A 56017-nucleotide genomic window follows, 5' to 3' on the forward strand; every position below is an offset into this window, starting at 1 on the left:
CGATGCCGCCGGCATCGTGGCCGACCAGCTCGACATCACGGTAGGGGCGGAGGACCGCGCCTATCTCCTGTCGGGCACCGGCGGCATCACGCTCGGCGCGCAGCCGGCGCTGGAGGCGCGGCTCGCGGCCAAGCAGATCGATCTCGATCGCGCGCTCGCCGGCAAGGTCGGCGAGGCGGTCGATATGGCGGAGACGTTGTCGCGCGGCGGCACGGCGCTCAGGCGCCTGCCGCAGCCGCCGGTGCCGGCGCGGCTGTCGCTGACCTTGCCGGGCCTCGTGCTCGGCGGCGGCGTCGTGCAGGACGTGCGGCTGGAGGCACGGTCGCGGCCGGGGGGCTGGGCGATCGACGCGATCGAGGCCAAGCTGCCGGGCCGGACCAGGTTCAACGCCGACGGGCGGCTCGCGCTCGACGAGCGGCTCGGCTTCGACGGTGCGATGAAGATCGTCTCCGACCAGCCGGCGGCCTTCGCCAACTGGTGGTCGCGGGCGCGCGACCTGCCGCGGCTCGAGCCGATCGATGCCGAGGCGAAGCTTTCGATCACGCCGGAGGCGATCAAGGTCGACCAGCTCACCGCCCGCATCGGCACCGCGACGACGCGCGGCTTCGTCGAGTGGGCGCCCGGGCGCGTACCGGCCGAGGGCGGGCGCCTGCGCGCGGCGCTCACAGCCGACCGGCTCGACATCGATCAGATCTCGGCGCTTCGCACGTTGCTCGCCGGCAGTGCCGCGCCGGCCGGTATCGGCGAGCGGCGCAACGGCATCGGCTCGGCCGAACTCGATTTCGACGCCGGCACGCTGGTTGTCGCCGGCGTGGCGCTGAAGGGGTTTCGGCGCGCGGCGTGGTCGCCGAGGACGTGCTGTCGATCGACCGCTTCCAGGTTCGCGACGCCGCCGGCGCCAGCATCGAGGCGCATGGCCGGATCGAGCGCCCGGCGACGACGCCCGACGGGCGCATCGACCTCAAGCTCTCGGCCGATCGGCCGGAGGCACTCGCGCGCGTCGTCGATGCGCTGGCGGGCGGCGCTGCCTGGTCGAAGCGGCTCGTCGCGGCGGCGCCGGCGCTCGGGCCGCTCGCGGTCAACGCGACGCTCGAAGGTCGCGCGAGCACCTCGGTCAGCGATGTGCGCGCCACGGTCAACGGCACGTCGGCGGGGTCGACGCTGGCGCTCGATGGCCGGTTCACGGGCCGCGTCGAGGCGTGGCGGGATGCGACCGTCGAGGTGTCCGGCGGGCTCGACGGACCGGACGGCGCGCGCGTGCTGCGCCAGCTCGGCATCACGGCGCTGTCGTTCAAGGGCGCGACCGGCCGGGTCAGTGCCACGGCCAACGGCGTGCCGGCGAACGGCCTCGACGCCGCGGCGACTGTCGACATCGCCGGCACCCGGCTCGGCTACGTCGGGACGGTGAGGCTGCCGGCGGACGGTTCGGTGCAACTCGACGGCAAGGCGACCGTGGCGGCCAAGGACGTGGTGCAGGCCGCGCTGGTGCTCGGCCAACCGCTTCCGGGGCTCGACCGGACGCTCGGGCTCGATCTTGCGGCCAAGGTGTCGGGCGCCTGGCCGCGCCTCGCCTTCGCCGAACTCGCGGGCCACGCGGCCGATACCGAGGTCAGCGGCGCGCTTGGCGTCGATTTCGCCGCTCTGCCGGTCGCGGTCTCGGGGCGGATCGGGCTCGGCGAGGTCGACCTCGCCGGTCTCGCCGAACTCGGCCTCGGCTCCGGCCCCTTCGAGGCGCCGCTCAAGGCCGGCGAGATCTGGTCCGGCCAGCCGCTCGGCGCGCCGATCCTCGGGCGCAGCGTCCGGCTGGACCTCGATCTGACCGCCGACCGCGCGCTCATCGGACCCTATCGGCTCGATCGCGCCGGCTTGAGGCTGTCGACGCGCGTCGACGAGGTCGGGCTCGAAGGGCTGAAGGCGGCATTCGGGCCGGGCTCCGCGGCCGGCACGCTCCGGATCAAGCGCGCTTCGAACGGCGAGACGACCGTCTCGGGCGACGTCAAGCTCGCCGGCATCGCGCTCGAGGACATCGTCTGGCGCCGCGACGGCCGCTCGGTCGCGACGGGGCGGCTCGATCTCGATGCGACCTTCGAGGGCGGCGGCCGGTCGCTGGCGGCGGTCGCGGCCGGGCTCAACGGCGGCGGCGCGGTGCGCGTGACCGCCGGCGTGCTGCGTTACGTCAATCCGGACGCGTTCCGCGCCATCATCGTGGCGGCGGACGGCGGGCTGGATCTCAAGGAGGACAGGGTCCGCACCGTGTTCCAGAGCTATCTCGACAACGGCCAGATGCCGTTCGACCGGCTCGACGCGGCCTTCTCGATGGCCGGCGGCGTGGCGCGCGCCGGCGAGGCGGTGGTCGAGAGCGCTGGCGCGGACGCGCGGCTCGGTGGCGTTCGACCTCGCGCGCTGGAAGCTCGATGCCGACTGGACGCTGACGGTCGATCCCGGCAAGGGCAACACGGTGACGGGCGCGCAGGCGCAGGTCGGCGTCGTGTTCTCCGGGCCGCTCGACCGGCCGTCGCGGCGGCTCGACGTCGCGCCGCTCGCCGCCTTCCTGACGCTGCGCGCCTTCGAACGCGAGGTCGCGCGCATCGAGGCGATGCAGGCCGACATCATGGAGCGCGAGCGCTTCGCCCGCGAACTGCGCCGGCTCCGGCAGGAGAATGCTCGTCGCGTGCAGGAGCAGCAGCAGGCCGAGGAGGCGCGCAAGGCCGACGAGGCGCGCAAGGCGGCGGAGGCGGCGCGCAAGGCCGAAGAGGAGCGCAAGCGCCAGCTCGAGGCGCCGAAGCCCGCGGGCCAGATCGATCCGCCGGCCGGTAGCGGTTCGGCTGCGGCGCCAACGTCCGGCGGCCGTGCCACGACCGCTCAGGCCAACGAGGTCGGGCCGGGCGCCGGAGGCGCTGCTGCGGGGGCCGCGTCTGCTGGGGCACCATCCTCCGCCGGCACGCCGAGCTCAAGCCCGGCTCCGACGACCGGACAGGTCGCCGCTCCGTCGTCGCCGGCTGCGCCGGACGCCTTGCCGCCGCTCGATCCGACCATTCAGATCGCCCCGGCGCCGCCGGTGCTCGGCTCTCCGCGGCCGGCGACCGGCGGCAATGCGCCGTTGGTGCTGTCGCCGAGCGGGACGCCGTGATCGAGCGCCGCCCGACCACGGCAGCCGTGATCATCGGATAGCTGCATCCGGGATCGGTTTGGTCAGGCGATCACCGTCGTCGCGCCCGTGTCCGGCGTGAGCGCCGTGGCGGCCTCCAGCCGCGCGCGGAAATCGGCGAGCACGGCGAGGCGCAGGGCGGAGGCGAGGTTCGCGGTGCCGCGGGCGACGTCGATCTCGGCGATCAGCGCGGCGAGCGGCAGCGCGCGACGGGCGGCTTGATCGTCGAGCGCCGCCCAGAATTCCGGCTCGAGCGCGATCGAGGTGCGGTGGCCGGCGATGGTGACGGAGCGCTTCAGCATGATCGCGGGCTCACCGGTCCGGATCGCGGCTCGGCGATGTCTCGGGTGGGGGCGTCTCGGGCGGCGACATGTCGGGTGGGGATGACGGATCGGCGGTCGCTTCGACGTCGGCGCGACCACCCCAGGCTGGTTTTTGCTCCGCTTCGAGACGATGCCCCTCGATCGCGCGATCGGCGCGCTCGGCCTCGCGGCGGAGGCCGTCCTTCTCGGCTTTGGTGCGGCCGAAGCGGATGCGGTTTTCCTCGGCTGTGGTCTTGGCCGCCGCGCGCGCCTTGGCCTTGCGCGCGCGGTTGAGGTTCACGATCTCGCCCATCTCTGGCCTCCCGCCGATCTGGAGCTGTATCCGAGCACATCGGTGCCGCAGCGGATCAGGAAGCGGATCCGCCGGTCAGGTCTTCTTGCGGAACTGGTCGAGCGACACCACCGTCGCCTTCGGCGGCTCGGCCGGCTTTTCGTCCTTGGCCGCATCGGCCTTCACGTCAGTCTCGGGCTTCGGCTCGGCCTTGTCGGCGAGCTTGGCCGCGGGCTTCAGCGGCTCGACCGGCGCCGGCGCCGGAGCGATCGCCGGCAGTGCGGGGGCGACGACATCGTCCTGCGCCGTCTCGGTGTCGACCGGCTTCAGCACCGGCTTGGCCGGCGCTTCGGCCGGCTTGGTCTCGCCCTTCGCCTCGCCCTCGCGGGCGACCTCGAACTGCAGGCCGAACTGCACCGACGGGTCGAAGAAGCCCTTCACGGCGACGAAAGGCACCAGCAGCTTCTCCGGGATGCCGCTGAACGACAGGCCGACCTCGAAACCGTGGTCGGTGACGGTCAGATCCCAGAACTGGTGCTGGAGGACGATGGTCATCTCCTCGGGATAGCGCGCGCGGATGCGGCTCGACAGGCGCACGCCGGGATGCTGCGTGTCGAAGGAGATGTAGAAATGATGCTGCCCCGGCAGGCCGGTCTGCGCCACCTCGGCGAGGATCTTGCGAACCACGCCGCGCAGGGCGTCCTGCACCAGGACGTCGTATCGAATGAGGTCTTGAGTCATGGGCGGAGTTTGGAGCCGGGCGCGGGACCGCGCAAGTCCGAATGGCAACGGCCGGGCCATAAGGCCGGCGAGCATCCGGGGCGGTCGGGGGAAGGGAAGGGGATGAGTGGAGGCTTCTGTTGCCAGGTGCCTCCGAACCCCGCCTTACGGTGCTACCCGCAAGGACTTGAAACCGGGTACGTCAACCGCATTACGCGGCGACGGCCACCGGAGCATAGTTGTCATTCGCAACTATTGTTCGGCCCGATGACGGTGGTACCATGCCGGGCAAAAGATCGGTTTTTAGACCCTCGTCGATCCTAGTTCGCCCCCGCCGGAACCCACGTCGGACTGTCGTCAACGCGGGCTCGGGTGGAGGCGCCGGGTACTGCCCCCGGGTCCGAAAGGCTTATTACACCGCTCGTTTATCGCCATAGTCGCCCTTGCGGGTGACGGAGCGAATATAGGCGCGGCCCGCGGCGAGGGAAAGCCCCCGTCGCGGGCCAATCGTGTCCGCTTGTGGATGGTCGCTTGTGGATGGTCGCTTGGGGATGAGCGCCCGCGGGCGCCCTCAGTCGAACCGCCAGCGTTCCTCGTCGCGCCGGCCACGGGTTGCCGCGAGCAGGACCGACACATAGGGGTCGGACGGGTCCGGGCGTCCGCCGGGGCGGAGGCCGAGGTCGTCGAGCAGGCGGGCGTCGGCCGCGTCGAGCGGCGCGCCGCGCAGCCGGCGTTGCCGGCGCATCCGGCCCCAGGCGGCGGCGAGAGTCCGGACGACGGCGCGAAAGGCGGTGCGCGTGTCGAGCACGAAGCCCATGGCGATCGAGGGGCCGAAGCCCTCGGCCTGGCGGGTGATTTCAAGAGCGGCGTCACGCATGGCGTAGGTCTCCCGTTCGCGGGCACGACGCCATCGCGCCGGCCGCGGTCAATCGGTCGGTTTCAAGGGGAATTCCGGTTGTGTCGGCGTCGGAGGCTGATGCGGCGATCGGCAGGGCCTCGCCGGGGGTCGGCCACCCACGGACTGGTTTCACCAGGAGGAGCGCCGTCGGCGGCTCCGTTTCGATGGCACCACCATGCGTCCGCTGGATTGATCAATCAAACGAAAAGGATTAAAGTCTCTCGTCAATGAGGCTGACAATTGAGCCGGCGCTTCAAAGGCGCGCCGGCGGTCGAACCCATCGCCGAGACGTGCCGTCGAAATGACGGATCGGCCGAGCGGTTCGAGGACGGCGAGGAGGCGGACATGGCGCTGGTGGCGGATTGCGGACAGCCGGGGTTCGGGGCGGTCGGCCCGGGTCTCGAAATCGATCTTCTGCGCACGCTGGTGGCGATCGTGAACACCGGCAGCTTCAGCCGTGCGGCGACGGCGGTCTACCGCACGCCCTCGGCGGTCTCGATGCAGATGAAGCGGCTGGAAGAGATCGTCGGCAAGCCGATCTTCGCCAAGGACGGCCGCTCCGTGGCGCTGACCCCCACGGGCGAAGAACTGGTCGGCTACGCGCGCCGGATCCTGCAGCTCTCCGACGAGGCGCTGAGCCGGTTCCGCTGCCAGTCGACCACCGGCGTCGTCCGGCTCGGCACGCCCGACGACTACGCGACCCGCTTCCTGCCGCCGATCCTTGCGCGTTTCGCCGCGACCCATCCGATGGTGCAGGTCGACGTGACCTGCCTGTCGAGCACGTCGCTCTTGCCGCTGCTCGACGAGGGCACGCTCGACATCGCGCTGGTCAGCGTCTGCTCGGCGCACACGCCGAACACGATCGTGCATCGCGAGCCGCTGGTCTGGGCCGGCGTCAAGCGCGGCGTGGCGCACGAGCGCCGGCCGCTGCCGCTGGCGCTGTCCGGACCGACGTGCTCGTGGCGGCTGCGCGCGCTCGGCGAGCTCGACACGCGCAACATCCCCTACCGCGTCGCCTATACCAGTCAGCACTACATCGGCCAGGTCGCGGCGCTGCTCGCCGATCTCGCGGTCGCGCCCTTGCCGGCGAGCGTGGTGACCGGCGATCTCGGCCTTGTCGACGATCCGTCGCTGCCACCGCTCGGCTATTACGAGATCGACCTCAAGACCTCGCCGCGCGCCTCGGGCCCGGCCTTCGAGGCGCTGCTCAGCCACATCCGCCAGAGCTTCGTCGAAGAACAGGCGCGGGCGATGCCGGGAAGCGGGATGCCGACCAATGTGATGGCCGTCGCGTAAAGTGCCGGCTTCGCTTCGCCCGCTCTCGGCTGCGCGCGCAACATGTTGTTGATCGGTCGCTCGCCGGTACTACACTTGCGACCTGCGATCGGCGTAGAACGCTCTCACTCAGACGGGGCGTGGTTCCGAGTCCCCGCGGCGGATGCGCCTCCGCCGCGCTCGAGCCACCGGCCGGCTCAGGCCCGGAGGATCCCATGGAGCAGTATCACGACCTGATGCGCCGCGTGCTCGACGAGGGCGTCGTCAAGCACGACCGCACCGGCACCGGTACGAAATCGGTGTTCGGCCACCAGATGCGCTTCGACCTGCGTGACGGCTTTCCGCTGGTCACCACCAAGAAGCTGCATCTGAAGTCGATCGTGCACGAGCTCCTGTGGTTCCTGCAGGGCGACACCAACATCCGCTACCTGAAGGAAAACGGCGTCTCCATCTGGGATGAATGGGCCGACGCCAATGGCGATCTCGGACCGGTCTACGGCCACCAGTGGCGGAACTGGCCGACGCCGGACGGGTCGACGATCGACCAGATCGCCTGGGTCGAGAACGAGATCCGGCGCAATCCGGATTCGCGCCGGCTGATCGTCACGGCCTGGAACCCGGCGGATATCCCGCGGATGAAGCTGCCGCCCTGCCATCTCCTGTTCCAGTTCTACGTCGCCAACGGCCGGCTCTCCTGCCAGCTCTACCAGCGCTCGGCCGACATCTTCCTCGGTGTGCCGTTCAACATCGCGAGCTATGCGCTGCTGACCATGATGATGGCGCAGGCGACCGGGCTCGAGCCGGGCGACTTCGTCCATTCGCTCGGCGACGCGCATCTCTACCTGAACCATCTCGAGCAGACGCGGCTGCAGCTCGCGCGCGAGCCGCGGCCGCTGCCGACCATGAGCCTCAACCCGGATGTGAAGGGCATCTTCGGCTTCCGCTACGAGGATTTCCGGTTGGAAGGCTACGCGCCGCACCCGCATATTTCGGCGCCGGTGGCGGTCTGAGACGGTCTGACGGGCAGGGCGGTTTCGGCTCCGCCCGCCACATTTTCGCTCGGCTCCGCGCCTAGCTCGGGAGGCCTCCTTCGAGCCGACCGCAAACCGGAGCCGACCCTCATGCGTTCGTTCGTTCTCGCACTTCTCGCCGTCGTCGCGGCGAGCGCGCCGGCGCATGCCGATCTCGACGCCGCGATCCTCGATGCCAAGGTCAAGCCGCTCGCCGAGAAGACCGCCGGCGGCCGGCTCGGCGTCGGCGTGCTCGACGTCGCGAGCGGCCAGACCTGGTATCTCGACCAGAGCCACCTGTTCCCGATGCAGAGCGTGTTCAAGGCGCCGCTCGGCGTCGCGGTGATGCAGGCGGTCGACCGGCATCGGCTGGCGCTCGAACAGCCGGTCACGATCGCACGCAGCGACCTCGCCATGCAGTGGAGCCCGATCGCCAAGGAGTTCGGCACCGCCGACAAGAAGGTGCTGACGGTCAAGGATCTGGTGAAGGCGGCGGTCTCGTTCAGCGACAACACCGCGGCCGACGTGCTGATGCGGCTGGTCGGCGGCCCGAAGGCGGTGACGGCCGCGCTGGTCGACAACGGCATTTCCGGCATCCGCGTCGATCGCTACGAGCGCGAGCTGCAGCCCGATGTGGTCGGCGTGCCGCCCTATGTCGCCGGTGACGTGATCGACCAGAAGGAATGGGAGGGCCTGCGCGCCGCCATGCCGGTCGAGCTCAAGAAGGCGTCGCTGAAGGCCTATCTGGAGGACGATCCGCGCGATACGGCGACGCCGGAGGGCGCGCTCGCGTTTCTCGCCGCGCTCGACAAGGGCGCGCTGATCTCGCCGGTCTCGACCGCGATGTTGATCCGGCTGATGACCGACACGCCCTCGGGTCCGAATCGGATCAAGGCGGGTCTGCCGCAGGGGGCGACGCTCGCCCACAAGACCGGCGGCGGCCCGGATGTCGAAGGCGTCAATTCCGCCTCGAACGATATCGGCATCGCGACGCTGCCCGGCGGACGCAAGGTCATCATCGCGGTGTTCCTTGCCGGCTCAACGGCGCCGGAAGCCGAGCGCGACGCGCTCTTCGCCGATGTCGCGCGCGCGGTTGTCGAGGCGGTGCGATACCGCTAAGCGAGGGGGCATGAGCGCTTCAACGACCTCCGCCCCCGTGTCCGTCCCTCCCGCATCGGCCCCAAAGGCCTCCGCGCCCGACACCTCCCTCACGATCCGCCGCGCCGTGGCGGGCGACGAGGCGACCGTGTTCGGCTTCGTGATGAAGCTCGCCGAATACGAGAAGCTCGCCCACGAGGTCGAGGCGACGCCCGCCGGTATCGGTGCAGCGCTGTTCGGACCCGCGCCGCGTGTGTTCTGCGAGATCGCCGAGGTCGATGGCCGGCCGGTCGGTTTCGCGCTGTGGTTCTACACCTTCTCGACCTTCCAGGGCCGCCTCGGGCTCTATCTCGAGGACCTGTACGTCGATCCGGAGCTGCGCGGCCGCGGCATCGGCAAGGCGCTGTTCGCCCGGCTCGCCGAGATCTGCCGCGGCGAAGATCTCGGCCGGCTCGAATGGCAGGTGCTCGACTGGAACGCGCCGTCGATCGCGTTCTACCGCTCGCTCGGTGCCGTCCCCAAGGACGAGTGGACCAAGTACAGGCTCGACGGCGAGGCGCTCGCCCGGCTCGCGACAGGCGCGGGCGCATGAGCACGGCGTCTCCCGCTCCGATCGAGATCGTGATCGTGGTCGCGGTGGCGAAGAACGGCGTGATCGGCCGCGAAAACGACATGCCGTGGCGGATCTCGACCGACTTCAAGCGGTTCCGCCGCATCACCATGGGGCGGCCCATCATCATGGGGCGCAAGACGTTCCTGTCGATCGGCAAGCCGCTCGACGGTCGCACCAACATCGTCGTGACGCGCGATCCCGTGTTCCGCCCCGAGGGGGCCGAGGTCGCGGCCTCGCTCGACCTGGCGATCGAACGGGCGAAGGCGGTCGCGGCGGCGAGCAGCGTCGGCGAGATCATGATCGGCGGCGGCGGCGAGATCTATCGCCAGGCGCTGCCGCTCGCGACGCGGGTCGAGCTGACCGAGGTGGCGCTCGAACCGCCGGTCGAGGGCGCGGCGGTGTTCCCGACGCTCGACCCCGCCGCGTGGCAGGAAGTCGCGCGCGTTGCGGGCGAACGCGGGCCGAAGGACGAGGCGGATTTCGCCTTCGTCACTTATCGGCGGCGCTGAAGTTGACAATAACCTGACCAAGCACCACGTCAGCCCCGGTGTGGGATGGCGGTTCAGGCGCGCGCATCGACCGTCGGCGCGGCCGTGGCGCGTGCCGTCGATTGAAAGCGGGCGGTCGCGCCCCTATAACCCGCTCACGCCATCCGGCGACGGCGCGCCCTCCGGGGCGCGCGCGCGTCGGCAGCCTCTTACCCGCGACCGGATCCGGTCGCGCCGGATTGCGATGCGGCCGGCATCGCGATCCTCAGGCGACACCCGGCCGAGGATGACACATGCCCTGGAGCAACCAGAGTGGTGGTGGCGGTTGGAAAGGCGGGGGCGGCGGTGGTCCGTGGGGCTCGCCGCCGCGCGGACCCAACGGCGGCGGCTCGCCCGATCTCGACGAGATCCTGCGCCGCGGCCAGGACAAGCTGAAGACGATCCTGCCCGGCGGTAGCGGCTTCGGCGGCCGCGGGCTCGCTATCGCGCTGGTCGCCGGCGCCGCGCTCTGGCTCGCGACCGGCTTCTACCGCGTCGAGCCGGACGAGCTCGGCGTCGAACTGGTGTTCGGCAAGGTGATCGGCCAGACCAAGCCGGGCCTCAACTACAATTTCCCCTATCCGGTCGGCCAGGTGCAGACCGTGCAGGTTCTGAGCGTGCGCGAACTGACCATCGGCTCGCGCGACGTCGGCCGCTCCGGCGGGCTGATCCAGACCCGGCTCGCGCCGGAAGAGAGCCAGATGCTGACCGGCGACGAGAACCTCGTCGACGTCGACTTCAAGGTGCAGTGGAACGTCAAGGACGCCACCGCCTTCCTGTTCAACATCCAGGATCCCGAGCGCACCGTGCGCGCCGTCGCCGAGAGCGCGATGCGCGAGGTGGTCGGCCGCAACAACATCCAGCCGATCCTGACCGAGGACCGGCAGAAGATCGAGCAGTCGGTGCGCGAGCTGATGCAGAAGGCGCTCGACAGCTACAACGCCGGCGTCGACATCCGGCTCGTGCAGATGCAGAAGGTCGATCCGCCCTCGGTGGTCATCGACGCGTTCCGTGACGTGCAGGCGGCCCGCGCGGACGCCGAGCGCATGCAGAACGAGGCGCTCGCCTTCGCCGGCCAGGTCGTGCCCGGCGCGCGCGGTCAGGCGGCGCAGATCACGGCCGAGGCACAGGCCTACAGGCAGCGCATCGTCGAGGAAGCGCGCGGCCAGGCCGATCGCTTCACCAAGGTCTACGAGGAGTACAAGCGCGCGCCGGAAGTGACGCGCGAACGGCTCTATCTGGAGACCATGGAGCGCGTGCTCGGCGGCATGGACAAGGTGATCGTCGAGCAGAAGGAGGGCGCCGGCGTCGTGCCCTATCTGCCGCTCGACAGCGTCCGGCGGCAGCAATCGCGGGCCACGCAGCAGCAGGGGGCCCAGTGATGCGCAACGGTTCTTTCGGCCTCGTCATCGGCGCGCTCGTCGTCGCGCTGGTCGCCCTGATGGGCTCGGCCTTCGTGGTCAATCCGACCCGGCAGGCGCTCGTGCTGCAGTTCGGCCAGGTCAAGCGCGCGATCGTGGAGCCGGGTCTCTATTTCAAGATCCCGCTGATTCAGAACGTCGAATATCTCGATCGCCGCATCCTCGACCTCGATCTCGATCCGCAGGAAGTGATCGCGGCCGACCAGAAGCGGCTGATCGTCGATGCCTTCGCGCGCTACAAGATCGTCGATCCGGTCGCCTTCTATCAGGCGGTCCGGACCGTGCAGAGCGGCAACCAGCGCCTGACCACCTTCGTGTCGTCGGGCCTGCGCGCGGTGCTCGCCGACGCGACCCTGACCGCGATCGTGCGCGACGAGCGCACGCCGCTGATGGAGCGGCTGAAGAAGCAGGTGCAGCCGCGCGCCCGCGACTTCGGCGTCGAGATCGTCGACGTGCGTATCCGCCGCGCCGATCTGCCGGACACCAACGCCAAGGCGATCTTCGGCCGCATGCAGAAGGAACGCGAGCGCGAGGCGACCGAGATCCGCGCCCGCGGCGGCGAGGAGAGCCAGCGCATCAAGGCGAAGGCGAACCAGGAGCGCGAGATCATCCTCGCCGAGGCCAATCGCGACGCCGACAAGGCGCGCGGCGAGGGCGATGCGCTGCGCATCAAGATCTTCGCCGACGCCTTCGGTCGCGACGCCGACTTCTTCGCCTTCTATCGCTCGATGCAGGCCTATGAGGCGGCGCTAAAGGGCGGCGAGACGAAGATCGTCATCTCGCCATCGACCAGCGACTTCTTCCGCTACTTCGCCGATCCGGCGGGCGAGAAGAAGAACACCCTGCCGCCGGTCCCGGCGCCGCTGCCGGCCGGCCCGGCACCGACCGCGGCGCCCGCGCAGTGACCACTTGACGAACGACGGCCGGGGTCGCGTACTCCGGTCGTCGTCTTGTCTGCGGACAGTCCAAGAGAAGAGTCGCGATGAAGGATTTCGTCAGCGCCCTCGGCCTGATGCTGGCGCTCGAAGGGGCGCTCTATGCCGGCGCGCCGCAGATGATGAAGAAGATGATGTCCGAGGCGCGCCACGCCTCCGACACCCTGTTCCGCCTCGGCGGCCTCGCGGCGCTGGTCATCGGCGTCGCGTTGGTGGCGGTGGTCCGGCTGGGGTGAGCGGTCGCCGTCTTACAGCGAGCGTTCGCTCGGTACGTCGCGCGGCAGACCTAGCCAGACGCCCGTCCAGAAAGGCAGACGCGGACATAGGTCGGCCATCCATTCGAGCATGATCCGCTCGTGGATCGTCCCGCGATCCGATCCGTATCGCCAATCCGGGCGCCAGAGTACTGCATCGTTGCTTGGACGGCATGGAATTGCTCCGGCCTGCAGAAGCCGTACTAGAGCATGTTGTGCGTAATTGATGGTTTCCTTCTGCGTCATTTCGAAATAAAATAGAGCCTCGTTGATGAGTTGCCGGAAGGATACCGGCTCATCATGTTCGACGAGCCAAGGCAACTCATCCAGATAGTCTGTAACCCGGACAATTCTTTCGCGGCTCGCCTCCGGGACGGTTGGCCGGTCCGCGGCAAAGAATTTGAGGGCGTCGAGACTGCGTGATGCACCGGGATTGCGCGTAATTTCGACGACAAATCGGGTGCGCGTCGCGCGGATCCCGACGAACGAGTCGTCTGCTCGAAGGTATAGTGCGCCGGGGTAGTCTGTGGGCGGCTCGACGGATCTGGCTCCCCTGATCAAGTCGGCGACGGCCGGCTTGAAGCGCTCTTGGGGCACGACCCGGATCATCTCCCGAGCGGATCCGAACCGCGTCCCTATCAGGTCCATCGTCGCTTCCTCGAGCGACTTGTTCCGGAGTGCCCACACGAGAGATATCCCTACTGCTTGCAATCTTTGCGAGCATCGTAGTGTGGTCCTGCGAATAAGTCGCGGACTTTCTTGCGGGGAGGGCCCGCTCATTTTGAAGCCCGTAGTCTCGCCTGCCTCAGGCGCCGTGGTCGCCGGCGCCTGGAGAAAACGTCCTTCGGGATCGGAACTCCGGCCGCATCGCCCGTTGCAGAACGTCGATGGTCGGGGCGTCGGGATCGGGGGCGCCGCGCGGCCGGACCGGGTTGGCACGATACGTCTCCTCGGTCAGGGGCGGCAATCCCCGGTTCATGCGATCCAGGTTCACCGCCGCCCTGTCCGCCGCCTGGGCGTCGGCGCGCAACTGGCGAAGATAGCCTTCCGGCGTCTCGTAGAGGCCGGCCGGGCGGCGGTAGGGAGCGCCTTGCTCGCGCACGCGGGCCTCGGCCAGGTCGCGATCGATCTCTTGGTTCCGCGGGTGGTGCCAAATCAGCCCTGTCGCTCTATCCCGTTTGGCAGAGCCACATCCCGGGGGGCTCCGAAGAACGGGCCCGACCAGTGCGCGATCATCCCGCCGCCGTCTGCGATCCACTCGGCGAGGACGGCAGCGCGGATATGATCGGGATCGCTGCCGTATTTGGTGGTCTCGATCCACTCCGGCCCCGGTTGCCCGCAGGGCCGGCACGGAATGGCGCCCGAACTGAGAAGTACGGTAATGCAGCGGTCGACATAGTCGATCGCTTGGGCGCTTTGCATCGGGAAAAAGCCGAGGGCCCAAATCACGATGCTGAACAGGCCCACGGGCTCATCGACGTAGACAGCGGTTTCCAGCCATTTGAGATATGTCTCTGGCGTGTCGTCCGGTTCCTCGTCCTGCATCTTCGCCCCGGTGCCTTCAATGTGAAACTGTAGTCGTTCGAGGATCGGGTCCATGACCCCTCGATTGATCATCTCGAACGTCGGGCCGCTTCCCTTACTCATGCGATAGCCGACGATGCTCTGGTCCTGCCGGGGCCCAGATCAGACGTCCTTCGGGACGTATCGGCGTGCGCTGGCGAGCGGCGTTACGTGATCGGGCACGCCGAAGAAGACGCCGGTCCAGATCTCCATCGGGCCGGCGCCGTTCGCAAGCCACTCGGCGACGATCGCGCGGCGGATCTCGGAACGGTCGCGACCGTAGCGCGGCTCTTCGACCCAGAATTCATCATAGTCGGGGGGGGCGGGCTGGCACGGGACGGCGCCGACACGATCGAGCGCGTCGAAGCAACGGCCGATGAAGGCGAGCTGCGCCTGCCGGTCGTTCGGGAAGAATGCTATGGCACTATTGATCGCCTTGTAGAAGCCTTCTGGCTCGTCGCCGGCGACTCTGGCGGCGAGGCTGTCCGGAAATGTATCCGGGCGTGTGAACGGATTGAATTCGTATCCGGGTTCCATCGCGTCTACCTCTGGTGGATTTTGATATCGTTCAGCACTTCAAACAATCCATGTCGTATGACATCGATCGTCGGGCCATGATCGTCACTGTATCTCAGCCCGATCACGCATTGGTCTCCGCGGCTGAACCACGCCCCTTTGTAGCGGGCTGGAGCCGGGAGAACCGGTGTGCGATAGGTCAATCCGCCGACGATCTCCTCGAACATCGAGCGGGGCACGGTGTAGACGTTCGGCCCGGACCGTCCGTACCGGAACTCGGGCCGCATCGCCCGTTGCAGGATGTCGATGGTCGGGGCGTCGGGATCGGGGGCGCCGCGCGGCCGGACCGGGTTGGCAAGATACGTCTCCTCGCTGAGTGGCGGCAATCCCCGGTTCATGCGATCCAGGTTCACCGCCGCCCTGTCCGCCGCTTGGGCGTCGGCGCGCAACTGGCGAAGGTAGCCTTCGGGCGTCTCGTAGAGGCCGGCCGGGCGGCGGTACGGAGCGCCTCGCTCGCGCACGCGGGCCTCGGCCATGTCGCGGTCGATCTCGGCGCCATAGATCTCGACGGCCCGACCAGGCGTCGTTTCGACCAACCGGCCGTTGACGATCGCCGAGCGGGCGCCAAAGTAGAGACCGCGGTTGATCGGCCCGTTCTGCGCCACACGGATGCGGCCGTCGTCGTGGGGCGCGCCGTGCCGGCGCCGCCGCTCCATCGACCGCTGATCACGCCGTTGCCGGCCGGCCAGCGCGGCTGGTCCGGCGCGTATTTGGCGATCAGATGCAGCCGCAGATCCTCGGCATACATTCTGAGTGCCCAGTAGTCGCTCTCGAACCGCAGGCGGTCCCGGTACTGGATGCGCGCTTGTTCCGCTTCACTCGATCGCATCGGCGTCACACTCCTCTGCTCGCAAGGAGTGTAAGCGCGCCGGAAGGGTGCTCCTGGTGAAAACTTTCAGGAGTTGTGCACCACCCTCACGTCGCCGTGACCGGTTCTCCAGCGGGCGGATTCGGGTGATCCGTCGCTGTCGCTTTTCCGTTCTGTTTGGGGTTTGATGGTGTCCGACGAGGCCGGGTCGATGCGTCGCGCGTCGACACCCGGCCGACGGGACAGCGCAAGGAGCTGGAGGCTCATGCCGATTTTCGCAATCTCTTCCCGCCTGTTCGGACACGCGCGACGGGTCGCGCTCGCGGCGGGTGTCGTCGCCGGTGCTTTGGCGCTCCCGGCGTCGGCCGCGCCGGGCAAGGGGCCGGATTCGGTCGCCGATCTCGCCGAAGGCATCATGGACGCGGTCGTGAACATCTCGACCGCGCAGAACGCGCCGGTCGAGCGCTCCGTCCCGGTGCCGAAGGCGCCGGAGGGGTCGCCGTTCCAGGAGTTCTTCGACGAGTTTTTCAACAAGAACAAGAACAAGGACAACACGCCCAGGCGCGTGCAGTCGCTCGGCTCGGGCTTCGTGATCGACGCCTCCGGCATCATCGTGACCAACAATCACGTGATCGACGGCGCCGACGAGATCACCGCCAACTTCAACGACGGCACCAAGCTCAAGGCCGAGCTGATCGGCAAGGACACCAAGATCGACATCGCGGTCTTGCGCGTGAAGCCGACGAAACCGATCAAGGCGGTGAAGTTCGGCAATTCCGACAAGGCGCGCGTCGGCGACTGGGTGCTGGCGATCGGCAATCCGTTCGGCCTCGGCGGCACGGTCACGATCGGCATCGTCTCGGCGCGCAACCGCGACATCAACGCCGGGCCCTACGACAACTTCATCCAGACCGACGCCGCCATCAACCGCGGCAACTCGGGCGGCCCGCTGTTCAACATGGACGGCGACGTGATCGGCATCAACACGGCGATCATCTCGCCGACCGGCGGCTCGATCGGCATCGGCTTCTCGATTCCCGCCAACACGGCGGCCGCGGTGGTCGACCAGCTCCTGCAATATGGCGAGACCCGGCGCGGCTGGCTCGGCGTGCGCATCCAGGGCGTCACCGACGACATCGCCGACAGCCTCGGCCTCAAGGAGGCCAAGGGCGCGCTGGTCGCGGGCGTCACCGAGAAGGGTCCGGCCGATGCAGCCGGCATCCAGGCCGGCGACGTGATCCTCAAGTTCGACGGCAAGACCGTGCCGAGCGTGCGCGAGCTGCCGCGCATGGTCGCCGATACGCCGGTGCAGAAGGAGGTCGATGTCGTCGTCCTGCGCAAGGGCGCGGAAGTGCCGCTCAAGGTCAAGCTCGGCCGTCTGGAAGAGGGCGAGAAGCAGGCCGCGCTCGAGAAGGGCGGGGCGAAGCCGCCCGAGGCACCGAAGCCGCAGCCGACCGTGACGACCGCGCTCGGTCTGTCGCTCGCCGAGCTGACACCCGAGCTCCGGACCAAGTTCAAGATCAAGGACAGCGTCGCCAAGGGCGTCGTGGTCGCGGAGGTCGCGAGCGGTTCTCCGGCCGCCGATCGGCGCATCGTGCCGGGCGACGTGATCCTCGAGGTCGGCCAGGAGGCGGTCGGTCGCGCGGAGGATATCGTCAAGCGTCTGGACGCGTTGAAGAAGGACGGCCGCAAGCGCGCGCTGCTGCTGATCGCCAACCCGGAAGGCGAGATGCGGTTCGCGACTGTCGCGATCGAGTGAGAGCATCGGGAAGATGCTGCCAAGGTCACGGGGCCGGTCTTCCGGCCCCGTTTTGTTTTTCTGCGCCGCAGCTATTCCGATGCATCGCGTCATTTCGCTTGCAAGTTGATCGTAAGGGTCTTTTGTATGCGAAATCAGCACGCGGCACCCACCCGAGGCGGGCGGTCATGACGGAACGACGCATCCGGATACTCATCGCCGAGGACTCCACCACGGTGCGGCTGTTCGTCGAGCGTGCCCTCGCCACAACGGGGCGGCCGATCGACGTGGTTGCGGTCGGCGACGGCGAGGAGGCGGTGAAGCTGCTGATGCGCTCGCGCTTCGACATCGCCTTTCTCGATATCAACATGCCGCAGTTCTCCGGCGTGCATGTGCTGGCGGCGATCCGCGACCAGAACCACGACACGTTCTGCGTCTCCATGTCGGATCGGCTCGACGAGGCGACCGAGCAGAAGCTCAAGGCGTTCGGCGCCTACGACTTCCTGAAGAAGCCCTTCACCCAGACGCGCATCCAGCAGATCGTCGAGATGTGGGAGCTGATCCGGACGCGGTTCGACGTGCTGGTCGTCGACGACTCCGCGACAGTCCGGCGGATCGTCGCGAAGGTGATCTCGCGCAGCATCTTCGATCTGGCGATCACCGAGGCCGGCGACGGCGAGGCGGCGATCCGCGCCATCGAGGAGAAGCCGTTCCGGCTGATCTTCTCCGACTTCAACATGCCGGGGATGAACGGCGTCGAACTGGCGGGTCACATCGGCCGGATCGCCAGGGCCTCGGACGTGATCCTGATGTCGACAGAATATTCGACCGCGATCGACGAGGCCGCGCGCAAGGTCGGCGCCTGCGCCTTCCTGCGCAAGCCGTTCTACCCGGAGGACGTCGATTCGATCCTGCATCACGTCTTCGGCCTGCCGCACCCGCTGTTCTCCAAGCAGGTGCGGCTGTTCGCCATGACGTGAGCGCACGGGCTCCGGCTTTCTTGCTTCAGACCTCGGCGAAGTCGTCGCGCTCGTAGCCCTGGATATAGAGCAGCGCGGTCAGGTCGCCGTGGTCGATGCGCGCGGCGGCTTCGGCCGCGACCTTCGGCTTGGCGTGATAGGCGACACCGAGCCCGGCCTCGCGGATCATGGCGAGGTCGTTGGCGCCGTCGCCGACCGCCAGCGTCGCGGCCATCGGCACTTTCTGGGTTTCGGCGAGCTCGATCAGCGAGGCGCGCTTGGCGTCCTGGCCGAGGATCGGCTCGGCGACAAGGCCGGCGAGGCGGCCCCCTTCCTCGAGCAGGATGTTGGCGCGGTTTTCGTGGAAGCCGAGCGTGCGGGCGATCTGCGACGTGAACACCGTGAAGCCGCCGGAGACGAGCGCGGTATAGGCGCCGTTGGCGCGCATGGTCATGACCAGTTCGCGCGCGCCGGGCGTCAGGCGGATGCGCTCGTCGATTACCTTGTCGACCACGTCGATCGCGAGACCCTTCAGCAGGCCGACGCGTTCGCGGAGCGCCGGCTCGAAGGCGATCTCGCCGCGCATGGCGCGTTCCGTGATCCCGGCGATCAGGTCCTTGAGACCGACTTCCGCCGCGAGTTCGTCGATGCATTCCTGGCCGATCATGGTGGAATCCATGTCGGCGATCAGCAGGCCCTTGGCGCGGTGGGCGATCGGCTGCACGACCACGTCGACCGGTGCGGCGCCGATCGCGGCGCGGACGCGCTCGGTCAGCGCGCGCGTGTCGTCGCCGGCCTCGGGCATGAAGGCGAGGTCGACCGCGATGCCGGGGGCGAGGACCACCTCGGCCTCCAGGCCGGGCAGGGCGCTGCGCGCGGCGGCGACGACGGCGGCGGTGACGGCTTCGGTCGCGGGCGCCGAGACGAGGGTTGCAACGTGCGACATGATCGAGAACAAGTCCCTCGATGACGGTGGCCGGATCGGCGGCGGAGTGGAACGCATGGTCGGGAGCGAACGGGCATTGACGTCGCGGCGAGCGTCGGCGTGGCTCGGCGCGGTCCTTATCGCAGGGCCGACCGCGAGCGGCAAGTCGGGGCTGGCGCTGGCGCTCGCCGAGCGGCTCGGCGGCACGATCGTCAATGCCGACAGCATGCAGGTCTATCGCGAATTGCGCGTGCTCTCGGCGCGGCCGAGCGCCGAGGACGAGGCGCGGGCGCCGCACCGGCTCTACGGCATCGTCGGTTCGGATGATGACTGGTCGGTCGGGCATTGGCTCGCCGCGGCCGGGCCCGCCATCGCGGCGATCCGCGCCGAGGGGCGGCTGCCGATCGTCGTCGGCGGAACCGGGCTCTATTTCAACGCGCTGACGCGCGGGCTCGTCGACCTGCCCGAGATCCCGGACGCGATCCGGCAGCACTATCGCGAGGCGCCGGATCTTGCCGCACTGCATGCCGAACTGATGCGACGCGATCCGGATTTGGGCGTGCGGCTGAAGCCGAACGACCGGGCGCGGATCGCGCGGGCGCTCGAGGTGATCGAGGCGACCGGCCGATCGCTCGACGCCTGGCGGCGCGAGACGGCGGGGCCTGCGCTTGTCGATCCGGCGCACGCGGTTCGCATCGTCGTCGCGCCCGAGCGCGCTGTGCTGCACGATCGGATCAACCGGCGCTTCGACCTGATGATCGGGGAGGGCGCGCTCGACGAGGTCGTAGGGCTCAGGGCGGCTGCGCCGCGGCCCGGCTACGGCGTCACCAAGGCGATCGGCGTCGCGCCGCTGTCGGCGCATCTCGACGGCGCGCTGTCGCTCGACGAAGCGATCGAGCGCTCGAAGGCGGAGACGCGCCAATATGCCAAGCGGCAGGAGACCTGGTTTCGCAACCAGATGCCCGACTGGACGCGCGTGTCCGGCGCGCCAGGCGACGTCGAGGCCGTCGCTGCGCTCATCGCGGCGCAGACGGTCGGGTCGTGAGCGGCGACCCGCGCCGCGGCTCGCTCAGGCGCGCTTCAACGCCGGCAGAGTGGCCGCCAGCATGCCGGCCTCGATCGCCGAGACCGGCTGCGGCCGGCCGAAGTAGTAGCCCTGGCCTTCGGCGCAGCCCTGGGCGCGCAAGAGGTCGGCGGCCGCGCCGTCCTCAATGCCCTCCGCCGTGACCTTCATGCCCAGGCTCGCGCCGAGATCGACGATGGTGCGGACGATCGCCGCCGCGTCGGAGCTGCTGGCGAGATCGCGCACGAAGCTGCGGTCGATCTTGATCTTGTCGAAGGGAAAGCTGCGCAGGTAGCTCAGCGACGAGTAGCCGGTGCCGAAGTCGTCCATCGAGATGCGCGCGCCGAGGCCGCGCAGCGCATGCAGCGTCGAGACGACCATCTCGGTGCGTTCGAGCAGCAGTGCCTCGGTGATTTCCAGTTCGAGCCGTGTGGCGTGGAGTCCACTCAGCTCGAGCGCGCGCTTGACGTTGGCGAACAGCGATCCGGAGCGGAACTGGACCGGCGACAGGTTGATCGCGACCCGCACGTCGTTCGGCCACCGGGCAGCGTCGGCGCAGGCCTTTTCCATCACGATCCGGCCTATCGTGTCGATCTGGCCGGTCTCCTCGGCGAGCGCGATGAAGTCGCTCGGCGGCACGAAGCCGTGGGTCGGATGTTCCCAGCGGGCGAGAGCTTCGAAGGCGACGACCGCGCCACTGTCGAGATCGACCAGCGGCTGGTAGTGCACGGTGATGCGATCGTCCTCGATGGCGCCGGCGAGATCCATTTCCATGCGCCGGCGGGCGAGGAAGGCGGCATTCATCTCCGCCTCGAAGAACTCGTAGGTGTCGCCGCCCTTGGCCTTGGCGCGATAGAGCGCGAGGTCGGCGCGCGCGATCGCATTGTCGACCGTGATGCCGTCGCCGGGCGCCGTCACCACGCCGATGCTGGAGCCGATCACCATGCGATGGTCGTCGATCTGGTAGGTACGGGCGAGGGCCTGGTTGATCGTACGGGCGAAGTCGGCGAGCCGCTTCGGGTCGACCAGCGGCGTCAGGATCACGAACTCGTCGCCGCCGAGCCGGGCGATGAAGTCGGTGTCGCCGCACACCGCCCGGAGGCGCCGCGCGACCTCGACCAGCAGCAGGTCGCCGTAAGGGTGGCCGAAGGTGTCGTTGACCGACTTGAACCGGTCGAGATCGATCGAGACCAGGCTGAAGCTCGGATCCGCCGCGGCGGTCAGCTCGTGCAGGCGCACGTCGAAGTAGGCGCGGTTGGCGAGCCCGGTCAGGCTGTCGTGATGGGCGAGGAAGGCGGCGCGGGCGACGGCGCGGTTGCGCTCGGTCACATCGATGGCGGCGACCAGCCAGGCCTGTTTGCCCTGATAGGGCAGGCGGCGAGCATAGGCCGTCACCTCGATCACTTCGCCGGAGGCGGTGACGTGGCGCGCCTCCCATTCCTCCGAGCCCGAAACGCTCTGCTTGCCGGCGATATGCTCGGTCGGCTGCACGTCGTCGAAGCTGCGGCCGACGATCGTCTCGGGGCTGAAGCCATAGGTATCGGTGGCGGCGCTGTTGACCGCCAGCACGAGGCCGGTGTCGCGCTCGACCACGAACATCGGCACCGGATTGTCGTCGAACAGCAGCCGGAACGACTCCTCGCGCTCCTTCATCTCGGTGATGTCGACGCGGATGCCGATGAAGCCGCCGTCGGAGGTGCGGCGCTCGTCGATCAGGATGCAGCGGCCGTCGGTCAGGCGCTGCTCGAAGGCGGCGCCGGGATTGCGCATGCGGTCCATGCGACGCGCGAGCCATTCCTCCTCGCGCCCGGCGGCTTCCGGATACTGGCCACGCGCGATGCCGATCCGGAGCGTGTCCTCCAGGCGGCGCCCGATCGCGAACAGGTCGGCGCTGCCCTGATAGATCTCGGCGTAGCGCTTGTTCCAGAGCAGATAGCGCCCCTCGGCATCCAGGACGACGATGCCCTGCGGCAGCGCGTCGAGCGCCTCGCCGATGGTGGCGAGCGGATCGGGGCGGTCGACCTTGCGCCGGCTCATGCCTCGTCGCGCAATCTTGCGCGCGATAATGTCGGTCAGGTTTCCGCGTGTGGTCTCGAAGCTCTTCGACATGGCCCACCGTTGCCATCGATACTTGTGGGCTATTGAAGCAACCGAACCTTGACCCTTGGTTTCTATCAGCTAAAATTATTCATGTCTCTGACGGAATTGCTGCTCATTTTTTGAACTTACTCTAGATTTATTCGCTCGATTGCCGGAACGTCATTGTTAATGGTTGGTTTCTTGGTGGACCGGCTGCCCTTATCTTGAGCACTTCACTCGCGACGCGGCGGCTCTCGGCGATGCCCCGGCGAGCGGGCGATTTCCAACTTGACGGGGTGGATCACGCTCGCTAGCGTGCGCGCCACGAAACGATCGAAAAGGTGCTGGCGCATGCCGCGCAACATCATTCTCGTACTTTTGACGCGCGCAGCCGGCGGGGATCGCTAGATCCATCCGCCGAACAGGCGAGCGCGCGACGACAGGGGCCCCTCAAGAGGCCCCTTTTTTATTACCCGAACGCCACCGACAAGACCCGCGGCGGAGACTGGCGGGGCAGGACCCGGAGAAGACCCATGACACGGCAGATGACCGGCGCAGAAATGGTGCTCGAAGCCCTGAAGGATCAGGGCGTCGACACGCTGTTCGGCTATCCCGGCGGCGCTGTGCTGCCGATCTACGACGAGATCTTCAAGCAGAACTCGGTCCGTCACATTCTGGGTCGCCACGAGCAGGGCGTCGTCCATGCGGCCGAGGGCTACGCACGCTCGTCGGGCAAGGTCGGCGTCTGCCTCGTCACCTCGGGTCCGGGCGCGACCAATGCCGTGACCGGCCTGGTCGATGCGCTGATGGATTCGATCCCGATCGTCTGCATCACCGGCCAGGTGCCGACGCATCTGATCGGCTCGGATGCGTTCCAGGAGTGCGACACGGTCGGCATCACCCGGCCATGCACCAAGCACAACTGGCTTGTGAAGCGCATCGAGGATCTGCCGCGCATCCTGCACGAGGCCTTCCATGTCGCGCGCTCGGGCCGTCCCGGTCCGGTCGTGGTCGACATTCCGAAGGATGTGCAGTTCGCCAAGGGCACCTACATCGGCCCGCAGAACATCCAGCACAAGACCTACCGCCCGAAGGTGAAGCCCGACATCGAGGCGATCAAGGCGGCGGTCGAGCTGATGGCCAAGGCCAAGCGCCCGGTGTTCTACACCGGCGGCGGCGTGATCAACTCCGGTCCGGCGGCCTCGCAGCTCTTGCGCGAGTTCGTCCGCACCACCGGTTTCCCGATCACCTCGACGCTGATGGGGCTCGGCGCCTATCCGGCCTCCGACAAGCAGTTCCTGGGCATGCTCGGCATGCACGGGACCTACGAGGCCAACCTGACCATGCACGATGCGGATCTGATCATCTGCGTCGGCGCGCGCTTCGACGACCGCATCACCGGCCGCCTCGACGCCTTCTCGCCGAAGTCGAAGAAGATCCACATCGACATCGACCCGTCGTCGATGAACAAGACCGTCAAGGTCGACGTGCCGGTGGTCGGCGACGTCGCCCATGCGCTCGAGGACATGATCCGGCTCTGGAACGCGACCCAGCCGGAGACCGACAAGTGGGCGCTCGCCAACTGGTGGCGGCAGATCGAGCAGTGGCGCGCGCGCAACTGCCTCGCCTACAAGCCGGGCAAGGACAAGGTCATCAAGCCGCAGTATGCGATCGAGCGTCTCTACGAGCTGACCAAGGACCGCTCCACCTACATCACGACCGAGGTCGGTCAGCACCAGATGTGGGCGGCGCAGTACTACAAGTTCGAGGAGCCGAACCGCTGGATGACCTCCGGCGGCCTCGGCACCATGGGCTACGGCCTGCCGGCGGCGGTCGGCGTGCAGCTCGCCCATCCGGACAGCCTGGTCGTCGACATCGCCGGCGAGGCGAGCGTGCTGATGACCATGCAGGAGATCTCGACGGCGATCCAATATCGCCTGCCGATCAAGATCTTCATCCTGAACAATCATTACATGGGCATGGTCCGGCAGTGGCAGGAGCTGCTGCACGGCTCGCGCTATTCGGAGAGCTATTCCGAGGCGCTGCCGGACTTCGTCAAGCTCGCCGAGGCCTATGGCTGCGTCGGCCTGCGCGCCGAGACGACCGACGAGCTCGACGACAAGATCCGCCAGATGATCGACGTCGATCGTCCGGTGATCTTCGACTGCATCGTCGATCCGAACGAGAACTGCTTCCCGATGATCCCGTCGGGCAAGGCGCACAACGAGATGATCCTCGGCGACGCCGCCGACGACATCGGCAGCGTGATCGACAGCAAGGGCAAGATGCTCGTCTGAGACGATGGGCGGCGCGGCGGCGCGGCCGCGCCGCTCACTTCGCTTCGACACGCCGCTTTTCATAATCTTCAATCGACCGGGTGGGCCGCAGCGCCGCCCGGCGACCGACAACGGGACAAGAACCAATGACCGTCCGGGGGCAGTCGCAATCGGCCTATTTCCTCGCCGAGACGAGCAAGATCACCGAGACCCACACGCTGTCCGTGCTGGTCGACAACGAGCCGGGCGTTCTCGCGCGCGTCGTCGGCCTGTTCTCGGGCCGCGGCTACAACATCGAGAGCCTGACGGTCTCGGAGACCGAGCACGAGGCGCACGTCTCGCGCATCACCATCGTGACCACCGGTACGCCGGAGGTGATCGAGCAGATTAAGCTCCAGCTCGACCGGCTCGTGCCCGTCCACAAGGTCGTCGACCTGACCGTGACCGGCCGCGCGCTCGAGCGTGAACTGGCGATGGTCAAGGTGCGGGGCAAGGGCGATGCCCGCGTCGAGGCTCTCAGGCTCGCCGACGCGTTCCGCGCCCGCGTGGTCGATGCGACCACCGAGAGCTTCGTGTTCGAGATCACCGGCAAGGGCGACAAGATCGACGAGTTCGTCGGCCTGATGGTGCCGCTCGGCCTGGTCGAAGTTGCGCGCACCGGCGTCGCCGCGATCAGCCGCGGTCCGGAAGGCATGTGAGGTAAGGGCCTCGGCCAAAAGCGACGCGCGCGGGCCCGCGGGGGGGCCGCGCGCTTCACAGGCCGGTGCATCGGCCGTATTCTCGGTGCTCCGGGGCGGATCGCCTCCGGTCGAGGTCGAGGCCCATGCGCGCGGTGGTCAGGAAAACGAACGAGGGGCTGCTCTTCGCCGCGCCCGACGACACGGTGCAGGCCGTGCCGTTCGAGGACGGCCGCGTCGTCGACCTGACGATCGACGGCGGTCGGCTGATCGTGACCGCCGAGGACGCGCCGAGCGGGGACGAGAGGCCCGGCGCGTCGGCGGATGCCAAGGGAAGCCGTGCGATCGAGCCGGAACGCCGGAGCGGCGGTCTCTATGCCGGGATGACCAAAGCCGAGATCCGCGAGGAGAAGATCCGGCGCGTGAAGGCTCTGCAGGAGCGCCTGGCACGGTATCCGCGCACGGGTCTCGTTGCGGACAAGGCGTTCTACGATTCATTGAGTGACGAGGACGACTGAGTGTTCGTCGACGCCTCTGCCATAGCTGCGGTGCTGTTGGCCGAAGAAGAGGCTGTTCGGTTTCGCGACCTCATCGAATCCCGCCGCAGCTTTACGTCGGCAATTGCCGTCTACGAGGCGGCGCTGGCGATAGCGCGCGTGCGTGTCGTTCCCCCAGAGGTCGGACGGCTCATGGTCGTCGAATTCCTTGCGGAGCTTGAGGTCGAGACCCTGGACATCGGCTTCTCCGACGCCGAGGCCGCACTCGCCGCGCAGGCGCGGTTCGGCAAGGGCCGGCATCCGGCGCGGCTCAACATGGGTGATTGTTTCGCCTACGCCATGCGCGCAATCGCGGGCTGGCCCTGCTCTACAGGCCCTGCTCTGCAAGGGCGGCGACTTCGCCCAGACCGACATCCTCGGCGCTCACTGACGGTGCGTTCCGGTGAGGCAAGGGAACGGGTTTCTTCGTGGCGGCACGACAGCCGTGCTCTTTGCGCGCATTGTGCGCGACGGACGGCTGTTCTAGGCAAGTCTCCCCATCCCGACCGGGCGCGGCCCCGGTCGAGGCGTTTTCGAAGGGAGCCTCGAACCATGTCGGCGAGCCATACCCGCCTCAGCGTCAATCTGAACGCGATCGCGCAGCTCCGGAACAGGCGCGATCTGCCGTGGCCGTCGGTGACGGGGCTCGGCGCCGTGGCGCTGCAGGCGGGCGCGCATGGGCTCACCGTGCATCCGCGTCCCGACGAGCGCCATATCCGGCGCACCGACGTGTTCGAGCTCGAGGCCATGCTCCGACGCGACTGGGCCGGTCGGGAGTTCAACATCGAGGGCTATCCGACCGAAGATTTTCTCGCGCTCTGCGAGAAGGCCAAGCCCGAACAGGTCACGCTCGTGCCGGACGATCCGGCGCAGAGCACCTCCGACCATGGCTGGGACACGATCGGACAGGCGGCACTGCTGCGCCCGGTGATCGAGCGGCTCAAGCGCCAGGGCATGCGCGTGTCGCTGTTCGTCGATGCCGAGCCGCGCTTCGCGGAAGGCGCTGCGGCGCTCGGTGCGGATCGCATCGAACTCTACACCGGGCCCTACGGCCATACCTTTGATCCGGCGAAGCGCGCGCCGCTGCTCGACGCGCTCGACGTGACGGCCAAGACCGCTGAAGGGCTCGGCCTCGGCGTCAACGCCGGCCACGACCTGACCCTCGACAATCTGCCCGCGCTGATCGCGCGCGCGCCGTCCATCGCCGAGGTCTCGATCGGGCATGCGATCACGGCGGATGCGCTGCTCTATGGCATGGCCGAGACCGTGCGCCGCTATCGCGCCGCGATCGGCGATACCGAGGTGCTCGCGGTCTGAAGTCGGGCGACAGCACCCGGGGATCTGATGGGGATCGGCGGCGCGGAGAGATCTGCGCCGCGCCCGGGAGCCGTCGCGCGACTGTGGGCGGCGCGGGTCGGTCGGGGCCGATCGGCAGGGCCGGGAGGGACAGCCCGCGGAGCCCGTGTTCGTATTCACCCGCAATTCCGTTACGGCTTCCGCCGCGCGGGGCGCGCGTTGCCAAGTAATCGTTGTCGTTTCGCTTGAGCGCGGCCGCGGCGCGAATGCCACACCATTAATTATCCGCGGCGAAACCGTGGTTTCGCCGCAGTCGCGACCGTCTTTGATCTTCACCGCCCGTTAGACCGGATGGTATACGGCGTATCAACCAAACGCGCCGAACCGCCGCCCGAACCCTTCAGCCCGACCGGTTTCCATGTCCCAGATTTCCTTGCCCGCCGCGCGCGGCGGGTCGTTGTTGCAGCGCGCCGCCAAGATCGACGTCACGCTCGCCTTCGTCATTCTCACGGCCGTCGTGCTGGTGCCGGTGTTCCTCGTGGCGGTACCCCCGCTCGCGGACTACATCAACCACCTCGCGCGCATGCACGTGATCGCGATCGGCGGCAAGGACGCCGATCTGGCCGCCTTCTATCGGATCGACTGGCAGCTGATCCCCAACCTCGCGATGGACCTCGTGGTTCCCCTCTTCGCGCGGTTTTTCGACATTTATTTCGCGGGCCAGCTGTTCACGGCGACGACGGTGCTGCTGCTCGTCACCGGGCCGCTGGCGATCTCGAAGGTGCTGTTCGGCCGGGTGAACCCGCTGCCGCTCGTCGCCTTCGTGTTCGTCTACAACGGCATCTTCCTGGTCGGCCTGATGAATTATCTGGTCGGCGTCGGCATCGCCATGTGGGGCCTGGCGATCTGGGTGAAGATCCTCGACCGGCCGCTGATCCTGCGTCTGGCCGTGTCGACCGCGCTGGTGGCGGCGCTCTACCTCTGCCATCTCTACTCGCTCGGCTTCTACGGCATGGCGATCGGTGCCTACGAGATCTGGTCCTGGGCCAAGCGCGGCTACAAGTTCGACCGCAAGCTCGTGCTCGACATCGTCGCCATGGTCGTGCCGGTGATCCCGGCCGCGGTCGTGCTGCTGACGAGCTCGACCTGGGGGCTCTCGGGCGAATACGCCTGGAACTCGCACACCAAGGTCGACGGCATCGCCTATATCTTCCGCGCCTATTCGGACAGCCTCGATCTCGGCCTGACGGCGCTCCTCGCGCTCGCCTTCGGCTGGGCGATGCGGCGCAAGCTGATCTCGTTCCACGGTGCGGCGCTGCCGCTGCTGGTGGTGGGTACCGCGGTGTTCCTGGCGATGCCGGAACTGCTGTTCGGCTCCTACATGGCCGATCAGCGGCTGCCGGCCGCGCTGTTCCTCATGCTGCTCGGCTTCGTGCGGCTCGACGTCAGCGACCGGACCGTCCGGGCCTGCTTCTTCGGCATGGTGATCGCGTTCACCGCGGTCCGCACCGCCGATGTCGCCTATCACTGGGGCAAGCTCGGCCACATCTACGACGAGTTCCGCCAGTCGGTGGCGAGCCTGCCGCGCGGCGCCAAGATCCTGGTCACCTATGCCGACGACCCGCAGGGCTCCGACCTCGAGCGCGATGCGATCAGCCATGCGCCCTGCGTGGCTATGATCGAGCGTTCGGCGCTGGTCTCGACCGCCTTCACGGTCAAGGGCAAGCAGATCATGACCGTCCGCAAGACGTTCCAGGATCGCGTCGATACCGAGGACGGCACCCCGCCGACCGTGTCGCAGGCGGTGGTCGCGGCCTATCCGCCGACCGACGAGCCGGTGACCAAGACCTACTGGTCGAACTGGACCCAGGATCACGACTACATGTTCGTGCTCTACACCGAGCGCGGTGTGAAGAACCCGGATCCGGACGACCTGTCGCTCGTCTACGAGGGTGACGGCTTCCAGCTCTACAAGATCAACCGCTGAAGCTTGGCCGCCGGCCGGCGGCAGGCAAATGCGTTCCACATCGTGTGCCCGGCATCGCGGATCTTGCGTGCCGGGCTTTCGCTTTTTGCAGTCCTTGCGCGATTTCTGCCGGAATCCGGACGGCGCGACGGCCTGCGCTGTTGCCCAATCGTGGAACTGCCGCTAAACCCGGTCGACTTTTCGGGACCGCGCCGCGGCCCGGACCGGCCGTTCCGGCCAGCGTCGCGACAGCGTCCCCGTTCGCGTCGCGGCCGGCCCAAACGAAACACCTGTCGAACACCCCCGGGGGGAATGAGTCCATGCGCGTCTATTACGATTCCGATGCCGATCTGAACCTGATCAAGTCCAAGAAGGTGGCCATCGTCGGCTACGGCAGCCAGGGCCGCGCGCACGCGCTGAACCTCAAGGATTCCGGCGTCGCCAATATCGTGATCGCGCTGAAGCCGGGTTCGGCCACCGCCAAGAAGGTCGAGGCCGACGGTCTCGCGGTGAAGTCGGTCGCGGAAGCCGCCGCCTGGGCCGACCTGATCATGATGTGCGCCCCGGACGAGCTCCAGGCCGACATCTGGAAGGATCACATCGCCGCCCACATCCGCGACGGCGCCGCGGTCGCCTTCGCGCACGGCCTCAACGTCCACTTCGGCCTGATCGAGCCGAAGTCGACCATCGACGTCGTCATGATCGCGCCGAAGGGCCCGGGTCACACCGTGCGCGGCGAGTATCAGAAGGGCGGCGGCGTGCCGTGCCTGATCGCCATCAACCACGACGCCTCGGGCAACGCCCACGACCTCGCGCTCTCCTACGCCTGCGGCGTCGGCGGCGGCCGTTCGGGCGTCATCGAGACGACCTTCAAGGAAGAGTGCGAGACCGACCTGTTCGGCGAGCAGGTCGTGCTCTGCGGCGGTCTGGTCGAGCTGATCCGCGCCGGCTTCGAGACGCTGGTCGAGGCGGGCTACGCCCCCGAGATGGCTTATTTCGAGTGCCTGCACGAGGTGAAGCTGATCGTCGACCTCATCTACGAGGGCGGCATCGCCAACATGAACTACTCGATCTCGAACACCGCCGAGTGGGGCGAGTACGTCACCGGCCCGCGCATCATCACCGAAGAGACCAAGGCGGAGATGAAGCGCGTCCTCAAGGACATCCAGACCGGCAAGTTCACGTCGGAGTGGATGCAGGAGTACCGTGCCGGCGCCGCCCGCTTCAAGGGCATCCGCCGCAACAACGACGCCCACCAGATCGAGGAAGTCGGTGCCAAGCTCCGCGGCATGATGCCGTGGATCAAGCAGAAGGCGCTGGTCGACAAGACCCGCAACTGAGCCGATCGATCCCTCGGATCGTCTGGAAGGCCGGACCGCGCGTCCGGCCTTCTCCTTTTTGCGGGTGTCTGCGAACTCGCCTCGATCGGCCGGACCGGCTATTGAGGGGGACGAGAGGTCGTCCGACGCATGTCCATCCGCATCGCCACTTTCAACGTCGAAAATCTGCTCAGGCGGTTTCAGCCCGAACGCGACCGGCGTACCGGCTCGTGGGTGCCGGATCCGGCGGTCGGGCTCTACGACCACGAGTCGGAAGCCGAAGCGCGGCTCATCGAACGGGCGTTCCAGGTCGGCGTCTCGGACGACCAGCGGCAGCTGACCGCGCAGGCGATCCGCGACACCAATGCCGACGTCGTCGCCTTGCAGGAGGTCGACGACCTCCGGGCGCTGCGCTACTTCCACGACCGCTACCTGCGCCGAGCGGTCGACGAGCCCTATGAGCACTTCGCGCTGCTCGAGGGCAACGACAGCCGCGGCATCGAGGTTGCCGCCATGAGCCGGCGCGGCCTGCCGATCCGGGTCATGAGCCACGCCTCGCTGACCTACCGCGACCTGCAGCTCTACAACGACGATCTCCGGCGCTGGGGCGCGCGCGAGGACGACCGGGTGTTCAAGCGCGACTGTCTCGAAGTCGAGGTCGACGTCTCGGGCCGGCTGCTGACCCTGTTCGTCTGCCACTTCAAGTCGATGGGCGACGGCCGCGACAAGACCATGCCGATCCGGCGCGCCGAGGCACGCGCGGTCCGGCGGCTGATCGAGGACAAGTATGGCCCGGACTGCGCGGGCGCGAACTGGCTCGTACTCGGCGACCTCAACGATTACCGCGAGAAGGTCCGGCTGCTGCGCGAGCCCGACGGCCGGCTGCGCGGCGCGGTCGAACAGGCGGCAGCGACCGGGCTCGATCCGCTGTTCGCCGATCATTTTGCCGTCAATCTGGTCGAGCGGCTCCGGCCGGCCGAGCGCTGGACGCACTACTATGCCGAGGAGCGCGAGCTCGCGCAGCTCGACTACATCCTCGCCTCGCCGGGGCTCGCGCGCGCCAATCCACATGCGCGGCCGGAGATCGTCCGGCACGGCTTGCCCTATCGCGTGCCGATGGAGGATCTGGCCGGGGAGGGGACGCCGATCCGGCGCTATCCGCGGATCGGCTTCGATCGGCCGAAGGCGTCCGACCACTGCCCGGTGGTCGTGGCGCTCGACATTCCGGACGATGGAAGGATCAGGGCATGATCGAACCGCTCGACCGCATCATCCGGGTCGCGGAGGTCGATCTCGCGATCCGCGCGGAACCGCACGCCTTCGCCCCCGAGCGGCGCGCGGCGATCCTCGATGGCTTCGCGCGCCTCCAGGCTCAGAACCCGCAGCTCTGGAACGGGCCGATCTACCTGTTCGACCGGGTCCGGATCGAGCATGAGGCCGGCGGCCGGCTGGTCGCCGAAGGGGCGGCGGCTGATTTCGCCACCTATCTCGACTGGCGTGTCGGCGACCCGCTAGACCGGCGCTTCGCCCATGTCTTCCCGGTCGGCGCGATCGTGACCGCCGACAACCGGCTGCTGGTCGGCCGGATGGGAGCGCATACCGCCAATCCGGGTCGCCTCTATCCGCCGTCGGGCTCCTTCGACCCGCAGGATCTCGTCGACGGCCGTCTCGATCCGCTCGCCAACGCGCTCCGCGAGATCGACGAGGAGGTCGGGCTCGATCCGACCGGGTGGGTGTCCGAACCGGGCTTCTGGATCGTGCCCTCGGGCATCCATCGCTATGCGGTCGTCAAGGTCTACCGCGCGCCAGACACCGCGGCCGCGCTGCAGGCCCGTGTCGAGGCCTTCCTGCCGGACGGCAGCGACGGCGAGCTCGACGGCGTCGTCTTCGTGGGGGTCGACGAACGCCTCGACCCGACGCTATCGGCAGCGTATGTCAATCCGCTACTCGCCGAGCTGGCGCGGTCGCGCTAGAGCGGCATCCGATCAGATTGGATCGGATGCCGCTCTAGCCTACTTGTAAACGCAAGCCTTTTCCGATCGGAGCCAATCACTCCGATCGGGCCTTGCTCGAGAGCAGGATGCGTTAAGACGGGGGCACATCGCGCCGATCTGGAGGCATTGCGCTCTCGTGGTCCAGCCCATTCGACCCATGCGCCTGCGCCTGTTGGAATTCCAACGTAGTTCAGTCAAGTTGGTGGTCCGATCGCGGGACCGCTGTCCCGCCCTCAGCCGGAGCGCTCCATGGCCCGTCGTTACGCCGTCCTCGACGTCTTCACCACCAGTGCTCTGGAAGGCAACCCGCTCGCGGTGGTGCTCGACAGCGACGGGCTCGACGGGCAGCGGATGCAGGCGATCGCGCGCGAGTTCGGCCTGCCCGAAACCGTGTTCGTGCTGCCGCCGACCAATCCGGCGCATTCGGCCAAGGTGCGCATCTTCACGCCCGGCCGCGAACTCGCCTTCGCCGGCCACCCGACCGTCGGCACCGCGGTGCTGCTCGCCGCGCAGCGCTTCGGCGCGGTCGATCGCGAAATGGACGCGGTCGTGGTGCTCGAGGAACAGGTCGGCATCGTGCGCTGCGGCGTCAAGCTGTCGCCCAACGCTGCGGCCTACGCCGAGTTCGATGTGCCGCGGCTTTCCGAACCGTTGGTCGAGAAGCTCGGCTCCAAGGGCGCCATCGCCGACGCGCTGTCGCTGCGTCCGGCCGATATCGGCTTCGAAAACCATGTGCCGAGCGTTTGGACCTGCGGCTCGCCGTTCGTCTATGTGCCGGTCGCGGGTCTCGAGGCGATCCGCCGGGCGGCGGCGGTGCCGGCGCTGTGGGACGTCGCCTTCGGGTCGATGGCCAAGACCGGCGTCGGCGCCTACCTCTACACGCGCGAGACGCTGTTTCGCGAGAACACCTTCCACGCCCGCATGTTCGCGCCCGCCTCGGGCATCACCGAAGACCCGGCGACCGGTGCCGCGGTCGCCGCCTTCGCGGGGCTCGTCAACCACTTCGACGACCTGCCGAACGGCGAGCATTCCTACCGGATCGAGCAGGGTTTCGAGATGGGGCGGCCGAGCCTGATCGATCTGGAGGTCGAGGTCGAGAGCGGCAAGCTGACCGCGAGCCGCATCGGCGGCCATGCGGTGCGCATCGCGGAAGGCTCGATCGAGGCGTAAGGCCTACCAGAGCCGCTCGACGCTGAAGGTATCGAACAGGCGCTCGTTCGAGACGAGCTGCAGACGGTCGATTTTCGCCTGCGCGATCAACATGCGGTCGAACGGATCCCTGTGATCATGGGCGAGAGTGCCGGCAAGCGTACCGGCTTCGAAGCTGATCGGGCGGGGGGGGAAGCCGTGGGCCAGGAGGGATCCTGTGAGATCCGCCGCAATGTGGCCAAAACCGTGCAGCTTTCCGAGCCGAGCCTTAGTCGCGATCTCCCAGGCTGTCGCAGCGCTCACGTGAACCACCGTTGCGCTCCGGATCGCTTCGGCCGCCGCCATGCTCAGCTTGTCGTCTCCGACCATCCACCAAAGGAACGCGTGGGTATCCAAGAGCAGGTTCAATCCCCGCCCTCCCACATCTTGAGTTCGTCGTCGGGAAGCGGATCAAAGAACGACTCGTCGAGCGTGATGAGCCCTTTCCACCGTCCCGGCACGCGCGGAGGCAGCGCCGCCTGTTCGGTCGTCGGCGTCGTCTCCCGAACGGGAACGATCTCGGCGACCGGCTTGTCGCCCTCGACGAGCACGACCGATTCACCCCGGCGCGCCGCGGCGACCAGATCGTCGAGTTCGGTATCCGGCTTCAGCTGAACGCGGGCCATGGCGAACCTCCTGCTCCTCGTTCCATATTGCCTCGGATCACGGCGTCCGAGAAGCGGATCGCCGCCGTCGCAGCATTAACCTCTTGCCAACGCGCGCGGGCGAAGCTATCGAAAACGAACGTGCTGCAAATCGCGGCTTTCCGAGGATTGACGTTTCCCATGTCCGCGCCCGAGATTCATCGGCTGGCTGCGACGAACCCGGCGATCACGCCGGGCGGAAACACGTCCCTTCTTTCCTCGCTGCTTCTCCTTATCGGCCCCTGAGCGCCGACCGACCCTGCATGGGGCGGGCTCTCAGGGGACACACGCGAACGGCACCCGATCCACGGCGCCGAAGACCTGGTCACAACCGACATGACGACCGGTCCGGCGCGAGCAGCATCCGAGGACACACTCCATGAACGCCCCCACCCATACCCAGGGCCAGACCGCCGCCGTATCGACTGCCGCCGCCAAGGAGCGCGTGGTGATCTTCGACACCACGCTGCGTGACGGCGAGCAGTCCGCCGGCGCCTCGATGACTTTCGAGGAGAAGCTGGCGGTCGCCGAACTGCTCGACGAGATGGGCGTCGACATCATCGAGGCCGGCTTTCCGATCGCCTCGGTCGGCGACTTCGAGGCGGTCAGCGAGATCGCCCGCCGCACCGACAATGCCGTGATCGCCGGTCTCGCCCGTGCGATCTCGGCCGATATCGCCCGCTGCGGCGAGGCGGTGCGCCATGCCAAGCGGCCGCGCATCCACACCTTCGTGTCGACCTCGCCGATCCATCTGAAGTACCAGATGAACAAGACGCTCGATCAGGTGATCGAGATCATCCACGGCACGGTCACCCAGGCGCGCAATCTGGTCGAGGACATCGAGTGGTCGGCGATGGATGCCACCCGCACGCCGATCGACGATCTGTGCCGCTGCGTCGAGGCGGCGATCCGCTGCGGCGCGACCACGATCAACCTGCCGGACACGGTCGGCTATGCGACGCCTGAGGAATACGAGGCGATGTTCCGCTCGGTGATCGAGCGCGTGCCCGGCGCCGACAAGGTGGTCTTCTCGGCGCATTGCCACAACGATCTGGGATTGGCGACCGCCAATTCGCTCGCCGCGCTGCGCGGCGGCGCGCGCCAGATCGAGTGCACGGTCAACGGCCTCGGCGAGCGCGCCGGCAACGCGGCGCTGGAGGAGGTCGTCATGGCGATCCGCACCCGCGCCGACATCCTGCCCTATGCGACCGGCATCAAGACGCCGATGCTATTGCAGGCCTCCAAGCTGGTCTCGACCGTGTCGGGCTTCCCCGTCCAGTACAACAAGGCGATCGTGGGCAAGAACGCCTTCGCGCACGAGAGCGGCATCCATCAGGACGGCATGCTCAAGAACATGGAGACCTACGAGATCATGCGCCCCGCCGACGTCGGCGTGAAGGCGACCAATCTCGTCATGGGCAAGCACTCCGGCCGCCATGCCTTCAAGGAGAAGCTGAAGGAACTGGGCTACGAGCTGGGCGAGAACGCCTTTGAGGACGCCTTCAAGCGCTTCAAGGATCTGGCCGACCGCAAGAAGCATGTCTACGACGAGGACGTCGAGGCGCTGGTCGAGGACGAGATCGCGACCATTGGCGAGAACGGCCGCGTCATGGCGCTGACCGTCATCGCCGGCACGGGTGGCCCGCAGAAGGCGATCATCACCATGGACATGGGCGGCACGCATGTGACGCGCGAGGCGAACGGCTCGGGTCCGGTCGACGCGACCTTCAACGCGATCCGCTCGATCTGGCCGCACGAGGCCAAGCTGTCGCTCTATCAGGTCCATGCCGTGACCGAGGGTACCGACGCGCAGGCCGAGGTGTCGATCCGGCTCGAGGAGACCGGCCGCATCGCGACCGGCCGCGGCGCCGATGTCGATACGCTGGTCGCCTCGGCCAAGGCCTATGTCTCGGCGCTGAACAAGCTGTCGGTACGCCGCCAGCGCAGCGCCAGCGAGGTCACCGGTGCCGAGCCGGTGCGGGTCGGCGAGCGCGTCTGAGCGCGGCGCCGGTATTCGTGCGGCGGTGCCTCGTTCGAGGACGAGCGGTCGACGGACCCGTCACTCATCAGAACCGAAACAGCGGCGCGGGCGAGAGCCTGCGCCGCTTTCCGTTCGGGCGCTCCGTGCCCGTCTCGGCCAGGTGCTTTCGAATGCATGACGCAAGAGCGGGACGGCCGCGTGCGCGCGCATCGGGCGTCGATTGCGGGGGCGCCCGAAGGAGTTATCCACAATTCATCGAACCATCGCATTCGGGCTTGCGCGGTGGGAATGCCCCCGCTATATGGGGGGCCTCCGACGACGGGGCGCCCACAAAGGCGGCTCCGAAACGGTCGGGCGCGTAGCTCAGTCGGTAGAGCAGCTGACTCTTAATCAGCGGGTCACAGGTTCGATCCCTGTCGCGCCCACCAATTTTCTCCCGGAATTCAAGCGACATTCCGAACGGCCCTGCGGGGCCGTTTCGCTTTTCTCGGGCTCGGGACGTCCCGGCCGCGCGCGGCGGGGGTGGTGATCGCGCGCATTCAGGCGCGGCGGCGCCACCGGCGCGCCTCTCGGCGCAAGTTGCCATGAATACGGCGGAGCCACTGTGTCGGGGGCACGTCCGCGCGCGGGGCGGCGCGCCCGCGTAGGCGGTCGCGCCGAGATCGGCGAGCGCTGCGGCGACCTCGGGCTTTCCTTCCAGCGCATGCTGCCGCGCCCAGCGCAACGCCGCCTCGCGGAAGCCGGCGATGTCGCCGGTGCGCGCGGCCTTGCGCATGCGGCGCGACGGCGCGGTCGGGTCGCGGGATGCGATCCAGCGGGTGAGGCGGGTCGTGTCGACGCGGGTGCCGGCGAGCAGCAGGGCAAGGCCGCCGAGAAGGCCGGTCGCGGCGGCGAGCGGCAGCACGATCCGGCGCGTCGCCGCGAGATCGGGGCCCTTGGCCTCGGCCGCGCCGTCGGCGCGCGCAACGGCGCGGCCGGCGAGTTCCGCGATCTGCTCCTTGCGTGCGACGGTGTCGAACCATGGAATGGGGATCGCCGGCAGGGTTGCCGGCGCGCCGGTTTTCGAGCGGATGGTCCAGCGCCAGACGACGGTCGAGACCGGCCCCTCGCGCGTCAGCCGGCTCGTGCGTTCCTCCGGATCGGGGAAGGCGATCAGGCCCGGATCGCGCAGGTCGGGCATCGGCGGCAGCAGATCGGCCGGCACGCCATCGGCTTCCAGCGTCACGGTGCGATGCGTCGTCTCGCCGGTTCCGAGCCTGGCGGGATCCTTGTCGAACGTGTCGGTCAGCCGCAGCGTGCGCGCCGGCAGCCACCAGGCGACGGCGGGCGCGGCACGGACCGTCAGCGTGACCGGCGCCGAGACGACGTCGTGACGCACGCGCGATCCGTTCGGCGCCAGCAGCGTCAGGCGATGGGTGAAGGGCGGGATCGTCAGCGTCCCGGCCTTGCGCGGGAACAGCGCCATCACGCGATCGAAGCTGCGCGCGTGGCGGCCTTCGACGGTGGTCTCGGCCCATTTGTCGCGGCCGAGCTGCATCCAGGCGAAGTCGGCGAAGGCCGGCTGGTCGAGATGTTCGAGCGTCATCTCCACCGTATAGACGCCGTGGATGCGCAGCAGGATCATTTCCTGCGCGAAGGGGGCCGGCGCCGGGCTGTCGACGGTCACGGTCAGGTTCGCGTCGCTGGGGGCGACGAAATCGGCGGTTTCGGCGCGGGCGGGGGCTCGGCCGGCGAGAAGGGTCAGCGTCAGTGCCGCCACCGCGAACAGGGCCGCGACGGGCCCGATCCGTGACCCGGTCCTCCGCGCATTGGCGGCGCGTGCTGGGCGCATCATGGGTCGTCTCCTTCCGGCGCGAGGCCGTTCGCGGCGCGGCGGGCATGTTCGGCCGCGATGCGGAGCTTCAGGTAGCGGCCGGGATCGTCGGCGAGGGTGGTCAGCCATTGCCGGCTCGCCGCCATCGCCTGCGCATCCCAGCTCTTGCCCATCTCGCGCTTCCTCACCTGTTCGAACGCCTTGGCGATCACCGCGTCGGTGACGCTCGCGCGGCCGACGCCGTCGCTGTCGGTCGCCGAGCCGTTGGCCTGGCCCTGGCCGGCATCCTTGGCCTTGGTGTCGGCCGCGCCCTTGCGTGCCGCTTTCGAACCGCCGGGCGAGCCGGCATCGGAGCCGGCCTGCTTGTCGCCGGCCATGCCGTCGCCGGTGGAGTTCTGGTCCTCGGCATCGCCGCGCGGTTCGCCGTCGCGGCGCTTCTTCTCGGTCGAGGCGGCGCCGCCGGCGATCTTGCCCGCCGCGCGCTCGGCGGTCTCCTGACGGTCGAGCACGGCCGCAACGAGCGCGCGGTTCGCGGCCGCATCGGCATCGCCCGGACGGGTGGCGAGCACCGCGTCGAAGGCCTCGAGCGCGCCGCGATAATCGCCGGCCCGGGCGAGCGCATCGCCGCGATCGAAGGCGTGGGCGAGGCCGGCGATCCGGAACGCCTCGGCCGCTTCGGTAAAGCGGCCGGCCCGGTAAAGCGCGACGCCGCGGCCCGCCGGATCGTCGAGGAAGCGCAGGCTGGCGTCCGGCAGGCCGACGGCGACCAGCGCGCGGCCGAAACCGGCGGATCCGTCGGATGCGACCGCGGCGACGAGGCAGGCGACGAGCGCCGCGACCAGAACCGGACCTCTCATGCGCGCCTCCCGTCGCGACGGCGGAACAGCAGCAGCGCCGGGATCAGCGCCGCGGCGATCAGGAACCGGCCGTCGTCGCGCCAGACGAGGGCGGCGAGACCGGACTCGGTGAGCCGGGTCGCGCGGCTGTCGGCGAGGCTCTCGGCGAGCGGCATGGGATCTGCGGCGATCGCGGTGGTGCCGCCGCCGAGCCGGGCGAGCGTGGCGAGGCCGGCGGCCTCGCCTTGCGGCGCGGGGCCGGTCACCAGCGCGGAGAGCCGGTGACCATCGGCGGCGATGCGGCGCGCCGCGTCGGCGAGGGCGCCGGTCGCGGGGCGATCGGGGCCGACCAGCACGATATCGGCGGTCACGATGCCGGCTTCGAGAACCAGCCGCCGCGCGAGGTCGAGCGCGCGGGTCGGCCGGTCGCCGGTGTCGGGCACCGTCTCGCCGTCGAGCACGGCGATGGTGGTGCCGAGCGCGTTCGCATCGGTGGTAAAGGTCGAGGCGACATAGGCATCGCCGGCATAGACGACGAGCGCGATCGGCCGGGCGCCGGCAGCCTCCGCGACTTGCCGCGTCGCGGTGATCATGGCGGGCAGGCGGTCGGCGGTCGTCGCGCGCGGGCCGAGATCGACGACCAGCACGACGGCGTCGAGGTTGCGATAGGTCGCGGCATCGCGGGCCTCGTGGGCCGGGCCCGTGAGCGCCAGAAGCACGATTGCGGCGACGATGCTCGCGAGCGCGCCGGCGCCGAGCCGACGGCCGGCTTCGCCCGGCACGACGCGGCCGAGCCGTTCGAGCGCGGCGAACAGCGGCGGGTCGATCGCTGCCTCCCAGCGCGAGCTGCGTTTGGCCCGGGCACGGGCGAAGAGGATGATCGCGGCGAGCGCGGGCAGGGCGGCGAGCCACCAGGGCCGGAGCAGGACGAGGCCGAAGAGATCGATCATGGCCGGCCTCCGGGAATGGGGTCGGAAGAGGCGGGACGCCGACCGAGGCCGAGGCCGCGCGGTAGATGCCGCAGGAAGGGCAGGCGGCCGGCTGGTAACAGATCCCAGTCGAGCGCCAGGATCGCGAGGCTCGCCGCCAGCGCGATCATCGCCGGCCAGATCCACAGCGAACGGTAGACGCGCGCGGGCGGCGCCGCGCCGCGGCTCGTCTCCATGGCGTCGATCGCGTGCCCGACCTGCTCCAGATCGGCGGTGGTGCGGACGCGGAAGGCGGTTCCGCCGGAGAGTTCCGCGACCCGCCTGAGCGTCGCGGCATCGACGGCGTCGGGATCGTCGGTGGTCGATTCCAGGTCGTTCTCGCCGAGCGCGATCGTATGGACGCGGATGCCGAGCTCGCGCGCCAGCACGGCGACGTCGCTCGGGCCGACGGTGCCGGCGTTGTTGGCGCCGTCGGAGAGCAGGATCACCACGCGCGACGGGGACGGCGAGGCGCCGAGCCGCTTCAGCGCCAGGCCGAGGCCCTCGCCGATCGCGGTCGAACGGCCGGCGATCCCGATGGTCGCCTCGTCGATGGTGCGCGCGACGCTCTCGACATCGAAGGTGGGCGCGGCGGCGAAGAAGGCGCGTTCGGCGAAGATCACGAGCCCGATTCGGTCGCCGGACCGGCCGCGGACGAAGTCGATCGCGACTTTTTTCACCGCGTCGAGCCGTCGAGCCGGCTGGCCGTCGATGCTGAAATCCTTGCGGTCCATGCTGCCGGAGAGATCGAGCACCAGCACGATGTCGCGGCCGGAGACCGGCAGGGCCGGGCTCGGCACCAGCATGCGCGGGCCGGCGAGGGCCACGACCAGCGCCGCCCAGACCGTCCAGGCGAGCCATGTGTGGGTGCGTGCCGCCGCGCCCATATCGGTCGCGAAGGCGAAGCGCGCGGCGATCGCGTCGGGCACGCGCAAGGCCGCCCCGACGCCGCGATCCCGGAACGGCGGCAGCAGCAGGGCCGCGAGCATTGGCAGCGGCAGCAAGAGGAGCGCGAGCGGCGTTGCAAGGGAGTCCATCGTCATCTCCCGCGCCGGATGATCTCAGCGAACTGGCGCTCGACCGCGTCGAGATCGAGCTCGGGATCGGGACGGTAGAGCGCGGTCGCGAAGCGGGTGCCGGCGGGGCCGGCGAACCAGTCGGTTCCGAACCTCGCATCGAGCGCGGCACGGCCGGCGGGGGCCGAGAGGCGCACGGGGGCGCCGGGGGAGCCCGCCCAGGCGGCGAAGGCGCTCGCCAGGGCGCTAGCGCGTTCGGAGGGCCCACGCTGGCGCGCGGCGGTCATCTGGGCCAAGGCGATCGCCTCGGGCGTCTGAGGGCGGCGCGCGAAGGGGCGCAGCGCGAGCGCGACCAGCAGTGCGAGCGCGATGCCGCCTGCGCCGGCGAGCGCGGCATCGGCCATCGTGCCGGGCTGGGTCGGCGCGGGGCCGCGGATGTCGATAAGGCCGGCCAGCGGATCGGCGGCGCCCGTCGCGGCGGTCTGCGCGGGTGCTGGGGTCGCGGTGGACGAACTGGCGGACGGAGCGCCTGAGAGGCCGTCAGCGGCGGCTGCCATCGAGCGCCTCCAGGGCGGCGAGCATCGTCGCCGGTTCGTCGGTGGTCGTGATCGGCACGGCATCGACGCCGAGCCGGCGCAGGCGGGTGAAACGCGGATCGCGATCGGCGTCGAAGGTCTCGGCGACGCGGCCGAGCCGGCGGGTGCCGCTCGCATCGACGAAGGGCAGCAGGTCGGGGCTCGCGTGGCGCTCGAAGGCATCGACGACAATCAGAGCGGCGAGGTCGGCGCGCCTCGTGAGCGCGCCGGCCGCCTCGTCGAAGCCGGCGCCCGGCTGGTCGAGACCGCTCGCGAGCAGCACCGAGGCGCCACGGGGCGCGAGGCGGGCGGCGAGGTCGAGCGCGGCGGCGAGCGGTGGCTCGCTCCGATCCTGCGCGGTCGATGCGGCGTCGCGGAGTGCCTGGGCATGGGCATGGGCGAGGCCGCCGGCGACCGCGATCATGCCGCGATCCCGGCCGCGCGCCGGCACCACGACCGGGTCGCCGGTCCCGAAGGCGACCAGACCGACCCGGCCGCCGCCGTCGATCGCGCGCCAGCCGGCGAGCGCCGCCGCCTCGGCCGCCGCGACCGAGCGGAACGCCCGCCGCGTGCCCCAGAGCATCGACGGACGCAGGTCGACGAGCAGGATCAGCGTCCGCTCGCGTTCGTCGCGGAAGGTTCGGACATGCGGGATGCCCGTGCGCGCGGTGGTGTTGCGGTCGATATGGCGCACGTCGTCACCCTCGGCGAAGACGCGAATGTCATCAACTTCGAGGCCGCGACCGCGGCGGCGTACGACGAAGCCGCCGGGCAGCGCCGTCAGGGCGCGCGGCACGGCGATGTCGGCGCGCACGACATGGCGCAGGCCGAGCAGATGTTCGACCGGCAGGTCGACACCCGCTTCGGCGGTGTCCGGCGCGGGCAGGGCGGTCATAGCGGCGCGACCGCGTCGATCAACCTGGCGATCAGGCCGCGCGCGGTCGTGCCCTCGGCACTGGCCCGCCAGGTCAGGCCGACACGGTGGGCGAGTGCATCGACCGCGTAGTCGCGCACGTCCTCGGGCAGGGCGTAGTCGCGGCCGCGGACCAGCGCGCGGGCGCGGGCGATGGCGGCGAGCGCCAGCGTGCCGCGCGGCGAGACCGGATGTTCGATCGCGCCGGCGATCTCGGGGAGGTCCGACCCGGCGCGCGTCGCCATGACCAGACGGACGATATAGTCCTTGAGCGCGGGCGCGATGTGGACCTTGGCGGCGGCGGCGCGGGCGGCACGGACCTCCGCCGCGCCGAGCCGGACCGGCGCCGCGGCCGACGCCTGACGGCCTTCCTGTTCGACGAGGTCGAGGATGGCGCGTTCAGCTGTCGCGTCGGGCAGGTCGAGCACGACGTGGAGCAGGAAGCGGTCGACCTGCGCCTCGGGCAGCGGGAACGTGCCTTCGTGCTCGATCGGGTTCTGGGTCGCGACGACCATGAACGGGTCGGGCAGCGCATGGGTGACGCCGCCGGCGGTCACCTGGCGCTCGGCCATCGCCTCGAGCAGGGCCGACTGCACCTTCGGCGGGGCACGGTTGATCTCGTCGACCAGCAGTAGCGCGTGGAACACCGGGCCGGGCACGAATTCGAACGCGCCGCGATCCGGTCGCCAGACCGGGGTGCCGGTGATGTCGGCCGGCATCAGGTCGGGCGTGCACTGGATGCGTGCGAAGCCGACGTCGAGCCCGGCGGCGAGGCCCTTGACCGCGCGGGTCTTGGCGAGGCCGGGCGCGCCTTCGAGCAGGACATGGCCGCCCGCGACGAGCGAGACGACCAGGCGCTCGACCAGCGCATCGAGGCCGACCAGGCCGGCCTGCAGCGTGCTCGACAGGCGGGCGATCGCGGCGGCGGGCGCCGCCTCGATCAATCCCGAGTGCGGGCCTGAGTGCGGGCCGGAATGTGGGCCGTCGGCCCTCGGATAGGCTTCCATGGCACCTCGCGTCGACGTTTCCTCGCCGGTCGTTGCCGGCCTTGTCTGCCTGGCGGTCTTCGCCGGCGTTCTTGCATCGGGCTCTGTGATGGGAGCCGATCCTTTGAGGCCATGGTAGGGCGTGTGTGCGGTCGGTGCCTGGGCAAATTTCCCGATCTCGTGGTCCTGAATGTCGCGGGTCGTGCGGTCGTGGCACAGTGAGGCATCGGTTCGCCTCTTCTCGAACGGGATCGGCCGCATGAGTCTGCTCGTCCGGATCACGCTTCGGCTCGCTGCCGTCGCCTTCGTCTCGCTCGCCTGCACGGTCCTCTGGATCCTGCACGACACCAACCAGCGTCTGCGCCTCGACGCCGAGACCTCGGCCGAGCGACTGGCGCAGCGCTGGGAGGGCCGGCCGGGCCTCGGCAGCATCGGCGCGACGAGCCGGGACGTGCTCTTCGGCTGGGATGCGCAGGCGAGCGGCACGCCGATCATTCCCGGTGTCTGCGTGGTGGTCTCGACGCCCTATGATCCCGATTCGAGCCTGTGCAACGCGCGGGACGGACTGGGCGGCACGGTGCCGGCCTGGTTCGCGACGCTGTTCGAGCGGCTCGCCGGGCCGCCGGCGCCGGCCACGCGCGACGTGGTGTTCCGCGGCCGCAAGCTCGGGTCGATCCGCGCCAGCGTCGATCCGGTCGCGGCGACGGAGCGGGCCTGGCAGCAGATCAGCGTGATGACCGGGCTCGCGGCCAGCATGGCGACCGGCATGTGCCTGCTCGCCTGGATCGCGATCGGGCATGCGCTGCGGCCGACGCGGACGATCATCCGGGCGCTGCGGGATCTGGAACACGGCGAGGATGCGCGGCGGCTGCCGTACTTCGCCACCGCCGAATTCGATGCCGTCGCGCGGGCCTTCAACGATCTCGCCGCACGGCTGCAGCAGACGACCGCCGAGCGGGCGGCACTGACGCGACGACTGTTCGATGTGCAGGAGGACGAGCGGCGCGGGCTCGCCCGCGAGCTGCACGACGCGTTCGGTCAGTGTCTGACCGCGTCCGGCGCGCTCGCGGCCTCGATGGCGGCCGGTGCCCCGGCGGACCGGCCGGACCTCGCCGAGGATGCCCGTTCGATCGGCCGGCTGACGGCCGACATGCAGGGCGTGTTGCGGGGTGCGCTGGCGCGGCTGCGCGTGCCGGATCTCGAGGAGATCGGCCTGGAGGCGAGCCTGCGCAGTCTGGTCGGCTCCTGGAACCGGCTGCGCGGCGGCCGCACGCGGTTTCTGCTCGAGGTCGAGGGCGATCTCTCCGGTGTTGAGGAGGCCGAGGCGCTCGGCATTTATCGCATCGTGCAGGAATGCCTGACCAACGCCGCCCGACACGGCGATCCGGCCACGGTGGTGGTCCGCATCGCCGGGCAAGGCGGCGGCGCGGGCGCCGTGTCGTTCAGCGTCGAGGACGATGGCGGCGGTGATCCGGCCGGCGTCGATGCGACGGGCGGCTTCGGCGTCATCGGCATGCGTGAGCGGATCCGTGCCCTCGGCGGCCGGCTGGCGATCGGCCGCTCGGCCGCCGGGCTGGTGGTCTCGGCGGTGATCCCGGCGCCCGCGGGCGCTCACACGGCGGAGGCCGGCCGGTGAGCGCGCTGACGATCATGCTCGTCGACGATCATCCGATCGTGCGGGAGGGATACCGCCGCCTGCTCGAGCGGCAGAGCGGCTATCGGGTCGTCGCCGAGGCCGAGACTGCGGCGGCGGCCTATCAGGCCTATCGATCGGCGAAGCCGGACGTCGTCGTGATGGACCTGTCGCTGCCGGGGCCGGGCGGGCTGGAGGCGATCCGGCATATCCGGCAATGGGACAAGGGCGCGCGCATCCTCGTCTTCTCCATGCACCAGAGCGCGCCGTTCGCGCTCAAGGCATTCGAGGCGGGGGCGGCCGGCTATGTGACCAAGACCAGCCCGCCGGAAGAACTCGTGCGGGCGGTCGAGACGGTTGCGCGCGGCGGGCGGTCGCTGTCGAGCGACATCGCGGACGAGATTGCGGCCGAACGACTGACAGCGCGCGGCGGGGCGTTCGACGACCTCGCGCCGCGCGAGGTCGAGATCCTGCGCATGTTCGCTTCAGGGCGCACCGCCGACGAGATCGCCGACCAGCTCGCGCTCAGCCTGAAGACGGTGCAGAACTATCACTACCAGATCAAGGCCAAGCTCGGGGCGCGCACCGACGCGCATCTGGTCTGGCTGGCGATCGGCGGCGGTTTCCTGCTGGCGGAGGAACCGGTTCGCGACCCGCCCCGTTGAGCGGCCGGTGCCGGGTGGCCTTGGCCGGGAGCAGGCGGACGCCCGTCAATGCCGGTCGGGATGATCCGCGCGCTCGCGGCCGCTGTCATGGATCGTGGCGCCGGCCGGAAAGGTCGCGTGCTCGACGCCAGCCCGCATGCCGCGCGGCGTTTCGCCGAACAGCTGTCGGAAGGCGCGGGTGAAGCTCGACTGTTGCCGATAGCCGACGCGGTGGGCGATTTCGCCGAGCGGCAGGTCGCGCGTGAGCACCATCACCCGGGCGCGGCGCAGCCGCAACTGGCCGAGGTATTCCATCGGCGAGGCATCGGCGCGCGCACGGAACAGCGCGGTGAGCTTGTTGCGGTTGGTGCCGAGCGCCGCGCACAGGTCGGCGACACTCAGCGGCTCGTGCAGACGGCTCTCCATGAGTTCAACCGCGGCGGTGAACAGCGCATTGGAGCGGGCGAGCGCAGGGCAGGCCGCATGCGTGTCGGTGATCACGGCCGCGATCACATCGCACACCGCGAGCAGCACCTCGGCGCCCCGGCGGGTCTCGCCGAGCGGCGGCGGCAGGTGTGTCTCGAACAGGCCGAGCGCACGCGTGACGAGCTCGGCCGGCATCGGAAGCAGGACCTCGTGCGGCGGCTTGTCGGCCTCCAGCCACGCCGGCGGGATGCCGAACCGGTCGATGCCTGACGTAGCGTCCGCCTGGAATTCGATCCAGCGTAAACGTTTCTGATGTCGAGCGAAAATGCGCCGCTCTCCGCCGGTGGGAAGGCATGCGATCAGCATGGCGCCTGCCACCATCCGGTGTCTTCGGTCCTCGGTGTGGCTGATGAGCAGTTCGCCATCGAGCAGCATGTGCACGGACACGCCCGGCGCATAGGCTTCCAGGCTGGTGATGACCGTCGGGACCGTCTGGTCGACAGCTGCCGCCCGCCAGGCCGGATCGCCGAGATCGATCGGGATCCGCCGGCTCGCGGGTCCTTCGGGGGAGCCCTTTGTGGTCCCGCTCTGCTCGTTCGAATTCACCGCCAACGCCCCGCGCCAGTTTCGACCACGACGCGCTGTTATCCGACGTCAGGAAGGACTATGGTCGCGCAGATCTCATTCCGATTTCCGTATTTATGCGCTTTGCCCGCGCGTGCTCTCTGCGTCAAGTGGATAACTTTGCGGATACCGAAATATACTGCGTAAAAATATACAAGAATTATAGTTGAATTCTTGATATTTTCATTGGATTTTACCGACTTTTGGCTCGATTGAGCGTACGATTTGGTTGTCGACGCAGAGTTGCCATGTCCTTTCAAAGGTTACCTTAGGTAATGTTCCGTAGAGGTGTTGCGCGCACTTCGTCGCGCTCTCTGGAAAGGGTATGCATCGTCATTTCCTGCAGGTCAGATGCTGGAGAAGATCGCGGCATTGAGGGCGGTCGCATAGCTCACCCAGGCGAGATAGGGCAGCCACGCCCATGCGGCCCAGGGACGAACCGCATGGAAGGCACGCATCGTGAGCAGGATCGCCATCCACAGAAGTGCGATCACCGCGAGCCCAAGTCCCGGATTGCGCAGGCCGAAGAAGGCGGGCGTCCAGAGGAAATTCAACGCCAGCTGGACGAAGAACATCAGGAGCGCGGTTTGGCGCAGGTGCAGCGGCGCATGCGCGAGCCAGACCCGGATCGCGGTCGCCGCCATGACGATATAGAGCATCGTCCAGACCGGCGCGAACAGCCAGTTCGGCGGCGTGAACCACGGCTTCGGCAGCGTCGCGTACCAGGTCGGGATCCGCGGTGCCGTGATGAGGCCGCCGATCGCGGCCGTGGCGACCGTCGCCGCGATGATCGCGACCACCGGCCACCACCGTGGCGTCCCTTGGGGCTGGCTCTCGCCGGTTGCGGCGGAGAAGGGGAAGTTCGTCGCGGGGCTCATCGACATCGGTGGGATCCTCTTCGGTGGCTGCAGTGAGAGGGGGCGGTCCCTCGTCAGGCATACGCATTGCTAGCGGTCGCGGATGAACGGGCCGTGCCGGCCCGGGTTCCGGAGAACGCTTCCCATGCCTCATGCCGTGATGCACCGCCTGCCCATGTCGGCCCCCGACGACGTCTCCGCCCTGGCGGCGGCGATTGCGGCCGGCACGCTCGATCCCGCGTCGGTGGTCGCCGTGCTCGGCAAGACCGAGGGCAACGGCTGCGTCAACGATTTCACGCGGGGCTTCGCCGTCCAGTCGCTCAAGTTGTTGTTTTCGCGCCATATCGCACCCGACCGCGTCGATGCGATCGCTTTCGTCATGTCGGGCGGCACCGAGGGCGGGCTCGGGCCGCACTGGCTCGTGGTCGAGGCGCGGGCGGGCGATCACGCCGCCACTGGACCGTCCCTCGCCGTCGGCGTGGCGGCGACGCGATCACTCCTCCCCGAAGAGATCGGTCGCGTCGCGCAGGTCGATGCGGTCGCGGCGGCTGTCGCGGCGGCGATGGCGAAGGCGGGCATCGCCGCGGCGGAGGACGTGCACTTCGTGCAGATCAAGTGTCCGCTGCTGACGGCCGAGCGCATTCTCGAGGCGCGGGGGCGCGGCGCCAGCACGGCGACGGCCGAGACGCTGAAGTCGATGGGCCTGTCACGCGGCGCCTCGGCGCTCGGCGTCGCCGTCGCGCTCGGCGAGGTGGCGCGCGACGCGATCGACGATCGGGCGATCGGCGTCGACAAAACGCTCTGGTCGGGGCGGGCGAGCACATCGGCCGGCGTCGAACTGATGGTCGTCGAGATCATGGTGCTCGGCATGAGCGCGGCCTGGAGCGGCGATCTCGCCATCGACCATGCCGTGATGGCCGACGGCATCGACGTCGAGCCGGTGCGCGCGGCGCTGCGGCGCCTCGGGTTCGATGCCGCGGGGCAGCTCTCCACCGATGAGCAGGCGCGGCTGAGGGCGCTCTTGGTCAAGGCGGAGGCGTCCTCGACCGGGCGGCTCAGGCACCACCGGCATACGATGCTCGACGATTCCGACATCTCCTCGACCCGTCACGCGCGGGCCTTCGTGGCGGGAGCCCTGGCGGGCGTGGTCGGGCATGCGGAGATCTTCGTCTCGGGCGGAGCCGAACACCAGGGCCCCGACGGCGGCGGACCCTGCGCGGTGATCGCGCGCAAGGCGTGATGCGACCGCTGCAGGGCTCCCCTGGGCTCGACCCTCGCCTGTCTCCGCGCCATGATCCCGGCATGACGATCAATTCCGACGCAGACGCCCCCGCCGGACCGTCGCCAGCCGTCTCGCCCCGGAGCCCCCGGACACCGCCGCTCCCCTGCGCCGGGTGACGGTGTGCACGACCTGCGATCGCTACGATCTCGACGCCCCGGAGCCGAGCCATGGCGCGCGTTTCGCGGCAGCGCTGCGACAGGAAGCGGAGCGGCGCGGCGTGCTTGTGGCGATCGAGGCGGTCGATTGCCTGGACGGTTGCCGGTCGCCCTGCAACGCGGCGCTGCGCGGGCGCGGCAAGCCGCTGGTGCGCCTGACCGCTCTCACGGAGGCCGATGCCGGCGCCGTGCTCGATCTCGCCGATCGCCATGCGACGGCGTCCGGGCTCGAGGCCGCCGACGTTCCGGCATCGTTGCGTCGGCGCACCTCGGTGCTGGCTTCGCGTCGTGGTCGGCGGTGAGATCGGTCGCCGGATCGGCTGCATACACGCCTGCTCGCAGGATGGGCGGTCGGGTCATTTTTGCTCATGTTTTGATCATAGGCTTTGACTTGTATGCAGCGATTGCGAGGTGCCGCCGACTGGCATATGGCTTGCTGAATTGACGTGACGCGATCCGGGGCGGGTTTCAGGAGCCGTCCGGATCGTCCGAGGCCGTGATCGTGCGTCGTCCCGATCGCCGCGTCGCCAGATGCCTCGTCGCCAGAGCCTCGTCTGTTCATGTCCGTCCAGGAGCCGTTCATGCCCGCCGTTCCGGAGAGCTTCGACCTCAAGAGCCTCGCTCGCGCCTATGCGGCCGGGCTCGACCCGCGCGATGTGATCGCGGCGGTGGAGGCGCGGATCGCGGCCTTCGACGATCCGGCGCTGTTCATCGCCCGGCCCGATCGCGCGACGCTCGACGCGCGGGCGGCCGCGCTCGCCGCGTTGTCGGTCGACGCGCGGGCCGCGCTGCCGCTCTACGGCGTGCCCTTCGCGGTCAAGGACAATATCGACGTCGCCGGCCTGCCGACCACGGCGGCCTGCCCGGATTTCGCCTACGCGCCCTCGGCCAGCGCGACCACGGTCGCCAAGCTCGAGGCGGCCGGCGCGATCGTGATCGGCAAGACCAACCTCGACCAGTTCGCGACCGGGCTCGTCGGCGTGCGCTCGCCCTATGGCGTGCCGCGCAACACCTTCGATCCGGCGCGCATCCCCGGCGGTTCGTCGTCGGGCTCGGCGGTCGCCGTCGCGGCCGGCATCGCGGCCTTCTCGCTCGGCACCGATACGGCCGGCTCGGGGCGCGTGCCGGCGGGGCTCAACAATCTGGTCGGCTTAAAGCCGACGCCGGGGCTCGCCTCGACCACTGGCGTGCTCCCCGCCTGCCGTACGCTCGACTGCGTGTCGATCTTCGCGCTGACCGTCGACGATGCGACCGCCGTGCTCGACGTAATGGCGGGCTTCGATCCGACGGACGCGTTCTCGAAGGTGTTTGCCGCCGAGAAGCAAGGCCCGTGGCCCGCGGGTCTGCGGCTCGGCGTGCCGGGCGCCAAGGACCGGCACTTCTTCGGCGATACGGTCGGCGAGGCGGCCTATGCGGCGGCGCTGGAGCGGATCGCGGGGCTCGGCGCGACGCTGGTCGAGATCGATTTCGAGCCGCTGTTCGCGGTCGCCCGGCTGCTCTACGAAGGGCCCTGGGTCGCCGAGCGGTTGGCCGCGATCGAGGAGTTCGTCGCCGCAAAGCCGGAGGCGATGCATCCGGTGACGCGCGCGATCATCGCGCCGGCCGGCGCGCGCACCGCCGTCGAGGCATTCAAGTCGCTCTACAAGCTCAAGGATCTGGCGCGGATCGCCGAGGCCGTCTGGACGTCGGTCGACGCGCTGGTCGTGCCGACCGTGCCGCGCGCCTGGACGGTCGCCGAAGTCGAGGCCGATCCGATCGCGACCAACTCGGCGCTCGGCACCTATACGAACTTCGTCAACCTGCTCGGGCTCTCGGCGCTCGCGGTGCCCGTGGCGCTGCGCTCGGACGGGTTCCCCTCGGGCGTCACGCTGATCGGCGAGGGCGGCCGCGACGGCTTTCTCGCCGGGCTCGGGCGGGTGATCGAAGGCACCTCCGGCCTGCCGCTCGGTGCGACGGGTAAGCCGCGGCCGGCCTTTACGCCGCTCGCCCTCGACGCGCCGGCGGACACCCTGCCGCTGGTCGTGTTCGGCGCGCATCTCTCCGGGCTCGCGCTCAACCACGAACTGACCGGCTGTGGCGCGACCCTGATCGGCGAGACGCGCACCGCGCCGCTCTACCGCATGCATGCGCTCGCCGGCGCGCCGGTGAGGCCGGGGCTGATCCGGGTCGGGGAGGGCGGGGCCGCGATCAAGGGCGAGATCTGGGCGGTCCCTTTCGCCGGCGTCGGGGCGCTGCTCGCCCGCATCGCGCCGCCGCTCGGGCTCGGCACGGTCGTGCTCGAGGATGGCCAGTCGCTGCGCGGCTTCATCTGCGAGACGGCAGGGGTCGAAGGCGCGCCGGACGTGTCGCATCACGGCGGCTGGCGCGCCTATCTGGCGGCGCGGGCCTGACCGACGCGGATAGCGGCGGTGCCGGGTTCAGCGCGGGTCGTTGATGTGGCTGAGCGAGGCGCGCGAGGATTCCAGATGCGCGCGCATCTCGCGCGCCGCGCCTTCGCGGTCGCCGCGCAGCATCGCGTCGATGACGAGCCCATGTTCGCGATGGCTGATCGCCAGACGCCCGAGGCTGCGGAACTGGGCACGCCGGAACGGGCTCACACGCCGCCGGACGCCGAGCACGGTCTCAGCCAGGAAGGTGTTGTGGCTCGCGGCGTAGACGAAGGCGTGAAAGGCGTCGTTCGCCTCGGTATAGGCGGCGAGATCGCCGCGCCGGACCATCTCGCCGGCCTCGGCATGCATGGTCTCGAGCTCGGTCCTTTCGGCCGGCGTCATGGCGATCGCGGCATAGCCGGCGCAGATGGCCTCGAGGTCGGCCATGACGGTGAACATCTCGTCGAGCTGGCGTTCGGTCAGCGTCGAGACGACGGCGCCGCGATGGGCCCGATGTTCGACGAGGCCGGCGGCGGCGAGTTCGCGCAGGGCCTCGCGCACGGGCGTGCGCGAAACGTTGTACCGGCCGGCGAGCGTCACCTCGTCGAGCGCCGTGCCGGGCAGGATGCGACCGAGCAGGATCTGCTCGGCGAGATCGGCGCGCAGCCGTTCGGCTCGGGTCTTGCCCATGGGTAGGCCCGGCAGCGGCGTGATCTCGCGGGCCTTGCCGACCGCCCGATGCTGCCGCTGCTCGTTCGCTTCCGCCATATGCTGCTCTCCAGGGCGCTCGAACGGGGATCTCCGCGATTCCAGGCCGATGTCTGCTCTGATTGCAGGGCATCTGCGGCGTAGGTCAAGAGGAGTCGCGGTTCTGAGCGGGAGATCCGCCATTCTCTGGTGTCGCGGGCGTAAACTTTGGCATCGTTTGCGGGTTTCGGCGGGGCTAGAGTTGGGCCGCGCGACCGGCCGCGATGCGCCGGTCGTCACGCCCCCGAGGAGATGGAACACCATGCAGGCTCTGCCGATCATCGATCTCGATGGACTGTCCGGCGGCGGCGCGGCGCTCGATCGCATCGCCGGCGAGATCGGCGCCGCCTGCCGGTCGATCGGCTTCTTCTACGTCCGCGGCCACGGTGTGCCGGAGCGGTTGATCGCGGCGGTGTTCGAACAGGCGGCGGCGTTCTTCGCCTTGCCGGTCGAGCAGAAGGCGGTGATCGACATGGGGCTCGTCGGCGACAATCGCGGCTATGTCGCGATGCGCGGCGAGGCGCTCGATCCGTCGCGGCCGCCCGATCTCAAGGAGGGCTTCAATCTGGGCTTCGATCCGCCGGACCGGCCGGCGCGGAATGCATTTCCGGACCTGCCGGGCTTTCGCGGGACGATGCTCGCCTATTTCGCCGAAGCGCAGGCGCTCGGACTCAGGCTCCACCGCGCCATCGCGCGCGACCTCGGCATCGCCGAGGACTTCTTCGAGCCGCTGTTCGATCGGCCGATGTCGACGTTGCGGCTGCTGCATTATCCGCCGCAGCCCCCGGCCGCGGAAGCGGGGCAGATCGGCGCCGGCGAGCACACCGACTACGGCAATCTGACGCTTTTGATGACCGACGCCGTCGGCGGGCTCGAGGTCCGCACCCGCGCGGGCAAATGGCTCGCCGCGCCGCCGATCCCCGGCGCCTATGTGGTCAACATCGGCGACTGCCTGATGCGCTGGACCAACGACGTCTATGTCTCGACGCCGCATCGCGTGGTCAACCGCACCGGCCGCGAGCGCTATTCGGTGCCGTTCTTCCTCGATCCCAATCCGGATGCGCCGGTGGCGGCGATCCCGAGCTGCGTGCCTGTCGGCGCGGCCCCGAAGTACCCGCCGATCACCGCGCGCGCGCATCTGACCGAGAAGCTCGATGCCAGCTACGCGCACCGGCGAACGAGGTCTTGAGCCTGTTTTTCGGTCATATGCATATTTTGAGTGCGATATTTTGGGTCAAGCACATGGCTGCATACAATGAGGGCGACCACGAGCCGGGCTGCGGTGGTCGTGCGGAGGATCGTTCGTGCGCGCGGGAGTTCGGTTCCGGCGCGCGATCAGGCTCGCAAAGGGTTGATCGGACAGGGCCCGTCGCGCGGTTCCGGACCTCTCTCGGCGGACTTATGACCGTTACGGAATTCCGGCGGCCGTTTGGCACGCGCATTGCGAGTCGGAGCGAGACCGTCACGGCATTGTATGCAATGCCTCCCCTATGATCTCGGGAGTTCGTCATGTCGAAGTTAATCCTCAATCGCCGGTCTCTGTTGAAGTCCGCCGCGGCCGCCGGCGCGCTGACGGTGGCGCCGTCCATCGGCCGCTTCGGCGCGGCGGAGGCCGCCGGCCTCACCATCGGCATTATCTATGTCGGCCCGCGCGACGACTTCGGCTGGAACCAGGCCCATGCGGTTGCGGCCAAGGCGCTCAAGGCGGTGCCGGGCGTGACCGTGGTCGAGGAGGAGAACGTTCCCGAGACGATCGCCGTGCAGAAGAGCATGGAGTCGATGATCAAGCTCGAAGGCGCGAAGCTGATCTTCGCGACCTCGTTCGGCTATTTCGATCCGCACATGATCGAGATGGCGAAGAAGTATCCGGATGTCGAGTTCCGCCACGCGATCGGCCTGTGGTCGAAGGACAAGCATCCGATGAACGCCGGCTCGTACTACGCCTATCTGCACCAGGCGCATTACGTGGACGGCATTGCGGCCGGCCTGTCGACCAAGTCGAACAAGCTCGGCTTCATCGCCGCCAAGCCGATCTCGTCGGTGCTGCAGAACATCAACGCCTTCACCATGGGCGTGCGCAAGGTCAATCCGAACGCGACCGTCCAGCTGATCTTCACCGGCGACTGGTCGCTGCCCGTGCGCGAGGCCGAGGCCGCCAACGCGCTCGCCGACGCCGGCTGCGATGTGCTGACCTGCCATGTCGACAGCCCGAAGGTGGTGGTCGAGACGGCCGAGAAGCGCGGCGTCAAGGTCTGCGGCCACAATGCCAGCCAGGCGCCGCTGGCGCCGAAGGGCTTCATCACCGGCGCGGAGTACAAGTGGGAGACGATCTACAAGTCGTTCGCCGACCTGCTCGCCAAGGGCCAGAAGCTGCCGAACTTCGAGCGCGGCGGCTACGACAAGGACTATGTCCAGAACACCCCGTTCGGCGCCGGAGCGACCGAGGAGGCCAAGAAGGCCGCGACCGCCGCGATCGCCGATCTCAAGGCCAACAAGCCCTACGTCTCCGGTCCGCTCAAGGACAACAAGGGCAACGAGGTCGTCGCGGCCGGCAAGGTCATCGACAACTACGATGTCTTCCTGGAGACGACGAGCTACCTCGTCGAGGGCGTGCAGGGCTCGCTGACCTGAGCCATCGGGGCGAGGCCCCGGAGGCGAGACCCCGGAAGGGGCCGGCGGGTGCCGGCCCCGACGCGCCCTAGGTGAGGGCGGCACGTTCACCGCGTGGCCGCGCAGACCATCGACGTGAAGGAGAGGCCGTGACGGATACCACCCAGGCTCCGCAGATCGCCGCGCCGAGCGGCGTTGCCGAGACGGTCGCCGCGATCCGGCGCGGATCCGAATATGTCGTGATCCCGATCTTCGCGCTGATCGTGTCGGCGGCGCTGTTCTCGCTGTTCCTTCTGGCGCTCGGGAAATCGCCGCAGCAGTTTCTCGAACTGGTCTGGCGCGGCGGCTTTGGCACCAGCTTCTCCTGGGAAAACACGCTGACGCGCGCCGCGCCGTTGATCCTGACCGCGCTCGCGGTCGCGATCCCGGCGCGGCTCGGGCTCGTGATCATCGGCGGCGAAGGCGCGCTCGTCCTCGCCGGCTTCGCCTCGGCGGTCGCGGCGCTGCCGTTCCTCGGCTGGGCGAGCCCCTGGCTCGTCATGCCGGTGATGTTCCTCGCCGCGGTGATCGCGGGCGCACTCTGGCTCGGTGCGGTCGGCGCGCTCCGGCACTATCGGGGCGTCAACGAGACGATCGCCTCGCTGCTCATGTTCTATATCGCCGTCTCGGTCCTGAACTTCTTCGTCGAGGGCGCCCTGCGCGACCCTTCTGACCCGAACAAGCCGTCGACGGCGCCGATCGGCGCCGCCAACATGGTCGGGCCGATCCCGTGGCTCAAGGACTGGCTCGACATCGGCGTGCACTGGGGGCTCGTGTTCGGCATCGTGATGGCGGTCGTGCTGCATATCCTGATGAACCGCACGACCTTCGGCTTCGCCGCGCGTCTGACCGGCGGCAACGTACGGGCGGCGCGGGCGCAAGGGCTGCCGGTCGGCAAGCTCATGGTGCTCGCGACCATGATCGCCGGGGCCTGCGCCGGCATGGCCGGCTATTTCGAAGTCGCGGCGATCCTCGGCAAGGCCAACGGCTCGCTGATCGCCGGCTACGGCTTTACCGGCATCCTCGTGTCGTTCCTCGCCCGCCACAATCCGATCGTGATCCCGCCGGTTGCGATCCTGTTCGGCGGGCTCGCTGCCGCCGGCGGCATCATCCAGCGGCGCATGGGCCTGCCGGACGCGACCGTGCTCGTGCTCCAGGGCCTGATCTTCGTCGTGCTGCTCGTCTCGGAGACGCTCTACGGGCGGTTCTCGTTCTTCGATCCGGAGGCGCGCAAATGAGCGATGCAGCCCTTGTCACGGTGGCGACCGCCATGTTCGCCGGCGCGATCCGCGTCTCGACCCCGTTCCTGTTCGTGTCGCTCGGCGAATGCCTGACCGAGAAGTCCGGCCGGATCAATCTCGGCCTCGAAGGCACGCTCGTGTTCGGCGCGATGACCGCCTACGCGATCTCGTACCACTCGGGGAGCCCCTGGATCGGCGTGCT

At 69.1% G+C, this 56017-nt stretch carries 57 protein-coding genes, 1 tRNA gene, 1 other RNA gene and 1 pseudogene (2 of these 60 running past the window's edge); 35 read left to right on the plus strand and 25 right to left on the minus strand.

Going from position 1 to position 56017, the window contains the following annotated elements:
* Both ABS361_02930 and ABS361_02935 read left to right on the plus strand, forming a co-directional pair.
* On the plus strand, window positions 1–1408 hold the 3' portion of the coding sequence (locus tag ABS361_02930; GenBank protein ID XBY45260.1) for an AsmA family protein. Its footprint begins 812 nt before the window's first position; the window shows 1408 of its 2220 coding nt (coding positions 813–2220); its start codon lies off the left edge, out of view; the stop codon is at window positions 1406–1408.
* A 137-nt stretch (window positions 1409–1545) separates the two neighbouring features.
* Window positions 1546–2817, plus strand: coding sequence for an AsmA-like C-terminal region-containing protein (locus tag ABS361_02935; GenBank protein XBY46791.1), 1272 nt, complete (start codon window positions 1546–1548; stop codon window positions 2815–2817).
* A 219-nt stretch (window positions 2818–3036) separates the two neighbouring features.
* On the opposite strand, the gene ABS361_02940 is transcribed toward ABS361_02935, so the two are convergent.
* From ABS361_02940 to ABS361_02965, 6 genes are all read right to left on the minus strand, one after another.
* A complete protein-coding gene (locus ABS361_02940; GenBank protein ID XBY45261.1) occupies window positions 3037–3177 on the minus strand; it encodes a hypothetical protein in 141 nt (46 codons plus the stop codon).
* Between the two features lie 15 nt (window positions 3178–3192).
* Window positions 3193–3450 carry a ribbon-helix-helix domain-containing protein gene (locus ABS361_02945; GenBank protein XBY45262.1) on the minus strand — a complete coding sequence of 86 codons (258 nt, stop codon included), beginning with the start codon at window positions 3448–3450 and terminating at the stop codon, window positions 3193–3195.
* Between the two features lie 10 nt (window positions 3451–3460).
* On the minus strand, window positions 3461–3763 hold the full coding sequence (locus ABS361_02950) for a DUF4169 family protein (GenBank protein XBY45263.1): 303 nt from the start codon (window positions 3761–3763) through the stop codon (window positions 3461–3463).
* Window positions 3764–3838: 75 nt separating this feature from the next.
* Window positions 3839–4483: a ClpXP protease specificity-enhancing factor SspB gene (locus ABS361_02955; protein ID XBY45264.1), complete on the minus strand. Its 645-nt coding sequence runs from the start codon at window positions 4481–4483 to the stop codon at window positions 3839–3841.
* Between the two features lie 105 nt (window positions 4484–4588).
* Window positions 4589–4955: a transfer-messenger RNA gene (gene ssrA / locus ABS361_02960) on the minus strand.
* 78 nt (window positions 4956–5033) lie between these two features.
* Complete coding sequence (locus tag ABS361_02965; protein XBY45265.1) at window positions 5034–5339, minus strand: hypothetical protein; 306 nt, start codon at window positions 5337–5339, stop codon at window positions 5034–5036.
* 366 nt (window positions 5340–5705) lie between these two features.
* Between ABS361_02965 and ABS361_02970 the strand changes: the two genes are divergently transcribed.
* From ABS361_02970 to ABS361_03005, 8 genes are all read left to right on the plus strand, one after another.
* Complete coding sequence (locus ABS361_02970; protein ID XBY45266.1) at window positions 5706–6656, plus strand: LysR substrate-binding domain-containing protein; 951 nt, start codon at window positions 5706–5708, stop codon at window positions 6654–6656.
* Window positions 6657–6850: 194 nt separating this feature from the next.
* Window positions 6851–7645, plus strand: a complete 795-nt coding sequence (locus ABS361_02975; protein XBY45267.1) for a thymidylate synthase — start codon at window positions 6851–6853, stop codon at window positions 7643–7645.
* 111 nt (window positions 7646–7756) lie between these two features.
* Window positions 7757–8764 carry a class A beta-lactamase gene (bla, locus tag ABS361_02980; GenBank protein XBY45268.1) on the plus strand — a complete coding sequence of 336 codons (1008 nt, stop codon included), beginning with the start codon at window positions 7757–7759 and terminating at the stop codon, window positions 8762–8764.
* 142 nt (window positions 8765–8906) lie between these two features.
* The gene (locus tag ABS361_02985) at window positions 8907–9335 is read left to right on the plus strand and encodes a GNAT family N-acetyltransferase (GenBank protein XBY46792.1); all 429 of its coding nucleotides are present in this window, start codon (window positions 8907–8909) and stop codon (window positions 9333–9335) included.
* Entirely contained in the window at window positions 9332–9865 is a 534-nt protein-coding gene (locus ABS361_02990) for a dihydrofolate reductase (GenBank protein ID XBY45269.1), read from the plus strand. The genes ABS361_02985 and ABS361_02990 overlap by 4 nt, the downstream gene beginning before the upstream one ends.
* Before the next feature lie 272 nt (window positions 9866–10137).
* Window positions 10138–11265, plus strand: a complete 1128-nt coding sequence (gene hflK, locus ABS361_02995) for an FtsH protease activity modulator HflK (GenBank protein XBY45270.1) — start codon at window positions 10138–10140, stop codon at window positions 11263–11265.
* Entirely contained in the window at window positions 11265–12209 is a 945-nt protein-coding gene (locus ABS361_03000; protein XBY45271.1) for a protease modulator HflC, read from the plus strand. Before hflK ends, ABS361_03000 begins: the two co-directional genes overlap by 1 nt.
* A 77-nt stretch (window positions 12210–12286) precedes the next feature.
* The gene (locus tag ABS361_03005) at window positions 12287–12475 is read left to right on the plus strand and encodes a DUF2065 domain-containing protein (protein XBY45272.1); all 189 of its coding nucleotides are present in this window, start codon (window positions 12287–12289) and stop codon (window positions 12473–12475) included.
* Window positions 12476–12487: 12 nt separating this feature from the next.
* Here ABS361_03005 and ABS361_03010 read toward each other — a convergent pair whose 3' ends face one another.
* The 6 genes from ABS361_03010 to ABS361_03035 form a co-directional block, all read right to left on the minus strand.
* On the minus strand, window positions 12488–13102 hold the full coding sequence (locus tag ABS361_03010) for a hypothetical protein (protein ID XBY45273.1): 615 nt from the start codon (window positions 13100–13102) through the stop codon (window positions 12488–12490).
* 196 nt (window positions 13103–13298) lie between these two features.
* Window positions 13299–13595: a hypothetical protein gene (locus ABS361_03015; GenBank protein XBY45274.1), complete on the minus strand. Its 297-nt coding sequence runs from the start codon at window positions 13593–13595 to the stop codon at window positions 13299–13301.
* Between the two features lie 53 nt (window positions 13596–13648).
* A complete protein-coding gene (locus ABS361_03020; GenBank protein ID XBY45275.1) occupies window positions 13649–14092 on the minus strand; it encodes a hypothetical protein in 444 nt (147 codons plus the stop codon).
* 87 nt (window positions 14093–14179) lie between these two features.
* Window positions 14180–14593 (minus strand): hypothetical protein, encoded by a 414-nt coding sequence (locus tag ABS361_03025; GenBank protein XBY45276.1) that lies wholly within the window; start codon window positions 14591–14593, stop codon window positions 14180–14182.
* A gap of 5 nt (window positions 14594–14598) precedes the next feature.
* Complete coding sequence (locus ABS361_03030) at window positions 14599–15288, minus strand: hypothetical protein (GenBank protein XBY45277.1); 690 nt, start codon at window positions 15286–15288, stop codon at window positions 14599–14601.
* A 239-nt stretch (window positions 15289–15527) separates the two neighbouring features.
* Entirely contained in the window at window positions 15528–15707 is a 180-nt protein-coding gene (locus tag ABS361_03035) for a hypothetical protein (protein ID XBY45278.1), read from the minus strand.
* On the opposite strand from ABS361_03035, the gene ABS361_03040 reads away from it, so the two are divergent.
* Entirely contained in the window at window positions 15706–17199 is a 1494-nt protein-coding gene (locus tag ABS361_03040) for a DegQ family serine endoprotease (protein ID XBY45279.1), read from the plus strand. The two genes, ABS361_03035 and ABS361_03040, sit on opposite strands and share 2 nt — an antisense overlap.
* Window positions 17200–17366: 167 nt before the next feature.
* Entirely contained in the window at window positions 17367–18158 is a 792-nt protein-coding gene (locus ABS361_03045; protein ID XBY45280.1) for a response regulator, read from the plus strand.
* Between the two features lie 25 nt (window positions 18159–18183).
* Here the strand turns inward: ABS361_03045 and serB are convergent, their stop codons facing one another.
* On the minus strand, window positions 18184–19083 hold the full coding sequence (gene serB, locus ABS361_03050) for a phosphoserine phosphatase SerB (GenBank protein XBY45281.1): 900 nt from the start codon (window positions 19081–19083) through the stop codon (window positions 18184–18186).
* A gap of 55 nt (window positions 19084–19138) precedes the next feature.
* Between serB and miaA the strand changes: the two genes are divergently transcribed.
* Window positions 19139–20107, plus strand: coding sequence for a tRNA (adenosine(37)-N6)-dimethylallyltransferase MiaA (gene miaA / locus ABS361_03055; protein XBY45282.1), 969 nt, complete (start codon window positions 19139–19141; stop codon window positions 20105–20107).
* Between the two features lie 24 nt (window positions 20108–20131).
* Here miaA and ABS361_03060 read toward each other — a convergent pair whose 3' ends face one another.
* Window positions 20132–22162 (minus strand): EAL domain-containing protein, encoded by a 2031-nt coding sequence (locus ABS361_03060; GenBank protein ID XBY45283.1) that lies wholly within the window; start codon window positions 22160–22162, stop codon window positions 20132–20134.
* Between the two features lie 575 nt (window positions 22163–22737).
* On the opposite strand from ABS361_03060, the gene ABS361_03065 reads away from it, so the two are divergent.
* The 10 genes and pseudogenes from ABS361_03065 (at window position 22738) to ABS361_03110 (ending at window position 33438) form a co-directional block, all read left to right on the plus strand.
* A complete protein-coding gene (locus tag ABS361_03065) occupies window positions 22738–24501 on the plus strand; it encodes an acetolactate synthase 3 large subunit (protein ID XBY45284.1) in 1764 nt (587 codons plus the stop codon).
* Between the two features lie 125 nt (window positions 24502–24626).
* Window positions 24627–25178 (plus strand): acetolactate synthase small subunit, encoded by a 552-nt coding sequence (gene ilvN / locus ABS361_03070; GenBank protein XBY45285.1) that lies wholly within the window; start codon window positions 24627–24629, stop codon window positions 25176–25178.
* A gap of 125 nt (window positions 25179–25303) precedes the next feature.
* Window positions 25304–25675: a hypothetical protein gene (locus tag ABS361_03075; protein ID XBY45286.1), complete on the plus strand. Its 372-nt coding sequence runs from the start codon at window positions 25304–25306 to the stop codon at window positions 25673–25675.
* Window positions 25676–25984, plus strand: a pseudogene (locus ABS361_03080) (type II toxin-antitoxin system VapC family toxin).
* A gap of 261 nt (window positions 25985–26245) precedes the next feature.
* The gene (locus tag ABS361_03085) at window positions 26246–27010 is read left to right on the plus strand and encodes a pyridoxine 5'-phosphate synthase (GenBank protein XBY46793.1); all 765 of its coding nucleotides are present in this window, start codon (window positions 26246–26248) and stop codon (window positions 27008–27010) included.
* A gap of 397 nt (window positions 27011–27407) precedes the next feature.
* Window positions 27408–28976: a hypothetical protein gene (locus ABS361_03090; protein XBY45287.1), complete on the plus strand. Its 1569-nt coding sequence runs from the start codon at window positions 27408–27410 to the stop codon at window positions 28974–28976.
* A 299-nt stretch (window positions 28977–29275) separates the two neighbouring features.
* Window positions 29276–30295 (plus strand): ketol-acid reductoisomerase, encoded by a 1020-nt coding sequence (ilvC, locus tag ABS361_03095; GenBank protein ID XBY45288.1) that lies wholly within the window; start codon window positions 29276–29278, stop codon window positions 30293–30295.
* 129 nt (window positions 30296–30424) lie between these two features.
* On the plus strand, window positions 30425–31525 hold the full coding sequence (locus tag ABS361_03100) for an endonuclease/exonuclease/phosphatase family protein (protein ID XBY45289.1): 1101 nt from the start codon (window positions 30425–30427) through the stop codon (window positions 31523–31525).
* Window positions 31522–32247 carry an NUDIX hydrolase gene (locus tag ABS361_03105; GenBank protein XBY45290.1) on the plus strand — a complete coding sequence of 242 codons (726 nt, stop codon included), beginning with the start codon at window positions 31522–31524 and terminating at the stop codon, window positions 32245–32247. The genes ABS361_03100 and ABS361_03105 overlap by 4 nt, the downstream gene beginning before the upstream one ends.
* Window positions 32248–32517: 270 nt before the next feature.
* Window positions 32518–33438, plus strand: a complete 921-nt coding sequence (locus ABS361_03110; protein XBY45291.1) for a PhzF family phenazine biosynthesis protein — start codon at window positions 32518–32520, stop codon at window positions 33436–33438.
* 3 nt (window positions 33439–33441) lie between these two features.
* On the opposite strand, the gene ABS361_03115 is transcribed toward ABS361_03110, so the two are convergent.
* A complete protein-coding gene (locus tag ABS361_03115; protein XBY45292.1) occupies window positions 33442–33825 on the minus strand; it encodes a type II toxin-antitoxin system VapC family toxin in 384 nt (127 codons plus the stop codon).
* Window positions 33822–34082, minus strand: coding sequence for a type II toxin-antitoxin system prevent-host-death family antitoxin (locus tag ABS361_03120; GenBank protein XBY45293.1), 261 nt, complete (start codon window positions 34080–34082; stop codon window positions 33822–33824). Before ABS361_03120 ends, ABS361_03115 begins: the two co-directional genes overlap by 4 nt.
* Before the next feature lie 397 nt (window positions 34083–34479).
* Between ABS361_03120 and ABS361_03125 the strand changes: the two genes are divergently transcribed.
* The 3 genes from ABS361_03125 to ABS361_03135 all read left to right on the plus strand — a co-directional run bounded on the left by ABS361_03125 (window position 34480) and on the right by ABS361_03135 (window position 37873).
* Window positions 34480–36099 carry a 2-isopropylmalate synthase gene (locus ABS361_03125; protein ID XBY45294.1) on the plus strand — a complete coding sequence of 540 codons (1620 nt, stop codon included), beginning with the start codon at window positions 34480–34482 and terminating at the stop codon, window positions 36097–36099.
* Window positions 36100–36433: 334 nt separating this feature from the next.
* A tRNA-Lys gene (locus ABS361_03130) sits at window positions 36434–36509 on the plus strand.
* A 176-nt stretch (window positions 36510–36685) separates the two neighbouring features.
* Window positions 36686–37873: a hypothetical protein gene (locus tag ABS361_03135; GenBank protein ID XBY45295.1), complete on the plus strand. Its 1188-nt coding sequence runs from the start codon at window positions 36686–36688 to the stop codon at window positions 37871–37873.
* Between the two features lie 38 nt (window positions 37874–37911).
* Here the strand turns inward: ABS361_03135 and ABS361_03140 are convergent, their stop codons facing one another.
* The 6 genes from ABS361_03140 to ABS361_03165 are packed head-to-tail and all read right to left on the minus strand — an operon-like array spanning window position 37912 to window position 43209.
* Window positions 37912–38751, minus strand: a complete 840-nt coding sequence (locus ABS361_03140; GenBank protein XBY45296.1) for a hypothetical protein — start codon at window positions 38749–38751, stop codon at window positions 37912–37914.
* Window positions 38748–39680 carry a VWA domain-containing protein gene (locus ABS361_03145; protein XBY45297.1) on the minus strand — a complete coding sequence of 311 codons (933 nt, stop codon included), beginning with the start codon at window positions 39678–39680 and terminating at the stop codon, window positions 38748–38750. The genes ABS361_03140 and ABS361_03145 overlap by 4 nt, the downstream gene beginning before the upstream one ends.
* Window positions 39677–40741 (minus strand): VWA domain-containing protein, encoded by a 1065-nt coding sequence (locus tag ABS361_03150; protein XBY45298.1) that lies wholly within the window; start codon window positions 40739–40741, stop codon window positions 39677–39679. The genes ABS361_03145 and ABS361_03150 overlap by 4 nt, the downstream gene beginning before the upstream one ends.
* Window positions 40738–41271, minus strand: coding sequence for a hypothetical protein (locus ABS361_03155; GenBank protein ID XBY45299.1), 534 nt, complete (start codon window positions 41269–41271; stop codon window positions 40738–40740). The genes ABS361_03150 and ABS361_03155 overlap by 4 nt, the downstream gene beginning before the upstream one ends.
* The gene (locus ABS361_03160) at window positions 41255–42184 is read right to left on the minus strand and encodes a DUF58 domain-containing protein (GenBank protein XBY45300.1); all 930 of its coding nucleotides are present in this window, start codon (window positions 42182–42184) and stop codon (window positions 41255–41257) included. Before ABS361_03160 ends, ABS361_03155 begins: the two co-directional genes overlap by 17 nt.
* The gene (locus ABS361_03165) at window positions 42181–43209 is read right to left on the minus strand and encodes an AAA family ATPase (GenBank protein ID XBY45301.1); all 1029 of its coding nucleotides are present in this window, start codon (window positions 43207–43209) and stop codon (window positions 42181–42183) included. The genes ABS361_03160 and ABS361_03165 overlap by 4 nt, the downstream gene beginning before the upstream one ends.
* A gap of 238 nt (window positions 43210–43447) precedes the next feature.
* Here ABS361_03165 and ABS361_03170 point away from each other — a divergent pair, with 238 nt between their 5' ends.
* Both ABS361_03170 and ABS361_03175 read left to right on the plus strand, forming a co-directional pair.
* The gene (locus tag ABS361_03170) at window positions 43448–44824 is read left to right on the plus strand and encodes a histidine kinase (GenBank protein XBY45302.1); all 1377 of its coding nucleotides are present in this window, start codon (window positions 43448–43450) and stop codon (window positions 44822–44824) included.
* Complete coding sequence (locus tag ABS361_03175) at window positions 44821–45486, plus strand: response regulator transcription factor (protein ID XBY45303.1); 666 nt, start codon at window positions 44821–44823, stop codon at window positions 45484–45486. The genes ABS361_03170 and ABS361_03175 overlap by 4 nt, the downstream gene beginning before the upstream one ends.
* A gap of 45 nt (window positions 45487–45531) precedes the next feature.
* Here the strand turns inward: ABS361_03175 and ABS361_03180 are convergent, their stop codons facing one another.
* Both ABS361_03180 and ABS361_03185 read right to left on the minus strand, forming a co-directional pair.
* Complete coding sequence (locus ABS361_03180) at window positions 45532–46497, minus strand: helix-turn-helix transcriptional regulator (GenBank protein ID XBY45304.1); 966 nt, start codon at window positions 46495–46497, stop codon at window positions 45532–45534.
* A 365-nt stretch (window positions 46498–46862) separates the two neighbouring features.
* Window positions 46863–47399 (minus strand): TspO/MBR family protein, encoded by a 537-nt coding sequence (locus tag ABS361_03185; GenBank protein XBY45305.1) that lies wholly within the window; start codon window positions 47397–47399, stop codon window positions 46863–46865.
* 118 nt (window positions 47400–47517) lie between these two features.
* On the opposite strand from ABS361_03185, the gene ABS361_03190 reads away from it, so the two are divergent.
* The 3 genes from ABS361_03190 to atzF all read left to right on the plus strand — a co-directional run bounded on the left by ABS361_03190 (window position 47518) and on the right by atzF (window position 51199).
* Window positions 47518–48612, plus strand: a complete 1095-nt coding sequence (locus tag ABS361_03190; GenBank protein XBY45306.1) for a ring-opening amidohydrolase — start codon at window positions 47518–47520, stop codon at window positions 48610–48612.
* Window positions 48613–48772: 160 nt separating this feature from the next.
* Entirely contained in the window at window positions 48773–49111 is a 339-nt protein-coding gene (locus ABS361_03195; GenBank protein XBY45307.1) for a DUF1636 family protein, read from the plus strand.
* 279 nt (window positions 49112–49390) lie between these two features.
* On the plus strand, window positions 49391–51199 hold the full coding sequence (atzF, locus tag ABS361_03200; protein XBY45308.1) for an allophanate hydrolase: 1809 nt from the start codon (window positions 49391–49393) through the stop codon (window positions 51197–51199).
* Window positions 51200–51226: 27 nt separating this feature from the next.
* On the opposite strand, the gene ABS361_03205 is transcribed toward atzF, so the two are convergent.
* Window positions 51227–51946, minus strand: coding sequence for a GntR family transcriptional regulator (locus ABS361_03205; GenBank protein XBY45309.1), 720 nt, complete (start codon window positions 51944–51946; stop codon window positions 51227–51229).
* Window positions 51947–51995: 49 nt separating this feature from the next.
* Between ABS361_03205 and ABS361_03210 the strand changes: the two genes are divergently transcribed.
* The 4 genes from ABS361_03210 to ABS361_03225 form a co-directional block, all read left to right on the plus strand.
* On the plus strand, window positions 51996–53114 hold the full coding sequence (locus ABS361_03210; GenBank protein ID XBY45310.1) for a 2-oxoglutarate and iron-dependent oxygenase domain-containing protein: 1119 nt from the start codon (window positions 51996–51998) through the stop codon (window positions 53112–53114).
* Between the two features lie 320 nt (window positions 53115–53434).
* The gene (locus ABS361_03215; protein ID XBY45311.1) at window positions 53435–54556 is read left to right on the plus strand and encodes a BMP family ABC transporter substrate-binding protein; all 1122 of its coding nucleotides are present in this window, start codon (window positions 53435–53437) and stop codon (window positions 54554–54556) included.
* A 155-nt stretch (window positions 54557–54711) separates the two neighbouring features.
* On the plus strand, window positions 54712–55812 hold the full coding sequence (locus tag ABS361_03220; GenBank protein ID XBY46794.1) for an ABC transporter permease: 1101 nt from the start codon (window positions 54712–54714) through the stop codon (window positions 55810–55812).
* Window positions 55809–56017, plus strand: the beginning of a protein-coding gene (locus ABS361_03225; GenBank protein XBY45312.1) for an ABC transporter permease. Its footprint extends 712 nt past the window's final position; only the first 209 of its 921 coding nucleotides appear in the window; it begins with the start codon at window positions 55809–55811; its stop codon lies beyond the right edge, outside the window. Before ABS361_03220 ends, ABS361_03225 begins: the two co-directional genes overlap by 4 nt.

The sequence above is a fragment of the Ancalomicrobiaceae bacterium S20 genome, from assembly GCA_040269895.1.
GTDB lineage: Bacteria > Pseudomonadota > Alphaproteobacteria > Rhizobiales > Ancalomicrobiaceae > Methyloraptor > Methyloraptor flagellatus.

Coding starts and splice junctions, on each gene's coding strand:
- ABS361_03160 (XBY45300.1), bottom strand. CDS start 42,184: ATGACCGCCCTGCCCGCGCCGGACACCGCCGAAGCGGGTGTCGACCTG.
- ABS361_02970 (XBY45266.1), top strand. CDS start 5,706: ATGGCGCTGGTGGCGGATTGCGGACAGCCGGGGTTCGGGGCGGTCGGC.
- ABS361_03065 (XBY45284.1), top strand. CDS start 22,738: ATGACACGGCAGATGACCGGCGCAGAAATGGTGCTCGAAGCCCTGAAG.
- ABS361_03185 (XBY45305.1), bottom strand. CDS start 47,399: ATGTCGATGAGCCCCGCGACGAACTTCCCCTTCTCCGCCGCAACCGGC.
- atzF (XBY45308.1), top strand. CDS start 49,391: ATGCCCGCCGTTCCGGAGAGCTTCGACCTCAAGAGCCTCGCTCGCGCC.
- ABS361_03030 (XBY45277.1), bottom strand. CDS start 15,288: ATGGAGCGGCGGCGCCGGCACGGCGCGCCCCACGACGACGGCCGCATC.
- ABS361_03060 (XBY45283.1), bottom strand. CDS start 22,162: ATGAGCCGGCGCAAGGTCGACCGCCCCGATCCGCTCGCCACCATCGGC.
- ABS361_03190 (XBY45306.1), top strand. CDS start 47,518: ATGCCTCATGCCGTGATGCACCGCCTGCCCATGTCGGCCCCCGACGAC.
- ABS361_02945 (XBY45262.1), bottom strand. CDS start 3,450: ATGCTGAAGCGCTCCGTCACCATCGCCGGCCACCGCACCTCGATCGCG.
- ABS361_03005 (XBY45272.1), top strand. CDS start 12,287: ATGAAGGATTTCGTCAGCGCCCTCGGCCTGATGCTGGCGCTCGAAGGG.
- ABS361_03075 (XBY45286.1), top strand. CDS start 25,304: ATGCGCGCGGTGGTCAGGAAAACGAACGAGGGGCTGCTCTTCGCCGCG.
- ABS361_03145 (XBY45297.1), bottom strand. CDS start 39,680: ATGATCGATCTCTTCGGCCTCGTCCTGCTCCGGCCCTGGTGGCTCGCC.
- ABS361_03110 (XBY45291.1), top strand. CDS start 32,518: ATGGCCCGTCGTTACGCCGTCCTCGACGTCTTCACCACCAGTGCTCTG.
- bla (XBY45268.1), top strand. CDS start 7,757: ATGCGTTCGTTCGTTCTCGCACTTCTCGCCGTCGTCGCGGCGAGCGCG.
- ABS361_03205 (XBY45309.1), bottom strand. CDS start 51,946: ATGGCGGAAGCGAACGAGCAGCGGCAGCATCGGGCGGTCGGCAAGGCC.
- ABS361_03010 (XBY45273.1), bottom strand. CDS start 13,102: ATGATCCGGGTCGTGCCCCAAGAGCGCTTCAAGCCGGCCGTCGCCGAC.
- ABS361_02990 (XBY45269.1), top strand. CDS start 9,332: ATGAGCACGGCGTCTCCCGCTCCGATCGAGATCGTGATCGTGGTCGCG.
- ABS361_03045 (XBY45280.1), top strand. CDS start 17,367: ATGACGGAACGACGCATCCGGATACTCATCGCCGAGGACTCCACCACG.
- ilvN (XBY45285.1), top strand. CDS start 24,627: ATGACCGTCCGGGGGCAGTCGCAATCGGCCTATTTCCTCGCCGAGACG.
- ABS361_03210 (XBY45310.1), top strand. CDS start 51,996: ATGTCTGCTCTGATTGCAGGGCATCTGCGGCGTAGGTCAAGAGGAGTC.
- ABS361_02940 (XBY45261.1), bottom strand. CDS start 3,177: ATGCAGCTATCCGATGATCACGGCTGCCGTGGTCGGGCGGCGCTCGAT.
- ABS361_03040 (XBY45279.1), top strand. CDS start 15,706: ATGCCGATTTTCGCAATCTCTTCCCGCCTGTTCGGACACGCGCGACGG.
- serB (XBY45281.1), bottom strand. CDS start 19,083: ATGTCGCACGTTGCAACCCTCGTCTCGGCGCCCGCGACCGAAGCCGTC.
- ABS361_03025 (XBY45276.1), bottom strand. CDS start 14,593: ATGGAACCCGGATACGAATTCAATCCGTTCACACGCCCGGATACATTT.
- ABS361_03090 (XBY45287.1), top strand. CDS start 27,408: ATGTCCCAGATTTCCTTGCCCGCCGCGCGCGGCGGGTCGTTGTTGCAG.
- ABS361_03100 (XBY45289.1), top strand. CDS start 30,425: ATGTCCATCCGCATCGCCACTTTCAACGTCGAAAATCTGCTCAGGCGG.
- ABS361_02985 (XBY46792.1), top strand. CDS start 8,907: ATGAAGCTCGCCGAATACGAGAAGCTCGCCCACGAGGTCGAGGCGACG.
- ABS361_02950 (XBY45263.1), bottom strand. CDS start 3,763: ATGGGCGAGATCGTGAACCTCAACCGCGCGCGCAAGGCCAAGGCGCGC.
- ABS361_03140 (XBY45296.1), bottom strand. CDS start 38,751: ATGAGAGGTCCGGTTCTGGTCGCGGCGCTCGTCGCCTGCCTCGTCGCC.
- ABS361_03020 (XBY45275.1), bottom strand. CDS start 14,092: ATGGACCCGATCCTCGAACGACTACAGTTTCACATTGAAGGCACCGGG.
- ABS361_03085 (XBY46793.1), top strand. CDS start 26,246: ATGTCGGCGAGCCATACCCGCCTCAGCGTCAATCTGAACGCGATCGCG.
- miaA (XBY45282.1), top strand. CDS start 19,139: ATGGTCGGGAGCGAACGGGCATTGACGTCGCGGCGAGCGTCGGCGTGG.
- ABS361_03120 (XBY45293.1), bottom strand. CDS start 34,082: ATGGCCCGCGTTCAGCTGAAGCCGGATACCGAACTCGACGATCTGGTC.
- ABS361_02975 (XBY45267.1), top strand. CDS start 6,851: ATGGAGCAGTATCACGACCTGATGCGCCGCGTGCTCGACGAGGGCGTC.
- ABS361_03155 (XBY45299.1), bottom strand. CDS start 41,271: ATGGCAGCCGCCGCTGACGGCCTCTCAGGCGCTCCGTCCGCCAGTTCG.
- ABS361_03215 (XBY45311.1), top strand. CDS start 53,435: ATGTCGAAGTTAATCCTCAATCGCCGGTCTCTGTTGAAGTCCGCCGCG.
- ABS361_03000 (XBY45271.1), top strand. CDS start 11,265: ATGCGCAACGGTTCTTTCGGCCTCGTCATCGGCGCGCTCGTCGTCGCG.
- ABS361_03105 (XBY45290.1), top strand. CDS start 31,522: ATGATCGAACCGCTCGACCGCATCATCCGGGTCGCGGAGGTCGATCTC.
- ABS361_03035 (XBY45278.1), bottom strand. CDS start 15,707: ATGAGCCTCCAGCTCCTTGCGCTGTCCCGTCGGCCGGGTGTCGACGCG.
- ilvC (XBY45288.1), top strand. CDS start 29,276: ATGCGCGTCTATTACGATTCCGATGCCGATCTGAACCTGATCAAGTCC.
- ABS361_02965 (XBY45265.1), bottom strand. CDS start 5,339: ATGCGTGACGCCGCTCTTGAAATCACCCGCCAGGCCGAGGGCTTCGGC.
- ABS361_03170 (XBY45302.1), top strand. CDS start 43,448: ATGAGTCTGCTCGTCCGGATCACGCTTCGGCTCGCTGCCGTCGCCTTC.
- ABS361_03150 (XBY45298.1), bottom strand. CDS start 40,741: ATGACGATGGACTCCCTTGCAACGCCGCTCGCGCTCCTCTTGCTGCCG.
- hflK (XBY45270.1), top strand. CDS start 10,138: ATGCCCTGGAGCAACCAGAGTGGTGGTGGCGGTTGGAAAGGCGGGGGC.
- ABS361_02955 (XBY45264.1), bottom strand. CDS start 4,483: ATGACTCAAGACCTCATTCGATACGACGTCCTGGTGCAGGACGCCCTG.
- ABS361_03125 (XBY45294.1), top strand. CDS start 34,480: ATGAACGCCCCCACCCATACCCAGGGCCAGACCGCCGCCGTATCGACT.
- ABS361_03165 (XBY45301.1), bottom strand. CDS start 43,209: ATGGAAGCCTATCCGAGGGCCGACGGCCCACATTCCGGCCCGCACTCA.